The sequence below is a fragment of the Paenibacillus sp. J2L1-98 genome (assembly GCF_056269405.1).
Genome location: NZ_JBWDNW010000029.1, coordinates 1 through 55435, shown reverse-complemented (window position 1 = coordinate 55435; position 55435 = coordinate 1). Strand labels below are relative to the sequence as shown.

71 protein-coding genes, 1 rRNA gene and 1 other annotated feature (1 of these 73 cut by a window edge) are annotated in these 55435 nt (G+C 47.1%); of the genes, 70 read left to right on the top strand and 2 right to left on the bottom strand.

Annotation, left to right across the window (positions count from 1 at the left end; translation table 11 throughout):
- From AC0YNZ_RS28515 to AC0YNZ_RS28190, 66 genes are all read left to right on the top strand, one after another.
- Window positions 1-823, top strand: partial view of a PIN/TRAM domain-containing protein gene (locus AC0YNZ_RS28515; protein ID WP_475829789.1) — the 3' portion only. It extends 275 nt beyond the left edge of the window; 823 of the gene's 1098 nt are visible here — the last part of the coding sequence; the start codon falls outside the window, past its left edge; it ends in the stop codon at window positions 821-823.
- Between the two features lie 147 nt (window positions 824-970).
- Entirely contained in the window at window positions 971-1690 is a 720-nt protein-coding gene (ispD, locus tag AC0YNZ_RS28510; protein WP_475829788.1) for a 2-C-methyl-D-erythritol 4-phosphate cytidylyltransferase, read from the top strand.
- Window positions 1687-2169: a 2-C-methyl-D-erythritol 2,4-cyclodiphosphate synthase gene (ispF, locus tag AC0YNZ_RS28505; RefSeq protein ID WP_475829787.1), complete on the top strand. Its 483-nt coding sequence runs from the start codon at window positions 1687-1689 to the stop codon at window positions 2167-2169. The genes ispD and ispF overlap by 4 nt, the downstream gene beginning before the upstream one ends.
- A gap of 99 nt (window positions 2170-2268) precedes the next feature.
- A complete protein-coding gene (gene gltX, locus AC0YNZ_RS28500; protein WP_475829786.1) occupies window positions 2269-3741 on the top strand; it encodes a glutamate--tRNA ligase in 1473 nt (490 codons plus the stop codon).
- A 520-nt stretch (window positions 3742-4261) separates the two neighbouring features.
- A complete protein-coding gene (gene cysE / locus AC0YNZ_RS28495) occupies window positions 4262-4924 on the top strand; it encodes a serine O-acetyltransferase (RefSeq protein ID WP_475829785.1) in 663 nt (220 codons plus the stop codon).
- Complete coding sequence (gene cysS, locus AC0YNZ_RS28490; RefSeq protein ID WP_475829784.1) at window positions 4921-6357, top strand: cysteine--tRNA ligase; 1437 nt, start codon at window positions 4921-4923, stop codon at window positions 6355-6357. The genes cysE and cysS overlap by 4 nt, the downstream gene beginning before the upstream one ends.
- Window positions 6354-6782 (top strand): Mini-ribonuclease 3, encoded by a 429-nt coding sequence (locus AC0YNZ_RS28485; RefSeq protein WP_475829783.1) that lies wholly within the window; start codon window positions 6354-6356, stop codon window positions 6780-6782. The genes cysS and AC0YNZ_RS28485 overlap by 4 nt, the downstream gene beginning before the upstream one ends.
- A 50-nt stretch (window positions 6783-6832) precedes the next feature.
- Window positions 6833-7588, top strand: coding sequence for a 23S rRNA (guanosine(2251)-2'-O)-methyltransferase RlmB (rlmB, locus tag AC0YNZ_RS28480; protein WP_056636026.1), 756 nt, complete (start codon window positions 6833-6835; stop codon window positions 7586-7588).
- Between the two features lie 3 nt (window positions 7589-7591).
- The gene (locus AC0YNZ_RS28475) at window positions 7592-8116 is read left to right on the top strand and encodes an NYN domain-containing protein (RefSeq protein ID WP_110773973.1); all 525 of its coding nucleotides are present in this window, start codon (window positions 7592-7594) and stop codon (window positions 8114-8116) included.
- A gap of 299 nt (window positions 8117-8415) precedes the next feature.
- Window positions 8416-9066 carry an RNA polymerase sporulation sigma factor SigH gene (gene sigH, locus AC0YNZ_RS28470; RefSeq protein ID WP_053373882.1) on the top strand — a complete coding sequence of 217 codons (651 nt, stop codon included), beginning with the start codon at window positions 8416-8418 and terminating at the stop codon, window positions 9064-9066.
- Window positions 9067-9382: 316 nt separating this feature from the next.
- On the top strand, window positions 9383-9532 hold the full coding sequence (gene rpmG / locus AC0YNZ_RS28465) for a 50S ribosomal protein L33 (protein WP_015847242.1): 150 nt from the start codon (window positions 9383-9385) through the stop codon (window positions 9530-9532).
- Window positions 9533-9550: 18 nt separating this feature from the next.
- On the top strand, window positions 9551-9760 hold the full coding sequence (gene secE, locus AC0YNZ_RS28460; RefSeq protein ID WP_056636022.1) for a preprotein translocase subunit SecE: 210 nt from the start codon (window positions 9551-9553) through the stop codon (window positions 9758-9760).
- Between the two features lie 24 nt (window positions 9761-9784).
- A complete protein-coding gene (gene nusG / locus AC0YNZ_RS28455) occupies window positions 9785-10318 on the top strand; it encodes a transcription termination/antitermination protein NusG (protein WP_110773974.1) in 534 nt (177 codons plus the stop codon).
- 117 nt (window positions 10319-10435) lie between these two features.
- A complete protein-coding gene (gene rplK, locus AC0YNZ_RS28450; protein WP_028609671.1) occupies window positions 10436-10861 on the top strand; it encodes a 50S ribosomal protein L11 in 426 nt (141 codons plus the stop codon).
- A 100-nt stretch (window positions 10862-10961) separates the two neighbouring features.
- On the top strand, window positions 10962-11654 hold the full coding sequence (gene rplA, locus AC0YNZ_RS28445) for a 50S ribosomal protein L1 (protein ID WP_110773975.1): 693 nt from the start codon (window positions 10962-10964) through the stop codon (window positions 11652-11654).
- Window positions 11655-11666: 12 nt separating this feature from the next.
- Window positions 11667-11832: a sequence feature (ribosomal protein L10 leader region), on the top strand.
- Between the two features lie 57 nt (window positions 11833-11889).
- Window positions 11890-12393: a 50S ribosomal protein L10 gene (gene rplJ, locus AC0YNZ_RS28440; RefSeq protein ID WP_110773976.1), complete on the top strand. Its 504-nt coding sequence runs from the start codon at window positions 11890-11892 to the stop codon at window positions 12391-12393.
- A gap of 82 nt (window positions 12394-12475) precedes the next feature.
- Window positions 12476-12835 (top strand): 50S ribosomal protein L7/L12, encoded by a 360-nt coding sequence (rplL, locus tag AC0YNZ_RS28435; protein WP_110773977.1) that lies wholly within the window; start codon window positions 12476-12478, stop codon window positions 12833-12835.
- A 208-nt stretch (window positions 12836-13043) separates the two neighbouring features.
- Entirely contained in the window at window positions 13044-13643 is a 600-nt protein-coding gene (locus tag AC0YNZ_RS28430) for a class I SAM-dependent methyltransferase (protein WP_475829782.1), read from the top strand.
- A 385-nt stretch (window positions 13644-14028) separates the two neighbouring features.
- Window positions 14029-17577 (top strand): DNA-directed RNA polymerase subunit beta, encoded by a 3549-nt coding sequence (rpoB, locus tag AC0YNZ_RS28425; protein WP_110773979.1) that lies wholly within the window; start codon window positions 14029-14031, stop codon window positions 17575-17577.
- A 95-nt stretch (window positions 17578-17672) separates the two neighbouring features.
- Window positions 17673-21299, top strand: coding sequence for a DNA-directed RNA polymerase subunit beta' (rpoC, locus tag AC0YNZ_RS28420; protein WP_475829781.1), 3627 nt, complete (start codon window positions 17673-17675; stop codon window positions 21297-21299).
- Between the two features lie 247 nt (window positions 21300-21546).
- Complete coding sequence (locus AC0YNZ_RS28415) at window positions 21547-21777, top strand: ribosomal L7Ae/L30e/S12e/Gadd45 family protein (RefSeq protein WP_475829780.1); 231 nt, start codon at window positions 21547-21549, stop codon at window positions 21775-21777.
- Between the two features lie 154 nt (window positions 21778-21931).
- Entirely contained in the window at window positions 21932-22351 is a 420-nt protein-coding gene (rpsL, locus tag AC0YNZ_RS28410) for a 30S ribosomal protein S12 (protein WP_114383955.1), read from the top strand.
- Window positions 22352-22420: 69 nt separating this feature from the next.
- On the top strand, window positions 22421-22891 hold the full coding sequence (gene rpsG / locus AC0YNZ_RS28405; RefSeq protein WP_475829779.1) for a 30S ribosomal protein S7: 471 nt from the start codon (window positions 22421-22423) through the stop codon (window positions 22889-22891).
- Window positions 22892-22920: 29 nt separating this feature from the next.
- Entirely contained in the window at window positions 22921-24996 is a 2076-nt protein-coding gene (gene fusA, locus AC0YNZ_RS28400; RefSeq protein WP_475829778.1) for an elongation factor G, read from the top strand.
- 112 nt (window positions 24997-25108) lie between these two features.
- Complete coding sequence (gene tuf / locus AC0YNZ_RS28395) at window positions 25109-26299, top strand: elongation factor Tu (RefSeq protein WP_475829777.1); 1191 nt, start codon at window positions 25109-25111, stop codon at window positions 26297-26299.
- 300 nt (window positions 26300-26599) lie between these two features.
- On the top strand, window positions 26600-27646 hold the full coding sequence (locus AC0YNZ_RS28390) for an ABC transporter substrate-binding protein (RefSeq protein WP_475829776.1): 1047 nt from the start codon (window positions 26600-26602) through the stop codon (window positions 27644-27646).
- A gap of 110 nt (window positions 27647-27756) precedes the next feature.
- Window positions 27757-28659: an ABC transporter permease gene (locus AC0YNZ_RS28385; protein ID WP_475829796.1), complete on the top strand. Its 903-nt coding sequence runs from the start codon at window positions 27757-27759 to the stop codon at window positions 28657-28659.
- Window positions 28659-29453: an ABC transporter ATP-binding protein gene (locus AC0YNZ_RS28380; RefSeq protein WP_475829775.1), complete on the top strand. Its 795-nt coding sequence runs from the start codon at window positions 28659-28661 to the stop codon at window positions 29451-29453. Before AC0YNZ_RS28385 ends, AC0YNZ_RS28380 begins: the two co-directional genes overlap by 1 nt.
- Window positions 29454-30005: 552 nt before the next feature.
- Window positions 30006-30314 (top strand): 30S ribosomal protein S10, encoded by a 309-nt coding sequence (gene rpsJ / locus AC0YNZ_RS28375; RefSeq protein ID WP_017692074.1) that lies wholly within the window; start codon window positions 30006-30008, stop codon window positions 30312-30314.
- Window positions 30315-30355: 41 nt separating this feature from the next.
- Complete coding sequence (gene rplC / locus AC0YNZ_RS28370; protein ID WP_475829774.1) at window positions 30356-30979, top strand: 50S ribosomal protein L3; 624 nt, start codon at window positions 30356-30358, stop codon at window positions 30977-30979.
- Between the two features lie 28 nt (window positions 30980-31007).
- Window positions 31008-31631, top strand: a complete 624-nt coding sequence (rplD, locus tag AC0YNZ_RS28365) for a 50S ribosomal protein L4 (protein ID WP_475829773.1) — start codon at window positions 31008-31010, stop codon at window positions 31629-31631.
- Window positions 31631-31924, top strand: a complete 294-nt coding sequence (rplW, locus tag AC0YNZ_RS28360; protein WP_475829772.1) for a 50S ribosomal protein L23 — start codon at window positions 31631-31633, stop codon at window positions 31922-31924. Before rplD ends, rplW begins: the two co-directional genes overlap by 1 nt.
- A gap of 17 nt (window positions 31925-31941) precedes the next feature.
- Complete coding sequence (gene rplB, locus AC0YNZ_RS28355) at window positions 31942-32772, top strand: 50S ribosomal protein L2 (protein WP_475829771.1); 831 nt, start codon at window positions 31942-31944, stop codon at window positions 32770-32772.
- A gap of 65 nt (window positions 32773-32837) precedes the next feature.
- A complete protein-coding gene (rpsS, locus tag AC0YNZ_RS28350) occupies window positions 32838-33119 on the top strand; it encodes a 30S ribosomal protein S19 (RefSeq protein ID WP_056635975.1) in 282 nt (93 codons plus the stop codon).
- Between the two features lie 43 nt (window positions 33120-33162).
- Window positions 33163-33498, top strand: coding sequence for a 50S ribosomal protein L22 (gene rplV / locus AC0YNZ_RS28345; RefSeq protein ID WP_028609649.1), 336 nt, complete (start codon window positions 33163-33165; stop codon window positions 33496-33498).
- Between the two features lie 13 nt (window positions 33499-33511).
- The gene (gene rpsC, locus AC0YNZ_RS28340; RefSeq protein WP_475829770.1) at window positions 33512-34174 is read left to right on the top strand and encodes a 30S ribosomal protein S3; all 663 of its coding nucleotides are present in this window, start codon (window positions 33512-33514) and stop codon (window positions 34172-34174) included.
- A 2-nt stretch (window positions 34175-34176) separates the two neighbouring features.
- Window positions 34177-34611: a 50S ribosomal protein L16 gene (gene rplP, locus AC0YNZ_RS28335; RefSeq protein ID WP_028609647.1), complete on the top strand. Its 435-nt coding sequence runs from the start codon at window positions 34177-34179 to the stop codon at window positions 34609-34611.
- Window positions 34601-34801 carry a 50S ribosomal protein L29 gene (gene rpmC, locus AC0YNZ_RS28330; protein ID WP_053373905.1) on the top strand — a complete coding sequence of 67 codons (201 nt, stop codon included), beginning with the start codon at window positions 34601-34603 and terminating at the stop codon, window positions 34799-34801. The genes rplP and rpmC overlap by 11 nt, the downstream gene beginning before the upstream one ends.
- Window positions 34802-34851: 50 nt before the next feature.
- Window positions 34852-35115, top strand: coding sequence for a 30S ribosomal protein S17 (rpsQ, locus tag AC0YNZ_RS28325; protein WP_110773989.1), 264 nt, complete (start codon window positions 34852-34854; stop codon window positions 35113-35115).
- Between the two features lie 47 nt (window positions 35116-35162).
- Window positions 35163-35531 (top strand): 50S ribosomal protein L14, encoded by a 369-nt coding sequence (gene rplN / locus AC0YNZ_RS28320; protein ID WP_054025318.1) that lies wholly within the window; start codon window positions 35163-35165, stop codon window positions 35529-35531.
- A gap of 46 nt (window positions 35532-35577) precedes the next feature.
- Complete coding sequence (rplX, locus tag AC0YNZ_RS28315) at window positions 35578-35931, top strand: 50S ribosomal protein L24 (protein ID WP_081417369.1); 354 nt, start codon at window positions 35578-35580, stop codon at window positions 35929-35931.
- A 31-nt stretch (window positions 35932-35962) separates the two neighbouring features.
- The gene (gene rplE, locus AC0YNZ_RS28310) at window positions 35963-36505 is read left to right on the top strand and encodes a 50S ribosomal protein L5 (RefSeq protein WP_053373908.1); all 543 of its coding nucleotides are present in this window, start codon (window positions 35963-35965) and stop codon (window positions 36503-36505) included.
- A 26-nt stretch (window positions 36506-36531) separates the two neighbouring features.
- The gene (locus tag AC0YNZ_RS28305) at window positions 36532-36717 is read left to right on the top strand and encodes a type Z 30S ribosomal protein S14 (RefSeq protein ID WP_037291562.1); all 186 of its coding nucleotides are present in this window, start codon (window positions 36532-36534) and stop codon (window positions 36715-36717) included.
- 30 nt (window positions 36718-36747) lie between these two features.
- Window positions 36748-37146, top strand: coding sequence for a 30S ribosomal protein S8 (gene rpsH / locus AC0YNZ_RS28300; RefSeq protein ID WP_053373909.1), 399 nt, complete (start codon window positions 36748-36750; stop codon window positions 37144-37146).
- 31 nt (window positions 37147-37177) lie between these two features.
- A complete protein-coding gene (gene rplF / locus AC0YNZ_RS28295; RefSeq protein ID WP_110773992.1) occupies window positions 37178-37720 on the top strand; it encodes a 50S ribosomal protein L6 in 543 nt (180 codons plus the stop codon).
- A 60-nt stretch (window positions 37721-37780) separates the two neighbouring features.
- Entirely contained in the window at window positions 37781-38149 is a 369-nt protein-coding gene (gene rplR, locus AC0YNZ_RS28290; RefSeq protein ID WP_475829769.1) for a 50S ribosomal protein L18, read from the top strand.
- A gap of 30 nt (window positions 38150-38179) precedes the next feature.
- Window positions 38180-38677 carry a 30S ribosomal protein S5 gene (gene rpsE / locus AC0YNZ_RS28285; protein WP_053373912.1) on the top strand — a complete coding sequence of 166 codons (498 nt, stop codon included), beginning with the start codon at window positions 38180-38182 and terminating at the stop codon, window positions 38675-38677.
- 13 nt (window positions 38678-38690) lie between these two features.
- Window positions 38691-38870, top strand: a complete 180-nt coding sequence (rpmD, locus tag AC0YNZ_RS28280; RefSeq protein ID WP_056635953.1) for a 50S ribosomal protein L30 — start codon at window positions 38691-38693, stop codon at window positions 38868-38870.
- A gap of 44 nt (window positions 38871-38914) precedes the next feature.
- Complete coding sequence (rplO, locus tag AC0YNZ_RS28275; protein ID WP_475829768.1) at window positions 38915-39355, top strand: 50S ribosomal protein L15; 441 nt, start codon at window positions 38915-38917, stop codon at window positions 39353-39355.
- A complete protein-coding gene (gene secY, locus AC0YNZ_RS28270) occupies window positions 39356-40657 on the top strand; it encodes a preprotein translocase subunit SecY (RefSeq protein ID WP_475829767.1) in 1302 nt (433 codons plus the stop codon).
- 91 nt (window positions 40658-40748) lie between these two features.
- Window positions 40749-41399 (top strand): adenylate kinase, encoded by a 651-nt coding sequence (locus AC0YNZ_RS28265; protein ID WP_110773996.1) that lies wholly within the window; start codon window positions 40749-40751, stop codon window positions 41397-41399.
- Window positions 41399-42157, top strand: a complete 759-nt coding sequence (gene map / locus AC0YNZ_RS28260) for a type I methionyl aminopeptidase (protein ID WP_475829766.1) — start codon at window positions 41399-41401, stop codon at window positions 42155-42157. The genes AC0YNZ_RS28265 and map overlap by 1 nt, the downstream gene beginning before the upstream one ends.
- An 8-nt stretch (window positions 42158-42165) precedes the next feature.
- On the top strand, window positions 42166-42447 hold the full coding sequence (locus AC0YNZ_RS28255) for a KOW domain-containing RNA-binding protein (RefSeq protein WP_110774012.1): 282 nt from the start codon (window positions 42166-42168) through the stop codon (window positions 42445-42447).
- A 3-nt stretch (window positions 42448-42450) separates the two neighbouring features.
- Window positions 42451-42666 (top strand): translation initiation factor IF-1, encoded by a 216-nt coding sequence (infA, locus tag AC0YNZ_RS28250; protein WP_053373919.1) that lies wholly within the window; start codon window positions 42451-42453, stop codon window positions 42664-42666.
- Between the two features lie 44 nt (window positions 42667-42710).
- Complete coding sequence (rpmJ, locus tag AC0YNZ_RS28245) at window positions 42711-42824, top strand: 50S ribosomal protein L36 (RefSeq protein ID WP_003333770.1); 114 nt, start codon at window positions 42711-42713, stop codon at window positions 42822-42824.
- A 19-nt stretch (window positions 42825-42843) separates the two neighbouring features.
- On the top strand, window positions 42844-43212 hold the full coding sequence (gene rpsM, locus AC0YNZ_RS28240; RefSeq protein WP_475829765.1) for a 30S ribosomal protein S13: 369 nt from the start codon (window positions 42844-42846) through the stop codon (window positions 43210-43212).
- A gap of 19 nt (window positions 43213-43231) precedes the next feature.
- Window positions 43232-43627 carry a 30S ribosomal protein S11 gene (rpsK, locus tag AC0YNZ_RS28235; protein ID WP_053373921.1) on the top strand — a complete coding sequence of 132 codons (396 nt, stop codon included), beginning with the start codon at window positions 43232-43234 and terminating at the stop codon, window positions 43625-43627.
- A gap of 127 nt (window positions 43628-43754) precedes the next feature.
- Window positions 43755-44699 (top strand): DNA-directed RNA polymerase subunit alpha, encoded by a 945-nt coding sequence (locus tag AC0YNZ_RS28230; protein WP_110773999.1) that lies wholly within the window; start codon window positions 43755-43757, stop codon window positions 44697-44699.
- Between the two features lie 44 nt (window positions 44700-44743).
- The gene (gene rplQ, locus AC0YNZ_RS28225; RefSeq protein ID WP_110774000.1) at window positions 44744-45109 is read left to right on the top strand and encodes a 50S ribosomal protein L17; all 366 of its coding nucleotides are present in this window, start codon (window positions 44744-44746) and stop codon (window positions 45107-45109) included.
- A gap of 380 nt (window positions 45110-45489) precedes the next feature.
- Window positions 45490-46242, top strand: a complete 753-nt coding sequence (gene truA / locus AC0YNZ_RS28220) for a tRNA pseudouridine(38-40) synthase TruA (RefSeq protein ID WP_475829764.1) — start codon at window positions 45490-45492, stop codon at window positions 46240-46242.
- A 182-nt stretch (window positions 46243-46424) separates the two neighbouring features.
- Window positions 46425-46862 (top strand): 50S ribosomal protein L13, encoded by a 438-nt coding sequence (gene rplM / locus AC0YNZ_RS28215; RefSeq protein WP_110774002.1) that lies wholly within the window; start codon window positions 46425-46427, stop codon window positions 46860-46862.
- Between the two features lie 20 nt (window positions 46863-46882).
- Window positions 46883-47275: a 30S ribosomal protein S9 gene (gene rpsI, locus AC0YNZ_RS28210; protein ID WP_475829763.1), complete on the top strand. Its 393-nt coding sequence runs from the start codon at window positions 46883-46885 to the stop codon at window positions 47273-47275.
- Window positions 47276-47454: 179 nt separating this feature from the next.
- The gene (locus tag AC0YNZ_RS28205) at window positions 47455-48150 is read left to right on the top strand and encodes a phosphoadenylyl-sulfate reductase (RefSeq protein ID WP_475829762.1); all 696 of its coding nucleotides are present in this window, start codon (window positions 47455-47457) and stop codon (window positions 48148-48150) included.
- A 35-nt stretch (window positions 48151-48185) separates the two neighbouring features.
- Complete coding sequence (gene sat / locus AC0YNZ_RS28200; protein ID WP_475829761.1) at window positions 48186-49352, top strand: sulfate adenylyltransferase; 1167 nt, start codon at window positions 48186-48188, stop codon at window positions 49350-49352.
- 131 nt (window positions 49353-49483) lie between these two features.
- Window positions 49484-50272 carry an N-acetylmuramoyl-L-alanine amidase CwlD gene (gene cwlD / locus AC0YNZ_RS28195; RefSeq protein ID WP_475829760.1) on the top strand — a complete coding sequence of 263 codons (789 nt, stop codon included), beginning with the start codon at window positions 49484-49486 and terminating at the stop codon, window positions 50270-50272.
- Window positions 50273-50383: 111 nt separating this feature from the next.
- Window positions 50384-51505, top strand: a complete 1122-nt coding sequence (locus tag AC0YNZ_RS28190) for an Mrp/NBP35 family ATP-binding protein (protein WP_475829759.1) — start codon at window positions 50384-50386, stop codon at window positions 51503-51505.
- A 123-nt stretch (window positions 51506-51628) separates the two neighbouring features.
- On the opposite strand, the gene gerD is transcribed toward AC0YNZ_RS28190, so the two are convergent.
- The gene (gerD, locus tag AC0YNZ_RS28185; protein ID WP_475829758.1) at window positions 51629-52330 is read right to left on the bottom strand and encodes a spore germination lipoprotein GerD; all 702 of its coding nucleotides are present in this window, start codon (window positions 52328-52330) and stop codon (window positions 51629-51631) included.
- Window positions 52331-52538: 208 nt separating this feature from the next.
- Between gerD and AC0YNZ_RS28180 the strand changes: the two genes are divergently transcribed.
- A complete protein-coding gene (locus tag AC0YNZ_RS28180) occupies window positions 52539-53162 on the top strand; it encodes a KinB-signaling pathway activation protein (protein ID WP_475829757.1) in 624 nt (207 codons plus the stop codon).
- A 1-nt stretch (window position 53163) separates the two neighbouring features.
- Here AC0YNZ_RS28180 and pdaB read toward each other — a convergent pair whose 3' ends face one another.
- A complete protein-coding gene (gene pdaB, locus AC0YNZ_RS28175) occupies window positions 53164-53973 on the bottom strand; it encodes a polysaccharide deacetylase family sporulation protein PdaB (RefSeq protein ID WP_475829756.1) in 810 nt (269 codons plus the stop codon).
- Window positions 53974-54181: 208 nt separating this feature from the next.
- Between pdaB and AC0YNZ_RS28170 the strand changes: the two genes are divergently transcribed.
- The 3 genes from AC0YNZ_RS28170 to AC0YNZ_RS28160 all read left to right on the top strand — a co-directional run.
- Entirely contained in the window at window positions 54182-54808 is a 627-nt protein-coding gene (locus AC0YNZ_RS28170) for a stage II sporulation protein M (RefSeq protein WP_475829755.1), read from the top strand.
- A 125-nt stretch (window positions 54809-54933) separates the two neighbouring features.
- Window positions 54934-55155: a hypothetical protein gene (locus AC0YNZ_RS28165; RefSeq protein WP_053373934.1), complete on the top strand. Its 222-nt coding sequence runs from the start codon at window positions 54934-54936 to the stop codon at window positions 55153-55155.
- A gap of 204 nt (window positions 55156-55359) precedes the next feature.
- Window positions 55360-55435: ribosomal RNA gene (locus AC0YNZ_RS28160) — 16S ribosomal RNA — on the top strand; the annotation flags it as partial.

Here is a 55435-nt window from a genome sequence, read left to right as displayed (position 1 = left end):
ACTGCTTGCGGGCTTATTGCTCGCCGTACTGCTGTATCCCGCAGTATCCGGCTTTGAGGGGCTGGGGAGCCTTATTCCAGCGGCTATGATGCTATGCTTTGGTTATTTGGGCATGCGAATTGGACTGCATAAGCAGGAGGAGCTGGCAGAAGGCTTTGCCGCCCTGCTGGAGAAGCGCAGATCCGCACCTGCTTCAGATGAAGCGGGCGGCTACGAGGAGCATAAAATACTCGATACGAGCGTTATTATCGATGGACGAATTGCGGACATATGCAAAACCGGATTTATTGAAGGGACGCTCGTCATACCGGAGTTCGTTCTTGAAGAGCTTCAGCATATTGCGGATTCTTCCGATTTGCTGAAACGGAATAGAGGACGGCGCGGACTCGATATTTTGAACAAAATTCAGAAAGAGCTTGATGTGAAGGTTCTTATTTATGAAGGTGATTTTGAAGAAATCGGTGAAGTTGACAGCAAGCTTGTGAAGCTGGCTAAGGCTCTTCATGGCAAGGTCGTTACGAATGATTTTAACTTAAACAAAGTATGCGAGCTGCAAGGAGTATCGGTGTTGAATATTAATGATTTGGCTAATGCCGTGAAGCCTGTCGTCCTGCCGGGAGAAGAAATTATCGTTCAAGTGATAAAGGACGGCAAAGAGCATGGTCAAGGTGTCGCCTATTTGGATGACGGCACGATGATCGTCGTCGAGGGAGGACGCGAGTATATCGGCACTACGATGGAGGTGCTTGTGACGAGCGTGCTGCAAACCTCTGCGGGCCGAATGATATTTGCAAAGCCGAAGCTGTTGGAAAAAGCGCTGTAACAAGGTATGATAGTACTATTGTTTAAGCGTAAACGGCTGACGCCGTCCTGGCGGCAAAGCTCGTTTCGCGGTGAAATATAAGTATGTTTATAAGGTTATGCCTTATAAAGTCTTATATTTTAACACAGTGTGAGGCGGGTTGAAGGCATGGGAGCAGATTGGGGAGTTATCATCGTTGCGGCAGGACGAGGCACGCGGATGGGGACGAAGGAAAGCAAGCAGTATTTGCAGCTGGTGGACAAGCCTATACTCGTTCACACGCTGGAGCTGTTCCAGTCGATGGAAACAGTCAAAGAAGCGGTGCTTGTCGTTGGAAGCGATGATGTAGAGCGGTGCCGCAAGTGGGTATTACAGTATGGAATTACGAAGGTAACGGCTGTCGTTGCCGGAGGGAAAGAACGCCAGCATTCCGTATATTGCGGACTGCAAGAGCTGACGACTGACTGGGTGATGGTGCATGACGGGGTGCGTCCGCTAGTGACGGCAGATGCCGTCCGCGCTTGCTGCGCACAAGCTGAGCAGAGCGGTGCCTCGGTGCTAGCTGTTCCGGTTAAAGATACGATTAAACAGGTGAATGAAGCGGGTGTCATCGTTTCGACACCGGACCGCCGAAGCTTGTGGGCGATACAAACGCCGCAAGCTTTTCGACGTGTCCTGCTGCTGGAGGCGCATGAGCGCGCGCTGGCGGAGCAATTCGTTGGAACGGATGACGCGATGGTCGTCGAGCGTATGGGCGTGAGCGTCACCGTTGCAGAAGGCGAGTATACAAATATTAAAATTACGACGCCTGAGGATTTGCCGTGGGCGGAATTTTTGCTTGCGAAGCGTCGTGCCGATAGGGCAGAGGGGAACGGTGGGCAAGAATGATTCGAGTTGGACAAGGTTTTGATGTGCATCAATTGGTGGAAGGGCGTCCCTGCATTATTGGGGGAGTAACGATTCCGTACGAAAAGGGCCTGCTCGGCCATTCGGACGCGGACGTGCTGTTGCATGCGATAACGGATGCGATATTGGGAGCGCTCGGGCTTGGAGATATCGGCAAACATTTTCCCGATACAGATGACGCATTTAAGGATGCTGACAGCTTGAAGCTGCTAGAGGCTGTATGGAAGCTGGTGCGCGAGCGCGGCTACAAGCTCGGCAACATCGATTCCACGATTATTGCCCAAAGGCCTAAGATGCTCCCGTATATTCCGCAAATGGCCGATATCATTGCAAAGGCGCTTGAGGCAGACGTTACCCGGGTGAACGTGAAGGCTACAACAACCGAACAGCTCGGGTTCACTGGACGGGGCGAGGGGATCGCTGCGCAATCCGTTGTCTGCCTGGTCAAGGATGTGTTATGATCGGGATTATTTAGAGGCAAGATTTTGCCTCGCAAAACTTTATTAGTATATGCTTTAGAAGCAAGATTTTGCTTCGCAAAACTTTTAGGAGGTATTGAGATGACAGCAGAGGTTCGAGTTCGTTATGCCCCATCTCCGACGGGTCATTTACATATTGGCAATGCGAGAACGGCCTTATTTAATTATTTGTTTGCAAGAAATCAAGGCGGTAAATTCATTATCCGAATCGAAGATACAGACGTGAAGCGCAATGTCGAGGGCGGAGAGGAAAGTCAGCTTAAATATTTGAAATGGCTCGGCATCGATTGGGATGAAAGCATCGATATCGGAGGCGGGTATGGTCCTTACCGCCAGACAGAGCGACTCGATATTTACAGCAAGTACTGGCAGGAGCTGCTTGATCGCGGTCTCGCTTATCGCTGCTACTGTACGGAGGAAGAGCTGGAGCAGGAGCGGGAAGAGCAAATCGGGCGCGGCGAAACGCCGCGTTATTCCGGACAGCACCGCAATTTGACGGCGGAACAGCGCGGTGCTTATGAAGCGGAAGGACGTGTGCCTAGTATTCGCTTTCGCGTAACGGAAGGACGCACCTATGCTTTTGACGATATCGTAAAAGGCTCGATCAGCTTCGATACTGCGGAGATGGGCGATTTCGTAATCGTGAAGAAGGATGGTATTCCAACCTATAACTTTGCTGTTGTGCTTGACGATTATTTGATGAAAATCAGTCACGTATTGCGCGGGGAGGATCATATTTCGAATACGCCCCGCCAGCTTATGATCTATGAAGCGTTTGGCTGGGAGCCGCCGAAATTCGGTCATATGACGCTAATCGTAAATGAGCAGCGCAAGAAATTAAGTAAACGTGACGAATCGATCATTCAGTTCATTTCCCAATACGATGATCTCGGTTATTTGCCGGAGGCGATGTTTAACTTTATTACGCTGCTTGGCTGGTCGCCTGAAGGCGAGCAAGAAATATTTACCCAAGGCGAGCTGGTTTCCGTATTTAATCCGGAACGCTTAAGCAAAAGCCCGGCCGTATTCGATACGCAGAAGCTGAGCTGGATGAACAACGAATACTTGAAAAAAGCGGATCTGTCACGTCTGGTAGATCTTTGCTTGCCGCATTTGCAAAAGGCAGAGCGCGTAGCTGCCGAGCTGGATGCGGAAGGCCGCGCTTGGGTTACGGATCTTGTGGCGCTTCATCAGGACAAGCTGCGTTATGCTGCGGAAATCGTGCCGATGACTGAGCTTTTCTTCCGCGATACAATTGAGGACGAGGGCGATGCTGCCGCTGTCCTTGCCGAGGAGCAGGTGCCTGTTGTGCTTCAAGCCTTCCTGAATCTGATAGAAGCGGGAGAAACGGCATTCCAGGTGGATGGTATTAAAGAAATGATCAAGGCCGTGCAGAAGGAAACGGGCTTCAAAGGGAAGCAGCTCTTCATGCCGATTCGTGCGGCGCTTACCGGACAGACGCATGGTCCCGACTTGAATCAATCTCTCGCATTGCTCGGCAAAGAGAAGGTTGCCAGCCGTCTGCGCGGGCGTTTGGCAGGCTTTGGCGCTTAAACGCTTATAGGTACTGTCTTATCAAACGGACATAATACCCTTGTCACATTTTTGGGTATTCGGTATACTATGACTAATAAATGAATGAATCGAACGGCCATGAACAGGAGAAGTACGTTTGCTTGTGGATTCGCAGAGAGGACAACCGTCATTCGAATCGGCGTCGCATCATGATGTGTGGCAATGGGAAAGCGGAATGGGGCTGCAAGTTGTCTGGTCCACCGAACGGAAATATGCACCTGGGAGCTTTGTTCTGAGCTGCTGCAGCAGGAAATGCACGACCATAAGGATAGAGCGGCGACGTTTTATCGTTTATGCAGGCGCACATTCGGCTGTGCAGGGTAGGCAACAACGTATCGTCTGCGTTAAAGACTATAAGATGAACGGATTTCAGCGTGCAGCTGTAGATTCGTTCAAGCAGAGTGGGACCGCGAGATAACACGCCTCTGCAGCATAATATGCTGCGGGGGCTTTTCTTTTTATTAGAAATAAATGAGCGTATGAAAAAGGAGCATTGCTTATGTTTCGTCATTTCCGATCGGACATACAAGCGGTTTTCGAGAATGATCCGGCTGCCCGCAGCCGTTTCGAGGTTGTTTTCACCTATTCAGGCTTGCACGCCATATGGGCTCACCGCATTGCCCATCCCTTATACCGCAGAGGCTGGTTTACGGCAGCGCGAATGATCTCCCAGGTGAGCCGTTTCATGACGGGCATCGAGATACATCCGGGCGCTCAAATCGGCGAGCGTTTGTTTATCGATCATGGAATGGGCGTAGTGATTGGTGAGACTTGCGAAATCGGCGACGATGTCGTTATTTATCAAGGCGTTACTCTCGGTGGAACAGGCAAGGAAAAAGGTAAGCGTCATCCGACTATTGGCAATAATGTAGTTATTGGCTCAGGTGCGAAGGTGCTGGGCTCGTTCCAAGTAGGCGAATTTTCCAACATCGGATCAAATGCGGTTGTACTGCGTGAAGTGCCGACGAATTGCACCGTAGTAGGAAATCCGGGACGCGTCGTCAAACGAAACGGAGAGCGCGTAGGCGACCGGCTTGATCATACGAAGCTTCCCGACCCGGTCATTGAAATGTTCCGTACGATGCAGAAGGAAATAGATGATTTGAAATCCGAGCTGAAGCAGCTTCATGAACCTGTAACTGGAGGAGAAATACGACAATGACAGTATCTATATACAACACCGTATCGCGGCTGAAAGAGCCTTTTGTGCCGCAAGAGCCGGGTAAAGTGAAAATGTATGTTTGCGGTCCTACCGTCTATGATTACATTCATATCGGGAATGCGCGGCCCGTCATTTTTTTCGATGTCGTTCGCCGTTATTTAGAGGATATCGGAAATGAAGTCCAATATGTTGTAAACTTTACAGACGTGGATGACAAGCTTATCCGCAAAGCGGAGCAGCTTGGTACGACCGTGCAGGAAGTGGCGGAAACGTTCATTGCGGCATTTTATGCGGATATCGAAGCATTAGGCGTCCATAAAGCGACGATTAATCCGCGAGTGACAGAGCATATTCCACAGATCGTGGCGTTTATTCAAGGCCTGATAGACAAAGGCTATGCTTATATGAGCGAAGGCGACGTATACTACCGCACGGCTGCATTCGCGGATTACGGCAAGCTGTCTCATCAGAATATTGAAGAGCTTCAGTTCGGTATTCGGGTTGAGATTGGCGACCGTAAAGAGAATCAACAGGATTTTGTCTTGTGGAAGGGTGCTAAGCCGGGAGAAATTAAATGGGATAGCCCATTCGGCGATGGTCGTCCAGGCTGGCATATCGAATGCTCGGCTATGGCCCGCACGTATCTTGGCGATACGCTGGATATTCACGGCGGCGGACATGATTTACAATTTCCGCATCATGAGTGCGAGGTGGCTCAATCTGAGGCATTGACCGGCAAGCCGCTTGCGAACTATTGGATGCATAACGGCTATATTCACATTAACAATGAAAAGATGTCCAAATCGCTGGGCAATGGCATTACGGTGCATGAGCTGGTGAAGCGGGTTAAACCCCACGCCGTTCGTTACTTTATGCTCTCGACTCATTATCGCAGCCCGCTGAATTTTAGCGACGATACGGTCGCCCAAGCCGAGAATAGCGTGGAGCGGATCACGAATTGCGCGGCGAATCTAAAGCATAGACTTAAAGCTGTTGACGGAGAGCTGGCTCAAACGACTGATAATGGTCTTGTTCCTTCTGGTGATGAAGCGCTGGACGAGAGACTTAAGGCGATATACGAACAATTCCATTCGAAAATGAGTGATGATTTCAATACGCCTGACGCCATAACGTCCGTATTCGATTTGGTTACCGAAGCTAATCAATACTTGAACCGTGCCGATGCTTCATCCCGCGCTATCCATGCTCTGCTGACTCTGCTGGAGCGTATGGATGCCGTGCTCGGTTTGCTGCCGCAGCAGCATGCCGGCGCAGAGCTGCTGGATGCGGATATCGAGCAGCTTATCGTGGAACGTACGGAAGTGCGACAAGCGAAAAACTGGGCGAGGGCCGATGAAATACGTGATCTGCTTACGGAGAAAAACATCGTGCTTGAGGATACTCCGCAAGGTATCCGTTGGCGGCGCAAATGAGCGAGCATATCAATACAAATATGCTGCTCTTTCACCCGCCTTCCAAAAAAGCGCAGCTCATGAACCCTGTCGTTTTGGCTTATATCGGCGATGCTGTTTTTGAGCTTCTGATTCGGCAATATTTAATTTCGCTTCCGAATCAGAAGTCCCATCATCTTCACCGCGAAGCGACAAAATTCGTTTCAGCCAAAGGACAAAAAAGGACATTGGATCGCTGGCAGCCGCATTTAACCGAGGAGGAGGCGGACATCGTTCGCCGCGGCCGCAATTCGAAGTCGGGCGCTCCGCCCAAAAATGCGGACGTCGCCGAGTATCGTCTCGCTACCGCATTGGAGAGTTTAGTCGGTTATCTCTATTACGAAGGCCGTATAGATAGATTGAACGAATTGTTTGCAATTGCAATTGAGGGCCAAGAACAGCAATAAAGCTCACGCAGCTTTTATGGAAATTAAAAACGATATGAGGAGGGCAACCGATGACTGAAGAAACCATTCAGGACGAAATGATTGCCGGCAAGCATCCTGTGCTTGAGGCTTTGCGTTCCGGCCGTGAAATTAACAAAATATGGATTGCTGACGGAGCGCAAAAGACTCTAACGCAGCCCATAGTCGCAGAAGCGAAGAAGTTTGGAATTGTCGTGCAGTTTGTCGATAAGAGGAAGCTGGACAGTTTAACCCCGGGAGTTACACATCAGGGGGTTGTCGCTCAGGCGGCCGCTTTCGCTTATGTGGAAGTAGAAGAGATTCTTGAACGGGCGAAGCAGCGTGATGAGATCCCGTTTATATTGCTTCTTGATGAAATCGAGGATCCGCATAATCTGGGTTCGATTTTGCGGACGGCTGAATGCACGGGAGTACATGGCGTTATCATTCCGAAGCGGCGCTCTGCGGGATTGACGGCTACAGTACTGAAAACGTCCGCTGGCGCAGCCGAGCATGTGCCTGTTGCCCGCGTCACAAACTTGGCACAAACGATCGATAAGCTGAAGGAAGCGGGCGTATGGGTAGCGGGTACTGATGTCAGCGCATCGCAAGATGTGTATAAGATGAAATTTGACATGCCGCTAGTTGTCGTAATCGGCAATGAAAGTAAAGGAATGGGCAGACTCATTAAGGAAAAATGCGATTTTCTCGTTAAACTGCCTATGCTCGGTCAATTGAATTCACTGAATGCTTCTGTTGCGGCCGGCGTGCTTATGTATGAGGTTGTTCGGCAGCGCCGGAGCATTTAGATCATGAACCGGCGTGACGATATTTTATTAGTCGACGGCTATAACATGATTGGTGCTTGGCCGGTGCTTGAGAAGCTGAAGGAATATGATCTGGAGGAAGCCCGGGACAAGCTCTTAGATTTGTTAGCGGACTATCAGGGCTTCACGGGCATGCAAGTATACGTGGTATTTGATGCACATCAGGTGCCTGGACTTGGAGCCACTTATCGACATCATAAGCTGACAATTGTGTATACGAAAGAAAAGGAAACGGCCGATGAATGCATTGAGCGTCTCTGCTCTGAACTGTTTGTCAGGCGCAGAAACATTTATGTAGCGACGTCTGATCTGGTGGAGCAGCATGTGGCTTTCGGCAAAGGAGCGCTTCGCGTATCCGCACGGGAGCTGCTGATCGATATCGGCCAAAATCGTAAAAATATCGAGAAGTCGCTGCGAGAAGATAAACCGGGAACGCGTAACTCGGTAGACGGCATCGTCAGCCTTGAAGTTCGCAGTCAGCTTGAAAAGCTTCGCCGCGGAGAAAAATAAAAGGGCATCTCATATTGATCGGAGCCTTAGAAGCGGGAAAGATTGCCACCCTCATTCCACAAAGTTACAAAAATGCTAGTAAATTGATAGTTTTCGGGTCCCCGATTGGTTGACGGTGGAAGGTGACATAATGTATACTGACTCTAATATTAGCAATAAGAACGTGTGGAATTATAAGGATATATATTCTTATCTCTCGACGTGAAACATTGCTGAACCCACTCCGATGGGAACGGTTAGATAGGTTAACGTGAATATGAATCTAGCGGTGTACGCCTTGCAGGCCGGAGGGATAGTTCGTGAGTATCGACCTCAAAGAATGGAGTACGCTCGAGTATGACAGCAGTACGGACGAGGACATCGTCGAAGCGGTCCGCAATGGCGATAGCATAGCGTTGGAATATTTGATTAACAAATATAAGAATTTTGTGAGAGCCAAAGCGCGCTCCTACTTTCTTATTGGCGCGGATCGTGAAGATATCGTGCAGGAGGGTATGATTGGCCTATATAAAGCAATTCGCGATTTCAAAGGAGACAAGCTTGCGAGCTTCAAAGCCTTTGCAGAATTGTGCATAACTAGGCAAATTATTACCGCCATCAAAACAGCCACGCGTCAGAAGCACATCCCGCTTAATTCCTACGTATCGCTCGATAAGCCCATTTATGACGAAGATTCGGACCGCACGCTGCTGGATGTCATTTGTGGCACGCGAGTTTCTGACCCTGAAGAATTAATTATTAACCAAGAAGAATTCATTGGCCTGGAAGACAAAATGTCCGAAATATTAAGCGATCTTGAGCGTAAGGTGCTGATGCTTTATTTGGATGGAAGATCTTATCAGGAAATTGCTGTCGACTTGGATAGGCATGTGAAATCCATTGACAATGCCCTTCAGCGTGTGAAACGTAAGCTTGAACGTTACTTGGAAGTAAGAGACATTAGCGGTTAACCGCATTCATCCGTAAATCGTTTTTTAACGAGGGCTGTCTTCCATCTGGCGGTGTTCAGATGGAATATAAGGTCCTTTTTGTTTTAAAAGGGCTCAAGTAGACTATACTGATAGAAACGAGCCCGATGTTACTGTTGCTGCCAAATATTCGTAGGCCAAACACGTATCTTTTACATTGACATCAAAATTACTGTATGATAAAGTGTTTAGGTAGGCCTAAATTCGAGGTTTTTTTTCGTTTTGGCGTTGGAATCAATGAACTTTCATATAGAGCTTCATGATTCGTATTTTGTAGCAGTTCGGGAGGTGTAATTCAATGCGGGTAATTATCACGTTGGCATGCACAAACTGCAAACAGAGAAACTATGCGAGCAGCAAGAACAAACGCAATCACCCCGACCGCATCGAGTTGAAGAAGTTTTGCAAGTTCTGTAACGAGCAGACTCCTCATCGCGAGACGAGATAGTCAATTGGAGGTGTGACCGTGGCATTTTTGGCTAAACTAAAGCAGGGCTTTGGTACAACGTTTAGTTTTTTTGCCGACAGCTGGGCGGAACTTAAGAAGGTTCGCTGGCCAAGCCGTAAAGAGTTGACAAGCTACTCGATCGTAGTTTTGCTCACGATCACGTTTGTTACGATTTACTTCTGGCTTCTTGACATCGGGATCTCGTCTCTGGTTGAACTCATTGTTTAAGAAGGGTCCAAAGGTGGATTTGTGATGGAAAAAAGATGGTACGTCGTGCATACCTACTCCGGCTATGAGAACAAGGTGAAAGCCAATTTGGAGCGCCGTGTTGAATCAATGGGCATGGAAGACAAGATTTTCCGTGTGCTTGTTCCTATGGAAGATGAAGTGGTAGAGAAGGACGGTAAGAAGAAGACTGTCCAACGTAAAGTCTATCCCGGCTATGTTCTTGTGGAAATGGTTCAAACCGACGATTCTTGGTACGTTGTTCGAAATACGCCTGGCGTAACTGGATTTGTAGGATCAACAGGTTCCGGTTCAAAACCGATTCCTCTATTGCCTGATGAGGTTGAGCAAATACTCAAGCACATGGGCATGGAAGAGCCAAAACCGAAAATCGAGTTCGATCTGAAAGAAGCGGTTCGCGTCAAAGTGGGTCCTTTCGCAGATTTTGTCGGTACAGTAGAAGAAATTTTGCTGGACAAAGCGAAGTTGAAGGTTCATGTGAACATGTTTGGCAGGGAGACCCCACTAGAGCTGGATTACACTCAAGTGGAGAAGATATAATATCTGGTTTCCGAACCCATCGGAATATTCCGATGGAATTTGGATGCGAAGTAGCGATGCCCCTTTTGGCGGCAAATGCTATTTACGCATGGAATAAAGGGTTAGGAGGTGTCAGGCATGGCAAAAAAGGTCATCAAGATGGTCAAACTGCAAGTTCCTGCAGGTAAAGCAAACCCAGCGCCGCCGATCGGTCCAGCACTTGGTCAAGCAGGCGTTAACATCATGGCGTTTTGCAAAGAGTTTAATGCTCGTACAGCAGATCAAGCAGGCTTGATTATTCCAGTCGTTATTACAGTATTCGAAGACCGTTCCTTTACTTTCGAAACAAAAACGCCGCCGGCAGCAGTATTGCTTCGCGTCGCAGCTGGTATCGAAAAAGGTTCAGGCGAACCGAACAAGAAGAAGGTCGCTACTGTGAAACGTGACAAAGTTCGCGAAATCGCTGAGCAAAAAATGCCGGATCTTAACGCAGCTTCTGTTGAAGCAGCAATGCGTATGGTTGAAGGTACTGCTCGCAGCATGGGCGTAACTATTGTTGACTAATACCGCAAGGTAGCTTGCTTTGCGAAGCTTCGGCTTTCGCGGGTGGGAGGATCATCCTCAGGAGGATTTTCCGCTACAACCACATAAGGAGGAAATTACAATGGCTAAACACGGTAAAAAATATGTAGAAGCTGCTAAGCTTATCGATAGCGAAGCAACTTACGAGCCTTTGGAAGCGATCGAGCTTGTAAAAAAGGCTGCAACAGCTAAATTCGACGAGTCCGTTGAAGTAGCAGTTCGTTTGGGTGTAGACCCTCGTAAACAAGACCAAGCCGTTCGTGGCGTAGTTGTATTGCCGCACGGTACTGGTAAAACAAAACGCGTTCTCGTTTTCGCAAAAGGCGAAAAAGTGAAAGAAGCGGAAGCTGCGGGTGCTGATTTTGTAGGCGATGCAGACATGATTAACAAAATCCAACAAGGCTGGTTCGAATTCGACGTTTGCGTAGCAACGCCGGACATGATGGCTGAGGTTGGTAAACTTGGACGGATCCTCGGTGGTAAAGGCTTGATGCCTAACCCTAAAGCAGGAACAGTAACGTTTGACGTTGCTAAAGCCGTACAAGAAATTAAAGCCGGTAAGATTGAATACCGTCTTGATAAAGCAGGTCAAATCCATGCTCCAATCGGTAAAGTATCATTTGACGCTGAGAAACTCAACGAGAACCTCAAGTCTTTGATCGACGCGCTTAACCGTGCTAAACCGGCTGCAGCAAAAGGTGTTTACCTGAAAAACATCGCCGTTTCTTCGACAATGGGCCCTGGCGCTCGTGTTTCCACAGCGGTATATCGCTAAGAAGAACGGAACTAAATTCGAATACGCATACCGTAGACAGTAGGTGCCTTAAGGCTTAATTTCCTACCGAGGTGTTATGATAAAACGTTTGTAAGCAACATTCGATCCTTATGGGTTGATGCGCGATAACGACATCATGGCCTTCGCAGTGTCTGCGAAGGCCTTTCTCATGCATCGAGGCGTGGAAAGCCCGTCGTAATTAACGGAATGTATACTATTACGGGAGGTGTACAGTTTGGCTAACGCAAATATCATCCAAGAGAAACAAGAGGCAGTTGCCGTAATCGCGGCGAAAATTGCTGCTAGCTCCAGTACAGTTGTAGCTGACTATCGTGGATTGAACGTTGCGCAAGTAACTGAACTTCGGAAACAACTTCGTGAAGCAGGGATCGAATTCCAAGTTCTTAAAAACTCGCTCGTTCGCCGCGCAACAGAAGGTACGGATTATGTAGAATTGAACAACATTCTTACAGGTCCTACTGCAATTGCATTCGGTAAAGAAGACGCTGTTGCTCCAGCTAAAATTTTGAACGATTTTGCTAAGAAAAATGACGCTTTGAAACTTAAAGGCGGCGTTGTTGAAGGTAAAGTCGTATCTCAAGAAGAGATCAAAGCACTTGCGGAACTTCCGTCCCGCGAAGGTTTGCTTTCTATGCTCCTCAGCGTATTGCAAGCTCCAGTGCGCAACTTCGCGCTTGCGGTTAAAGCAGTCGGCGAGAAGCAAGAAGCTCAAGCTTAATCTACAAATCCTTACAGCATTGAACCGACGCAGGTCGGCTGCATGATAAACCAAAAAAAACCATATTCCCGGAGGTATAACCATGTCTAAAGAACAAATCTTAGAAGCGATTAAAGTTATGAACGTTCTTGAACTGAACGAGCTAGTAAAAGCAATTGAAGAAGAATTCGGCGTAACTGCAGCAGCTCCAGTAGCAGCAGCAGGCGCTGGCGCAGCTGTAGAAGCTGAGCAAACTGAATTCGACGTTATCCTTAACGGCGCTGGCGCTTCGAAAATCAACGTAATCAAAGTAGTTCGCGAAATCACAGGTCTTGGCCTGAAAGAAGCGAAAGACTTGGTTGACAGCGCTCCTAAAGCTGTTAAAGAAAAAGTTGCTAAAGAAGAAGCAGAAGCTGTTGCAGCTAAGCTTACTGAAGCTGGCGCTTCCGTAGAAGTTAAGTAATATTGCTTCAACAAAATAAGCTGATCATGCGGTCGAAAGAACGATGAATCGGCTGGCGAGCCCCTTGAATCCATCAGGTTTCAAGGGGTTCGTTCTATGTTAAAAGATAAGAATGTATAAGCAAATAACTTATACATTCTTATCTTTCAACGCGAGAAGGACAACCGGTTGTGCGAAAGCGCAGGTGGAATACGGGGAGTGATGAATCATGTCGAATCACTATTACTCACAGAGCCCAGAGGTAAAGCATAATCGTCAAGTCCATGAAGCGTCACTTCGGGGCTTTTCTTTCCGATTTATGACGGATGCAGGAGTGTTCTCGAAATCGGGTGTCGATTATGGGAGTCAAGTTTTGATCGATGCACTCGAGCTTCATACAAATGCGAAGGTGCTCGATGTTGGCTGTGGTTATGGCCCTATTGGATTGACATCAGCAAAACTAGCAGAGAACGGGCAAGTGACGATGATTGATATAAATGAAAGAGCGGTAGAGCTTTCGCGCGAGAATGCGAAGCTGAATGGCATCAACAATGTTACCGTTTTGCAGAGCGATTTATATGAAGCCGTTAAGCATTTGATGTTCGATACGATCGTAACGAATCCGCCTATACGTGCAGGTAAAGCGGTCGTGCATCGTATATTTGAAGAAGGCTATGAATTGCTCGAACAAGGCGGCAGCATGTGGGTAGTCATTCAGAAGAAGCAAGGGGCGCCATCTGCGAAAGCGAAGCTGGAATCATTGTTCGCCGATGTAGAAGAAGTGACGAAGGATAAGGGCTATCGTATTTTCCGGGCTGTAAAAGGCTAGTTAAAAAACGCAAGGCTTTTTTGAAAAAATAAGTTTGAAAATAGAACGAAATTTATTGACTTGACTTTTTGGATATGGTAAAATTATAAAATGTCAGCATTAAATTGGGCTCTATCTCTTTAGTTAACTAAAATGTCAAGTGTGAATTTTTCGTGCGGAATGCATAAGTTTTACACATTTGACGTATAATGTTTACGTTTTGGGCAAAATTATTTGATATGAGACTATCGCAGCTTAGCTGTGATTGGTTAACTGCCGGAACATGCTCTTTTTTCGAACTATTCGATAAGGGCTTTTCTTTATTTGACAATATAGGCGGCTGGTCCGACTATGGTGACGCAGTAAGTATCGATGCTGTGATACAGACATGAGGGGTGAGGTTAAGTTGGCAGGACAACTTGTTCAGTATGGTCGGCGCGCGCGCAGAAGCTACGCCAGGATCAACGAGGTGCTGGAAGTCCCGAACCTGATTGAAATCCAACAAAAATCGTATGAGAAGTTTTTGGATAGCGACTTGATTGAGTTGTTCCAAGATATTTCTCCGATTTCGGACTTTACGGGCAATCTATCGCTTGAGTTTATCGACTATAGCTTAGGCGAACCGAAATATTCGGTCGATGAATCAAAAGAGCGCGACGTGACGTATGCGGCTCCTTTACGCGTTAAGGTACGACTTTTCAATAAGGAGACCGGCGAAGTAAAGGAACAAGAAGTTTTCATGGGTGATTTCCCGCTTATGACAGAGACAGGCACGTTTATCATTAACGGGGCCGAACGTGTCATAGTCAGCCAATTGGTTCGATCCCCGAGTGTGTACTTCAGCACGAAGGTCGATAAGAACGGGAAGAAGAATTACACAGCGACGGTTATTCCTAACCGTGGCGCTTGGCTGGAGCTTGAAACAGATGCCAAAGATATTATTTACGTTCGTATTGACCGGACCCGGAAAATACCGGTAACGGTACTTTTGCGTTCGCTAGGATTCGGTACTGATGCTGAAATTCTTGAGCTGCTTGGCCACGACGAGTACATTCGCAACACGTTAGACAAGGACAATACGGATTCGACCGAGAAAGCGCTGATCGAAATTTATGAGCGTCTTCGTCCGGGTGAGCCTCCGACATTGGATAATGCGAAGAGCTTGCTGGTAGCTCGTTTCTTTGATCCAAAACGTTATGACTTGGCCAATGTAGGCCGTTACAAAATAAACAAAAAGCTCCACATCAAGAACCGTTTGTTTAACCAGCGGCTCGCGGAAAATCTAGTTGATCCTACGACCGGCGAAATTATCGCTGAATCGGGACAAATGATTGACCGTCGTTTGCTTGATGAAATTCTCGAAAATCTCGAGAAGGATGTTGGCTTCAAAACGTATCACGTAGCTAATGGTGTATTGGATGCGGATAGTATTCCACTGCAAACAATTAGCGTATTCTCGCCATATGACGAGAGCAAGGTTATTAAGGTAATTGCCAATGGCATTATTGATAAATCCGTGAAGCATATTACGCCAGCGGATATCATTTCTTCCATTAACTACTTTATTAATTTGCTTCATGGTGTAGGCAGCACGGATGATATCGATCATCTGGGCAACCGTCGTCTGCGTTCCGTAGGCGAGCTTCTTCAAAATCAATTCCGTATCGGTTTGTCTCGTATGGAGCGCGTTGTGCGCGAGAGAATGTCCATTCAAGATGCGAATGCAATTACGCCTCAAGCGTTAATTAACATTCGTCCGGTTATTGCATCAATTAAAGAATTTTTCGGCTCCTCGCAGCTGTCCCAGTTTATGGACCAAACGAATCCGCTTGCTGAATTGACGCATAAGCGTCGTTTATCTGCACTCGGACCCGGCGGTTTGACTCGGGAACGCGCGGGCTTCGAAGTTCGTGACGTCCATCACTCCCACTATGGGCGGATGTGTCCGATTGAGACGCCAGAGGGACCGAATATCGGTTTGATCAACTCCTTGTCATCCTTTGCCCGCATTAACGAATATGGCTTCATTGAAGCGCCTTATCGTTGGGTGGATCCGAAGACGGGAATCGTTACTGAGCAAATCGCATATTTGACTGCAGATGAGGAAGATAACTACGTTATCGCGCAAGCGAATGCGAAGTTGACTGCAGAAGATAAGTTTGCAGAAGAAAATACGATTGTTCGTTACAATAAGCAAGCCGATAACATTTTGACGATGCCAAGCGATCGCGTTGATTACATGGACGTATCACCTAAGCAGGTTGTATCCGTTGCGACAGCGTTAATTCCATTCTTGGAAAACGATGACTCCAACCGTGCCCTCATGGGATCGAACATGCAACGTCAAGCGGTTCCGCTTCTCATTCCTAGATCGCCACTTGTTGGTACAGGTATGGAGCATAAGGCAGCGAAAGACTCCGGCGTTTGTATCGTTGCTAAGCATGACGGTATAATCGAACGTTCTTCCGCTAACGAAATTTGGCTTCGCCGCGTCGAGCAAATCGACGGCAAGCCGGTTACCGGCGACCTCGTAAAACATAAGTTACACAAGTTTATGCGTTCCAACCAAGGAACGTGCATCAATCAGCGTCCGCTTGTGCGTAAAGGCGACGTGATTAAGAAGGGCGATATTCTTGCAGATGGTCCTTCCACTGAAATGGGCGAATTGGCTCTTGGACGCAACGTTGTCGTTGCATTCATGACGTGGGAAGGCTACAACTATGAGGATGCGATCCTGCTTAGCGAGAAGCTTGTGAAAGAGGATGTTTACACATCCATTCACATTGAGGAATACGAGTCTGAGGCTCGTGATACGAAGCTTGGACCGGAAGAAATTACGCGCGACATCCCGAATGTCGGAGAAGAAGCTCTTCGTAACCTGGATGAGCGCGGTATCATCCGTGTCGGTGCGGAAATTGGCGCTGGCGACATTCTCGTTGGTAAAGTAACGCCGAAGGGCGTAACGGAACTGACGGCGGAGGAAAGATTGCTGCACGCTATCTTCGGCGAGAAGGCTCGTGAAGTTCGTGATACTTCGCTACGCGTACCGCATGGTACAGATGGTATCGTTGTAGACGTGAAAGTATTCACGCGTGAGAACGGCGACGAATTGCCGCCTGGCGTTAACCAGTTGGTACGTGCCTATATTGCTCAAAAACGGAAAATTTCCGAAGGCGACAAAATGGCCGGACGTCATGGTAACAAAGGGGTTATCGCCCGTATCATGCCTGAAGAAGATATGCCGTTCTTGCCGGATGGCACACCTGTTGAGGTTGTTCTTAATCCGCTCGGCGTACCGTCACGGATGAACATCGGTCAAGCGCTTGAGGTTCACTTAGGTATGGCTTGTAAGCATCTCGGCATTCACGCTGCTACGCCGGTATTTGACGGCGCGCGCGAGAATGACGTTTTCGATACGATGGAAGAGGCCGGCATGCAGCGTAATGGTAAAACCGTTCTGTATGACGGACGGACAGGTGAAAATTTCGAACGTGAAGTTACGGTTGGGGTCATGTACATGATCAAGCTGGCGCACATGGTCGATGATAAAATCCATGCCCGTTCCACTGGTCCTTACTCACTTGTTACACAACAGCCGCTCGGCGGTAAAGCGCAGTTCGGCGGTCAACGTTTCGGGGAGATGGAAGTATGGGCGCTTGAGGCATACGGCGCCGCTTATACGCTTCAAGAAATTTTGACGGTTAAATCCGATGACGTGGTTGGTCGCGTGAAAACGTACGAATCGATCGTCAAAGGCGAAAACGTACCAGAACCTGGTGTTCCGGAATCGTTTAAAGTTTTGATCAAAGAGCTTCAAAGCTTAGGTATGGACGTTAAAATCCTGTCTGAGAACGAAGAAGAGATCGAAATGAAAGAAATGGACGATGATGACGAGGCAACGGGTGATAAGCTCAACCTCAATATTGAAGGTGCCGAAATAGGCGCTGCTGAATAAACTAGTTGCTGGATTCCGTCACATGGTCACGCGCCTATGACGGAATCTAGCTGATTAGATAGACATTGTCATACATGACGGAGGAGGGTTGCTCCTTGTTGGACGTGAACAACTTCGAGTATATGAAAATCGGTCTGGCTTCGCCGGATAAAATTCGCTCGTGGTCCCGCGGAGAAGTAAAGAAACCGGAGACGATCAACTATAGGACCTTAAAACCGGAGAAGGAAGGTCTCTTCTGCGAGAAAATTTTTGGACCTACGAAAGACTGGGAATGTCATTGCGGTAAATACAAACGCGTTCGCTACAAAGGCGTTGTATGCGATCGCTGCGGCGTTGAAGTAACACGCGCTAAAGTTCGCCGTGAACGTATGGGCCATATCGAACTAGCTGCCCCAGTTTCTCATATTTGGTACTTCAAAGGGATTCCAAGCCGCATGGGTCTTGCACTTGATATGTCGCCTCGTTCGCTTGAGGAGATCATTTATTTTGCATCCTATGTTGTGACGGATCCAGGCGATACGCCGCTTGAGAAAAAACAACTCCTTTCGGAGAAGGAATACCGCAGCTACCGCGAGAAATACGGCTATGGATTCCATGCCGGTATGGGCGCTGAAGCTGTTAAAAAGCTTTTGCAGGACATCGACGTTGACAAAGAGCTGGAGCAATTGAAGGAAGAACTGCGTACTGCTCAAGGGCAACGACGCAACCGTGCCATCAAGCGCCTAGAAGTAGTCGAAGCATTCCGTAATTCCGGTAACGAGCCGGAATGGATGATTCTTGATGTGCTTCCGGTAATACCTCCTGAGCTTCGTCCAATGGTACAGCTCGACGGCGGACGCTTTGCAACATCTGACCTTAACGATTTGTATCGTCGAGTTATTAACCGTAACAACCGTCTGAAGCGTCTGCTTGATCTTGGCGCGCCTGATATTATCGTGCAAAATGAAAAACGGATGCTGCAGGAAGCGGTTGACGCACTGATCGATAACGGTCGTCGCGGTCGCCCTGTAACAGGTCCAGGTAACCGCCCTCTGAAATCTCTCAGCCACATGCTGAAAGGTAAGCAAGGACGTTTCCGTCAAAACTTGCTCGGTAAACGGGTTGACTACTCAGGCCGTTCGGTTATCGTCGTAGGTCCAAACTTAAAAATGTTCCAGTGCGGTCTTCCAAAGGAAATGGCACTTGAATTGTTCAAGCCTTTCGTTATGAAAGAGCTTGTTAATAAAGGCTTGGCACATAACATTAAGAGTGCGAAGCGCAAGGTTGAACGCGTAAGCCCTGAGGTATGGGACGTACTTGAGGAAGTTATCAAGGAACACCCGGTATTGCTTAACCGTGCCCCGACGCTTCACAGACTAGGTATTCAAGCATTTGAACCTATCTTGGTTGAAGGCCGCGCTATTAAGCTGCACCCGCTCGTATGTACAGCATATAACGCTGACTTCGACGGTGACCAAATGGCCGTTCACGTTCCGTTGTCTGCTGAAGCACAAGCAGAAGCCCGTTTGCTCATGCTTGCATCAGGCAACATCCTTAACCCGAAAGACGGCAAGCCGGTCGTTACTCCGTCTCAGGATATGGTTCTGGGAAGCTTCTACTTAACGATGGATAACAAAGAGGCTAAAGGCAGCGGTTCCGTATTCGGAACCATTAACGAAGCCATCTCTGCTTATCAGCGTGGTATAGTTTCCTTGCATGCCAGAATTTTCATTCCGGTGCGCGTTCTTAAGAAAGTTAATTTCACGGAGCAGCAGCAAAACTCGTTGCTCGTTACGACTGTTGGTAAAGTAATCTTCAACGAAATTTTCCCTGAGGATTTCCCTTATATCAACGAAGCAACGAAAACGAATCTGTTGCACGGTACACCTGATAAATATTTTGTTTACGAAAAAGGCGCCGATCTCCATAAATTTATGGACGCGATCAGTACGCCGGGTGCGGTAGGTAAAGACTATCTCGCATTAGTCATTGCGGAATGCTTCCGTCAATACCACACAACGCTTACTGCGATGCTTCTGGACCGCATTAAGCAGCTTGGCTTCACTTACTCGACTAAGGCTGGTATTACGATCGGCGTAGCTGACGTTATCATTCCGAAAGAGAAAGACGAAATCATGAAGCTGTCCGATGAGAAGGTCTCTACCGTTATGACTCAATACCGTCGTGGTTTGATTACAAACGAAGAGCGTTATGACCGGATCATCAGCATTTGGAGTAAATGTAAAGACGAGATCACTGATGTTCTTATGAGGTCAATGGATCGTTACAACAACATCATGCTTATGGTGGACTCCAAAGCACGGGGTAACAAATCGCAAATTACGCAGCTCGGCGGTATGCGTGGTCTGATGGCGAATCCATCGGGTCGTATTATCGAGTTGCCAATTAAATCGAACTTCCGCGAAGGTCTTACCGTCCTCGAGTACTTTATCTCGACTCACGGAGCGCGGAAAGGTTTGGCCGATACAGCGCTTCGTACAGCCGATTCCGGTTACTTGACTCGTCGACTTGTCGATGTTGCGCAAGACGTAATCGTGCGTGAAGAGGATTGCGGTACGGATAAAGGCTTCTCCGTTAGCAAAATTCAAGACGGTAAAGAGGTTATCGAAGATCTCTATGACCGTATTGAAGGCCGCTATGCGTTCGAAACGGTTCGTAATCCAAAAACAGGCGAAATTATCGTCAACCGCAGCGAGTTAATCGACTCGAACAAAGCGGATGCGATTATCGATGCTGGCGTTGAAAAGCTGCAAATCCGTTCCGTACTGAGCTGCCGTGCGCGTCATGGCGTATGTAAGATCTGTTACGGACGCAACCTGGCAACTGGTAAGCACGTTGAGATTGGGGAAGCGGTAGGTATTATCGCAGCTCAATCGATCGGGGAGCCAGGAACACAGCTGACAATGCGTACGTTCCATACGGGCGGCGTAGCCGGCGATGATATCACACAAGGTTTGCCGCGTATTCAAGAGTTGTTTGAGGCGCGTAATCCGAAAGGTCAAGCGATTATCTCCGAGCTTGACGGTGTAATCAAAGAAATCCGCGAAGCTAAGGACCGTCGTGAAATTGAGGTTCAAGGTGAAGCGGAATCCAAAGTGTATGCCGTTACTTATGGTTCGCGTATCCGCGTAACGCAAGGGCAGCAAATCGAAGCCGGCGATGAGCTGACTGACGGTTCGATTGACCCTAAAGATATGCTGCGTATCAAAGGTATTCGTGGCGTTCAAAACTACATTTTGCAAGAAGTACAGCGCGTTTACCGGAACCAAGGGGTAGAAATCAATGACAAGCACGTTGAGGTCATGATTAAGCAAATGCTCCGTAAAATCCGTATCGTAGACGCAGGCGGTACAACTCTGCTTCCTGGCGCATTTGTTGACATTCATGAATATGAATCACAAAACCGCGCTGCGATCTTTGCAGACCTTGAACCTGCTGTCGCAAAACCTGTTTTGCTCGGTATTACGAAGGCATCGCTTGAGACGGATTCGTTCTTGTCAGCAGCTTCCTTCCAAGAAACAACTCGCGTATTGACGGATGCGGCTATTAAAGGCAAAGTTGACCAGTTGCTTGGACTCAAGGAAAATGTTATTATCGGTAAGTTGATTCCAGCTGGTACTGGAATGGCTCGTTACCGTAACATTCGCTTTGCTGGCCTTGAAGATGAAACCATTACTGCAGTAGAAGGTGAACTGGAAACGGAAGCTGTTACCGTCGACTAATCGTCGGGAACAGACATCGTTTCTATAAGCCGGACACTAACATAAACGAAAGAGCGTTACATCTTCCGCTTTCAATGGAAGCGGAGGATGACCGCTCTTTTGCATGTTTATAGTATGAGTTTTATTTACGAAATGTTTGCGAATGAATATCTTTAAAGTTTCTTGACACAAGCACAGTGTAGGTGATACTATATCGAAGTGTGCCTAATTGTGTGATCGCTGAATGGAAGAATTGAAGGTGATTTACATGCAATTCAAAGTCGGCGCCAAGCAGACGGCCAAGATGCTCGAGCAGCAAAGAGCCATTGAAGTCTATGTTGCAAGAGATGCAGATCCGCAGATGAAAGAGAAGATTGTTCATCTATGTGAGCGGGCGGGAGTTCCGGTTAAATGGACCGAAACGATGGAAGACCTCGGGGAAACCTGCGGCATCGATGTCGGGGCCGCAATGGCCGCGCTCGTAACCGAAGAAGAATAACGCAATATCCGTTTTTGTTAGTTGATTATTTAGCGATGATTGACTGGCGAGAACTTTTGTTTGTTCTTTAATGAACCGCCTGGATCTGTGGGCTTAATTTTAGGTAAAATGTCTACCATATTAAAGACATGAATATAGGGAAGGGGGTGGCAACATGCCAACAATTAACCAGCTAGTCCGTAAAGGACGCCAAGCGAAAGTCGTTAAATCGAAATCGCCGGCATTGCAAAAAGGTTTCAATGCATTGAAACGTGAAGCTACAAACATCAGCGCTCCTCAAAAACGCGGTGTGTGCACTCGTGTAGGTACTATGACTCCTAAGAAACCGAACTCCGCGCTTCGTAAGTATGCGCGTGTGCGTCTAACTAACCGCGTAGAGGTTACAGCGTACATTCCGGGTATCGGACATAACCTGCAAGAGCACAGCGTGGTATTGATTCGTGGCGGACGGGTAAAAGACCTTCCAGGGGTTCGTTATCATATCGTTCGCGGCGCACTTGATACTGCAGGTGTTAACAATCGGAACCAATCTCGTTCCAAGTATGGTACGAAACGTCCGAAAGTTAAAAAATAATTAGTATAACCCTAACGGGTCATCGAAATGCTATAAAAAACGACTATTAGAAGAAAGGGGGACTTTCTCATGCCACGCAAAGGTCCTGTAACGAAACGCGATGTGCTTCCAGATCCGTTGTATAACAGCAAACTGGTAACACGCCTAATCAACCGTATTATGCTTGACGGTAAAAGAGGCGTTGCACAAACGCTATTGTATGATGCTTTCAAACTGATTCAAGAACGCACGGGTAAAGATCCGATGGAAGTGTTCGAAGCTGCTTTGAAAAATATTATGCCTGTACTTGAGGTTAAAGCTCGCCGTGTCGGCGGTGCAAACTATCAAGTGCCTATCGAGGTTAAACCAGAGCGCCGTACGGCACTTGGTCTCCGTTGGCTCGTGAACTACTCACGTAACCGCGGTGAGAAAACGATGGAAGAGCGTTTAGCTGCTGAAATCACAGATGCTTCCAACAACACTGGCGCATCTGTTAAGAAGCGCGAAGACACTCACAAGATGGCTGAAGCAAACAAAGCGTTTGCTCACTACCGCTGGTAGAATCTTTACATTCGAGAGGAGACAATTTTATGTCAAGAGATTTCTCCTTGAAAAATACGCGTAACATCGGGATTATGGCGCATATTGACGCTGGTAAAACCACAACAACTGAACGGATCTTGTTCTACACGGGCCGTACTCACAAAATCGGAGAGGTGCACGAAGGTGCAGCTACGATGGACTGGATGGAACAAGAACAAGAGCGCGGTATTACGATTACGTCTGCCGCGACAACCGCTCAATGGGATGGACACCGCATTAATATTATCGACACCCCGGGACACGTTGACTTCACAGTAGAAGTTGAACGTTCCCTGCGCGTATTGGACGGGGCCGTAGGCGTTTTCAGTGCAAAAGAAGGCGTTGAGCCACAGTCTGAGACTGTATGGCGTCAGGCTGACCGTTATGGCGTTCCACGGATTGCATACATCAACAAGATGGACATCATTGGCGCAGACTTCCTGAATGTTATTAAAGACATGCGTGAGCGTCTGCAAGCCAATGCTGTTGCAATCCAAATTCCGATTGGCGCTGAAAGTGATTTCGTAGGCGTTATCGATATTGTGGAGCGCGTAGCATATAAGTACAAAGATGATCTCGGAAAAGATCCTGAGAAAATCGAAATTCCTTCGGAGTACGCCGACCAAGTCGAAGAACTTCGTACGGAATTGATTGAGAAAGTTGCCGAGCTGGACGAAGACTTAACAATGAAATATCTGGAAGGCGAAGAAATCACTATTCCAGAAATTAAAGCTGCACTCCGTAAGGGTGTTTGCGAAGTTAAAATCTTCCCAGTTATCGTTGGCTCCTCATACCGTAACAAAGGTGTTCAAATGATGTTGGATGCTGTTGTTGACTACCTTCCATCCCCGCTTGACGTTCCTGCTATCAAAGGTACGCTTGAAGACGGAGAAGAAGGCGTGCGTCATTCATCAGATGAAGAGCCGTTCGCGGCACTTGCATTCAAAATCATGACTGACCCTTATGTTGGTAAATTGACGTTCTTCCGTGTGTATTCAGGCGTTCTTAAATCCGGTTCGTATGTTCTTAACGCAACTAAGAACAAACGTGAGCGTATTGGACGTATCCTTCAAATGCACGCTAACAGCCGTCAAGAAATTTCTGAAGTGTATTCAGGCGATATCGCTGCTGCTGTTGGTCTTAAAGACACAATTACGGGCGACACTCTATGTGATGAGAAAAACATTATCGTTCTTGAGTCCATGAACTTCCCAGAGCCGGTTATCTCGGTTGCGATCGAACCAAAAACGAAAGCTGACCAAGACAAACTAGGTATCGCAATTTCCAAATTGGCGGAAGAAGATCCTACTTTCCGTGCACATACAGACGAAGAAACAAACCAGACTATCATTTCTGGTATGGGTGAGCTTCACCTTGAGATTCTCGTTGACCGTATGTTCCGCGAATTCAAAGTTGAGACAAACGTTGGTAAACCGCAAGTTGCTTACCGTGAAACGTTCCGTCAAGCTGCGAAGGTTGAAGGTAAGTTCGTTCGTCAGTCCGGTGGTAAAGGTCAATTCGGTCATTGTTGGGTTGAGTTTTCGCCACTTGAGCCAGGTTCAGGCTTTATTTTCGAAAACAAAACAGTTGGTGGATCGATTCCTCGTGAATTTATCGCTCCTATCCAAGCTGGTATCGAAGAGTCCATGAAGAACGGTGTTGTAGCCGGCTTCCCGCTCGTTGATGTCAAGGCTGTTGTTGTTGACGGATCGTACCATGATGTTGACTCCTCGGAGATGGCGTTTAAAATTGCAGGTTCGATGGCGCTTAAAGCTGCCAAAGAAAAATGTAAGCCAGTTCTTCTTGAGCCAATCATGAAGGTTGAAGTTACTGTTCCTGAAGAGTACATGGGCGATGTTATGGGTATGCTTAACTCCCGTCGTGGTCGTATCGAAGGTATGGATACTCGTGCAGGCGCACAAATTATCCGCTCCAAGGTACCTCTCTCCGAGATGTTCGGTTATTCCACAACACTACGTTCCGGTACACAAGGACGCGGCGTATTCTCGATGGAGCTTTCTCACTATGAAGAAGTTCCAAAATCGATCTCTGAAGAGATCATCGCTAAGCACAAAGGCGAATAATCGTTTTTGTTCTTATAACCAATTGCTTTTGGCCGTCAGCTAAGTTTGCTTGCAAACCAGATGCCGGCCCACACATAAAAAATTCATGAAATATTGAGGAGGCTCAAGTTCAATGGCTAAGGCTAAATTTGAACGTAACAAACCGCACGTTAATATCGGTACTATCGGTCACGTCGACCACGGTAAAACGACTTTGACTGCAGCTATCACAACTGTACTTTCCAAAAAATACGGCGGTGCAGCAATCGCATTCGACCAAATCGATAAAGCTCCAGAAGAGCGCGAGCGCGGTATCACGATCTCGACAGCTCACGTTGAGTATGAGACGCCAGCTCGTCACTACGCACACGTTGACTGCCCAGGTCACGCCGACTACGTTAAAAACATGATCACTGGTGCTGCTCAAATGGACGGAGCTATTCTTGTAGTATCCGCTACTGACGGCCCAATGCCACAAACTCGTGAGCACATCCTGCTTTCAAAACAAGTTGGCGTTCCTTACATCGTTGTATTCTTGAACAAATGCGACATGGTTGAAGACGAAGAGCTTCTTGAATTGGTAGAAATGGAAGTTCGCGACCTTCTTTCCGAGTATGAGTTCCCAGGTGATGACACTCCAATTATCCGCGGTGCAGCTCGTGAAGCACTTGCTAACCCAGAAGGTCCTTGGGCTGACAAAATCGTTGAGCTTTTCGAGCAAGTGGATACTTATATCCCTACTCCTGAGCGCGATACAGCTAAGCCTTTCCTTATGCCTGTCGAGGACGTATTCACAATCACTGGCCGTGGTACAGTTGCTACAGGTCGCGTAGAGCGTGGCGTTATCAAAGTTGGCGACGAGGTAGAAATTATCGGTCTTGCTGAAGAATCCCGCAAATCGGTAGTAACAGGCGTTGAGATGTTCCGTAAATTGCTTGACTCCGCTCAAGCTGGTGACAACGTAGGCGCATTGCTTCGTGGTGTAGACCGCAGCAACATTGAGCGTGGACAAGTTTTGGCTAAACCGGGTTCGGTTAAACCACACACTAACTTCACTGCACAAATCTACGTTCTTACTAAAGAAGAGGGTGGCCGTCACAAGCCTTTCTTCACTGGCTACCGTCCACAGTTCTACTTCCGTACAACTGACGTAACAGGTATCATCAACCTGCCAGAAGGTACTGAAATGGTTATGCCTGGCGACAACATCACTGTAACGGTTGAGCTTATCGCTCCAATCGCTGTTGAAGAGGGAACTCGTTTCTCTATTCGTGAAGGCGGCCGTACAGTAGGCGCTGGCGCTGTAGCTTCTATCCAAAAATAATTGATGGCGGCTCTGGCCGCTATGAAATAACAGAAGCCCTCACTCTTGTGAGGGCTTTTGATTTATTTTAAAGCTCAATCGTATGATTTACTTTTTTTACATCCGGCGAATGATTGACTGCATGCCTTAAGCGCATTTAATATTAGGGAATAGTTAAAAACAAGGTCATCTTTGCTCGTTAAGATTCAGTCACTCACGTACAGTCATAGGCTTTAATGAGAGAAAGCGATAATGCTTTGCTGTATATGTTACTTTAGAGCTCCGCAATAAGACGACCTAATCATGAGAGGGGTTTAATGGATGAACAAAAAGTTTTGGATTAGTCTTGCGCTCGCTTCGGTTATGGTTATAACGGCAGCATGTGGTGCAAATACAGGTAAAACAGGATCGGATACGGACGGCAATACGGTTAATTCAGGCAGTGAGGCTGAAAAGACGTATACGATTGCCATTTCCCAAATTGTCGAGCATCCATCGCTCGATGCAACTCGCGAAGGCTTTATCGCTGCGCTTAAGGATGCAGGCATTGAAGAAGGCAAAAACCTAAAGATCGATTTTAACAACGCACAAGGCGATGCAGCAAATATTAAAACGATTTCGCAAAAAATCGCATCGAGCAAAAGTGATCTTGCTCTAGGGATCGCAACTCCGACTGCACAAAGTCTTGCAGATGATGTTAAGGACATACCTGTATTATTTGCAGCGGTAACTGATCCGATCGATGCTGGTATCGTTACGCAATTGCAAGCGCCAGGCGGCAATATCACAGGTGCTTCAGATACAAACCCGGATGCGATTAAGCAAACGATGGACTTTATCGCTTCCCAGTTACCTGATGTAAAAAATGTAGGTCTCATTATTAATGAAGGTGAACAAAACGCTGTCGTGATGGGCAACATTGCCGAGGAAGCACTCGCCAAGCATGGAATTAAGCTTATTAAAGCCTCCGTAGCTAACTCTTCGGATGTTAAGCAGGCTGCAGATTCCTTAGTAGGCCGTGTAGATGCCATCTATATTACTTTGGATAACATGGTGGTTAGCGGCGTTGATGCGATCATCGAAGTAGCGAATAATAACGACATTCCATTCTTCTCTGCTGATCGCGATACTGTAGAAAGAGGGGCATTCGCTGCTGTAGGCTTTAAATATTTTGATCACGGTTATGAAGTTGGCCAAATGGCTGTTGAAATCTTAAAAAATGGAAAAAAACCTGGCGATATGGATGTAACCGTTCCTCAGAAGCTTGATTTCATTTTCAATATGAAAGCAGCAGCTGAGCAAGGCATTACGGTTACTGACGAAATGAAGGCATTTGTAAAAGACCAACAAAATAACATCATCGAGTAAGTTCTATTTAATTAGTTTAAACTAATACGGAAAAGCATTCAGAGGGGTGATCGGGCTACTGGTTCACCCCTTTGTTATGAAAAAAGGAGGTATGTCATTTGCTCGCATCTATGCAGGGAGCTGTTGAAAGCGGACTATTGTATGCGCTTATGGCACTTGGAGTTTATATAACGTTCCGGATTCTTGATTTTCCGGATCTAACGGTAGATGGCAGCTTCACTACAGGCGCAGCCATCGGTACAGTCTTGACGGTTAACGGCACAGCTCCTTGGCTGGCTATATTATGCGCATTTGCAGGCGGGGCTATAGCGGGCACATGCACGGGGCTGCTTCATACTAAAGGTAAAATCAATGGGCTGCTATCCGGCATTATTATGATGATTGCTCTGTATTCGATTAATCTTAGAATTATGGGTAAGCCCAATGTTTCTCTGCGGGGGCAGGAGAACCTTTTCGCGAATGCTTCGACACTCGTCCTTATGATTATTTTTGTAGTTGTGGTTAAGCTGGTGCTGGATTTGTTTTTCCGTACCGAAATCGGATTAAGCCTTCGGGCAACCGGCGATAACTCCCGCATGATCCGGAGCTTTGGTGCCAATACCGATATTACAACGATTTTCGGCATTGCCTTGTCGAATGCTCTTGTGGCGACTTCAGGGGCATTAGTTGCCCAGTACCAGAAATACGCTGATAACAGCATGGGAATAGGTATGATCGTAATTGGTCTCGCATCGGTCATTATCGGCGAAGCCATATTCGGTGCACGTACTATTTTTAGAGCTACTTTAGCTGTTGTTCTTGGATCTATTGTTTATCGGATTATTTATGCATTGGCTTTGCGGGTGGAATGGTTAGAGGCACAGGACATGAAGCTGATTACAGCCGTTATTATTATTTTTGCATTGATTGTGCCTTCTGCACGCCGTCTATGGAAGCAAAAAAATATAGCGCGGAAGCGCACGGAAGAGATGATGGCTTCTATGGATAAAGTCCAGCCAGGAGGTGGACGCTAATGTTGGAAATTGCAAAAGTGTCCAAGCTGTTCAATCCAGGCACGGTGGATGAGAAGACGGCGCTCGTTGGCGCTAACCTTACGATGAAGCCGGGCGATTTTATAACGGTTATCGGAAGTAACGGTGCAGGAAAATCAACTTTGATGAACATCATATCAGGTGTCATGAAGCCGGATGCGGGAGAGGTTCGGATTGACGGGCGTAATATCAGTCAGCTCAACGAGTATCAGCGCAGCCGTTGGATTGGGCGTGTGTTTCAAGATCCGATGGCGGGTACGGCGCCTCGCATGTCAATTGAAGAAAATTTGGCGATTGCTTATGCACGAGGTAAGTCCCGCGGATTCTCATTTGGCGTGACCCGTGCGAAGCGTGCGATATTCAAGCAAGAGCTGCAGCGGCTTGGTATCGGCCTTGAAAACCGCCTTGGCGCTAAAGTAGGTTTATTGTCAGGCGGAGAGCGGCAAGCGCTAAGCTTGCTCATGGCTGCCTTTACAAGACCGCAGATACTGCTGCTGGATGAGCACACCGCGGCGCTTGACCCTGCCAGAGCAGAGCTCATAACTACACTTACGGAAACTCTTGTCCGTGAAATGAATTTGACGACCCTTATGGTTACTCACAATATGGAGCAGGCTATTCGTCTTGGCAACCGTTTAATTATGATGGACAAAGGACGGATCATCCTTGATGTGCCTGAAGAACGCAAAAAAGATCTCTCCGTCGAACAACTGCTTGGCGAGTTCGAGCGAATTAGCGGCAAGAAGCTGGCTGACGATAGAATCGTTTTAGGCTAAAAGGAAATTGCAGAGCATGCAGCGGCAGATGGAAATGAAGCCAGTAAAGTGCTTCAATCTGTAAAAGTAAAAAACGCAGCGACATTTGGTCGCTGCGTTTTTGTATGTAAATTGAACTCATGCATATGGGATAAAAAGCTGACCGAATCATGCTGGCGTTATTTGGGGGCTGTCTTTTCGCTCAATTGATGTTTATAATCAGTAAGTACCCATTAAGTCCGTTATTATAATGGATAGGTTCTAAATGCTTGTGATAAGGGACATAATGGGCCATATGAGGGATTAGACAGCATAAAGCCTTGCTTATCGGCATGCTGAAAGCCAACTGGAGCGACGTTTAGCGATATTTTTCCTACTTTTAAGTATTTGCAAAGAGGCCAAACTTTATGTTGCATTTGCCTATTAGTTTCGGTATAATATTGAATGTTGGTCTGACGTTGCGATGATGTGAGAGGTTGCCGACACACCCGGCCCCTTTGCCATGGGGCATGTGAAGGGTTTTCTCACGGAGTATGTCCGATAATAAATTGGGCGATAGAAGGAGGGACTTATATGGCAAAGCAAAAGATTCGTATCCGCTTGAAAGCATACGATCACAGAATTCTTGATCAATCCGCAGAGAAAATCGTTGAAACTGCAAAACGTTCCGGTGCAGGCGTATCCGGGCCGATTCCGTTGCCAACGGAAAAGCAAATCATCACCATTCTCCGTGCGGTACACAAGTACAAGGATTCCAGGGAGCAATTCGAACAACGCACTCATAAGCGTCTAATCGACATTGTTAACCCAACGCCGCAAACGGTTGATGCGTTGATGCGCCTGGATTTACCATCCGGTGTAGATATCGAAATCAAACTGTAATATCAGCATATGTGATTATAGAAAGGAAATGAGGTGTCAACATGAAAGGTATCTTAGGAAAAAAACTTGGTATGACTCAAGTGTTTACTGCTGAAGGTAACGTCGTTCCTGTAACGGTTATCGAGGCTGGCCCTTGCGTAGTGCTTCAGAAGAAAGACCAAGAGAACGATGGCTATGAAGCTGTTCAATTCGGTTTCTCCGATAAGAAAGAAAGCAGATCGAACAAGCCAGAAGCTGGTCATGCGAAAAAAGCTAACACAACACCTAAGCGCTACGTTCGTGAAATTCGCGGAATTAACCTGGGTGATTATGAAGTTGGCCAACTAGTAAAAGCTGACCTATTCACAGAGGGCGAATTCGTTGACGTAACAGGTATTTCGAAAGGTAAAGGCTTTGCCGGCGTTATCAAACGTTGGGGACAAAGCACGGGTCCTATGTCTCACGGTTCCCGTTACCACCGTGGACCAGGTTCGATGGGTTCTATCCAAGCGAACCGTGTACCGAAGGGTAAACGCCTTCCAGGACATATGGGTCACGCAACGATCACGATTCAAAAGCTTGAAGTTATCCGTGTAGACACAGAACGTAACGTTCTTCTTGTAAAAGGTTCGATTCCGGGCCCTAAAAACGGATTTGTGAAAGTAAAACAAACAGTTAAGAAATAATTGCTCTTAAAGAAAGGAGGAACAGGAAATGCCTAAAGTAACAGTATATAACGTGAGCGGCGCGCAAGTGGGCGAACTGGAATTGGCTGAAACGGTTTTCGGTATTCAACCAAACGCACATGTCCTGCACAGTGCTGTTGTTAATCAACAAGCATCTGAGCGCTTCGGTAATCACAAAACTAAAGGACGCTCCGAAGTACGCGGTGGCGGTCGTAAACCTTGGAAACAAAAAGGAACTGGCCGTGCTCGTCAAGGTAGCATTCGCTCCCCGCAATGGGTTGGCGGCGGTACCGTATTCGGACCGACTCCACGCACTTACGGATTCAAGCTTCCTAAGAAAGTTCGTCGTCTTGCAATTAAATCGGCATTGTCTTCGAAAGTGATCGCAAACGAGATTATCGTTTTGGATCAGTTGACACTTGCAACACCTAAGACGAAAGAATTCGCAGCAATCTTGAACAACCTTAAAGTCGGCCGCAAAGCTCTTGTCGTTACGGCTAACTATGAAGATAACGTTGCATTGTCTGCTCGTAACATTCCAGGTGTGAAATTCGTTGCAGCTGACGGCATTAATGTTCTGGATGTATTGGTGCATGACAACCTTGTCATCACTAAAGAAGCAGTAGAGAAAGTACAGGAGGTGCTTGCGTAATGAAAAATCCACGCGATATTATCAAGCGCCCGGTTATCACGGAACGTACGAGCGATTACATGGCTAACAAACGTTATGTGTTTGAAGTTGATCTTCGTTCGAACAAAACCGAAATCAAACTTGCAATTGAGCAAATCTTTAAAGTAAAAGTAACCGGCGTTAACACAATGCGTGTAGCGGGTAAACCAAAACGTTATGGTAAACATAGCGGATACAGACCAGATTGGAAAAAAGCGATCGTTCAACTGAGCGCTGACAGCAAAGAACTTGAATTCTTTGAAACGTCTGTTTAGAAAAGGAGGGAATCGAAGTGCCAATTAAAAAGTACAAACCGACATCTCCAGCTCGTCGTAACATGTCCGTCTCGACTTTCGAAGAGATCACGACAAGTACACCGGAGAAATCGTTGCTTGCTCCGCTTTTCAAAAAAGCTGGACGTAACAACCAAGGTAAAATTACGGTTCGTCACCATGGCGGCGGACACAAACGTAAATACCGTGTTATCGACTTCAAACGTACGAAAGACGGTATCGTTGGTAACGTAGCGACGATCGAATACGATCCGAACCGTTCATCCAACATCGCTTTGATCCATTACGTTGATGGTGAGAAAGCATATATCATCGCTCCGAAAGGCTTGAAAGTCGGAGATCAAGTAACTTCTGGACCAGCTTCTGATATTAAACCAGGCAACGCGTTGCCGCTTGTGAATATCCCAGTCGGTACAGTTATCCACAACATCGAATTGAAACCTGGCAAAGGCGGACAACTCGTTCGTGCAGCTGGAACTAGTGCTCAACTTCTTGGTAAAGAAGAAGACTATGTATCCGTGCGTTTGTCTTCCGGTGAAGTTCGTCGTATTTTGAACACTTGCCGTGCAACAATCGGTTCAGTTGGTAACGAAGATCACGAACTCGTGAAAATCGGTAAAGCCGGCCGTAACCGTTGGCTCGGAAATCGTCCACAAGTACGTGGTGTTGTAATGAACCCTAACGATCACCCACACGGTGGTGGTGAAGGCCGCGCTCCAATCGGACGCAAATCGCCAATGTCGCCTTGGGGTAAACCAACTCTTGGTTACAAAACGCGTAAGAAGAAAAAAGCATCGAGCCAATATATTATTCGTCGTCGCACGAAGTAATAACCGCTTGATAAAATCCGCGTGATACGCAAGTATCGCTACCGCTCATGAAGGGAGGAACACAAATGGGTCGCAGTTTGAAGAAAGGTCCGTTTATTGACGGTTACCTGCTTAAAAAAGTCGAGGTATTGAACGAAACGGAGAAGAAAGTCGTTATCAAAACCTGGTCCCGCCGCTCGACCATTTTCCCGCAATTCATTGGTCACACGTTTGCAGTATATGACGGACGCAAGCACGTGCCGGTATATGTAACGGAAGATATGGTTGGACACAAGCTTGGTGAGTTTGCACCAACTCGTACTTATAAAGGCCATGCTGGTGAAGACAAAAAAACGGGCAGACGTTAATTTGCCCTTAAATATCTCTAACTGAACGAGAGGAGGTTCCTACATGCCAGAAGCTAAAGCGCACGCTAAATTTATCCGTATTGCTCCTCGTAAAGCGCAGCTTGTTGCGGATTTGATTCGCGGTAAACAAGTTGGCGAAGCAATCGCGATTTTGCGTCATACGCCTAAGTCTGCATCCCCAATTTTGGAGAAGCTGCTGAACTCTGCCATTGCTAACGCTGAGCATAACTACCAGCTTGACGTAAACAAATTGTTTATTTCTCAAGCTTTCGTTAACCAAGGGCCGACAATGAAACGCTTCCGTCCTCGTGCGATGGGTCGCGCAAGCCGGATCAATAAAAGAACCAGCCACATTACCTTGGTGGTATCTGAAAAATAAGGAGGGATTACGTGTGGGTCAAAAGGTAAATCCAGTAGGCTTCCGGGTCGGAGTTATCCGTGATTGGGAGTCCAAATGGTTCGCGGGCAAAGATTTCGGCGATCTTCTTATGGAAGACGTTAAAATCCGTGAATATTTGAAAAACAAGCTGAAAGACGCAGCAGTTTCTCACATCGAGATCGAACGTGCAGCTAACCGCGTGAACGTAACGATCCAAACCGCAAAACCGGGTATGGTTATTGGTAAAGGCGGTTCCGAAGTTGAAAACCTGCGTACTGAGCTTGGTAAAATTACTAAAGGCAAAAAAGTACACATCAACATCTCTGAAATCAAACAAGCGGATCTTGACGCTATTCTTGTAGCTGAAAGCATCGCACAACAACTTGAGCGTCGTGTATCTTTCCGTCGCGCATTGAAGCAAGCAATTCAACGCTCCATGCGTTCAGGTGCTAAAGGGATCAAAACTGCAGTTAGCGGTCGTCTCGGTGGCGCGGAAATCGCACGTTCGGAAGGCTACAGCGAAGGAACAGTTCCACTTCATACGCTACGCGCTGATATTGACTACGGCACAGCAGAAGCGGCAACAACATACGGCCGTATCGGCGTAAAAGTATGGATCTATCGCGGCGAAGTCCTTCCGGCTAAGAAGAAAGCTCCCCAGGAAGGAGGCAACTAATCATGTTGGTACCTAAACGTGTCAAACACCGCAAACAACAACGCGGTCATATGAAGGGTCGCGCTAAAGGCGGCACTACAGTAGCATTCGGTGAATTTGGTCTTCAAGCTCTAGAACCATCATGGATTACTAACCGTCAGATCGAAGCGGCTCGTATCGCTATGACTCGTTACATCAAGCGTGGCGGTAAGGTTTGGATCAAAATTTTCCCTGCTAAACCAATTACTCAAAAGCCTCTTGAAGTGCGTATGGGTAGTGGTAAAGGTAACGTTGAAAAATGGGTAGCCGTAGTTAAACCAGGTAAAATCCTGTTTGAACTTGCTGGTGTATCCGAAGAAACCGCTCGTGAAGCGATGCGTCTTGCGGCACATAAATTGCCTATCAAGACTAAATTCGTGAAACGTGAAGAAGTGGGTGGTGAAGCAAATGAAAGCTAGTGAATTTAGAAACCTAACCTCTGCTGAGCTTGAACAACAGGTCGCTGGTTTTAAAGAAGAGCTTTTCAATCTTCGTTTCCAACTGGCTACTGGCCAATTGGATAACCCGACTCGGATCCGTGATGTGCGTAAAGGAATCGCTCGTGCTAAAACGATTTTGCGTGAAAGAGAACTCGGAATTAGCAGCTAGTTTATCCCTTACATGAATGCATAAACACGGCTGAAGGAAGGAGGAAGAACATGAGCGAACGCAATGCCCGTAAAGTTCTAATTGGCAAAGTGGTAAGCGACAAGATGGACAAAACAATCGTGGTTGCTATCGAAACATACAAAAAACACGATTTGTACCATAAACGCATTAAAGTTACGAAAAAATTTAAGGCGCATGATGAGAACGGCCAAGCGAAAATTGGCGACATCGTGAAAATCATGGAGACTCGTCCGCTATCGAAAGACAAGCGCTTCAGACTCGTTGAAGTTGTTGAAGTAGCTGTTATTATTTAATGAGCGTATGCAGTGTCTGAGCATTTTTCCGAAAGGAGGACGTTGAAATGATTCAACCATTTTCGCGCTTAGCGGTTGCTGACAACTCCGGCGCAAAACAATTGATGTGTATCCGTGTACTTGGTGGAACGGGACGTCGCGTTGGTCACATCGGCGATTTGATCGTTTGCTCAGTAAAACAAGCAACACCAGGCGGCGTTGTCAAAAAAGGTGACGTTGTTAAAGCGGTTATCGTTCGTACAAAGCGTTCGGTTCGTCGTAAAGACGGTTCGTACATCGCATTTGACGAAAACGCAGCAGTAATCGTTAAGGAAGACAAGAGCCCGCGCGGTACTCGTATCTTTGGACCTGTTGCCCGTGAGCTTCGCGATAAAGATTTCATGAAAATCGTATCGCTGGCACCAGAAGTAATCTAAGAACCCATATAAGCTTGAAAGCACAAGCGTGCAGGAGGTGTAACTCATGCCAAGGCTGAAAAAAATTCTCGAATCCCATAACAATAAATTGCACGTGAAAAAAGACGACACGGTTATCGTCATTACCGGTAAAGACAAAGGTAAGAAGGGCCGCGTTATCGCTGCGTATCCGCGTGAAAACCGCGTACTCGTAGAGGGTGTTAACACTGTTAAGAAACATACTCGTCCATCGCAAGCTAATCCACAGGGCGGTATTATCGAACAAGAAGCGCCAATTCACGTTTCAAACGTTATGCATATCGATCCGAAGAGCGGTAAAGTAACACGTATCGGATACAAAGTGCTCGACAACGGCAAAAAAGTTCGGATCGCAAAACGTTCCGGAGAAGTAATCGACTAATCGTTACGGTAGGAAAGGAGGTCCATGATCAATGGCAGCAAGATTGAAAGGTCGTTTCTTAAACGAAATAACTCCTGCTCTTATGCAGAAGTTCAACTATACGTCTGTTATGCAAGTGCCGAAAATTGAGAAGGTAGTTATCAACATGGGGGTAGGCGAAGCGGTTTCCAATTCGAAAATCCTTGATGTAGCTGTTGAAGAACTACGTATCATTTCCGGTCAAAAACCAGTCGTTACTCGTGCGAAGAAGTCTATTGCAGGCTTCAAGCTTCGTGAGAACATGCCAATCGGGGTTAAAGTTACATTGCGCGGCGAGCGTATGTATCATTTCCTTGATAAACTGTTCAACATTTCTCTACCGCGTGTACGTGACTTCCGCGGTGTATCGAACAAAGCTTTCGACGGTCGCGGTAACTATACGCTTGGCTTGAAAGAGCAATTGATATTCCCAGAGATCGAGTACGATAAAGTCGATAAAGTGCGCGGTATGGACATCGTCATCGTCACGACGGCAAAAACGGACGAAGAATCTCGTGAACTGCTGACCCAAATGGGCATGCCGTTTACGAAGTAATCCACTTTTAGGAGGTGTAATACCCAGTGGCAAAAACTTCGATGAAAGTGAAGCAACAACGCACACCGAAATTTAAAGTGCGCGCATATACGCGCTGTGAGCGTTGCGGCCGTCCGCATTCTGTTTTGCAAAAGTTTAAAATTTGCCGGATTTGTTTCCGTGAGTTAGCACATAAGGGCCAGATTCCTGGCGTTAAAAAAGCAAGCTGGTAATCAGCCTAGTTTGGGAAGGAGGTTAACACAATGGTTATGTCTGATCCGGTTGCAGATATGTTGACACGCATTCGCAACGCGAATGTCGTTCGTCACGAGACCGTGGAAATGCCCGCTTCGAAAATGAAGAAGCAAATCGCTGAGATTTTGAAGCGCGAGGGTTTTATCCGCGACGCTGAATATATCGAAGACAACAAACAAGGGATTATCCGTATTTTCTTGAAATACGGCCCTAACCAAGAACGCGTAATTACAGGTTTGAAACGTATTTCTAAACCAGGCCTTCGCGTTTATACACAATCAACTGAAATCCCTCGTGTACTCGGTGGACTTGGAATTGCAATTATTTCCACTTCCAAAGGGATTATGACTGATAAAGAAGCTCGTCAGGTTAAATCCGGCGGCGAAGTAGTTTGCTACGTTTGGTAAGTAACAAGTCACAAAGATAGGAGGTGTAACAATGTCCCGTATTGGTCGCAAACCAATCCAAGTGCCTAACGGCGTAACAATCAGCTTGGACAACACAGTTATTACTGTAAAAGGACCTAAAGGATCGCTTTCCCGTGAAATTCACAAAGAGATGAAAGTGAATGTAACGGAAACTGAGATTCTAGTAGAACGTCCTTCCGATAATAAATTGCATCGTTCGTTGCACGGAACTACTCGCAGCATCATCGCTAACATGGTGAGCGGCGTTACAGAAGGCTTCTTCAAAAACTTGGAGCTAGTCGGCGTAGGTTACCGTGCAAACAAAACTGGTGATAAAATCGTTCTTAACGTTGGTTACTCTCACCCAGTCGAAATTGCTCCAGATAACGGCATCGAGTTTGAAGTACCTGCTAACACTAAGATTACTGTTCGCGGTATCGATAAAGAGCTCGTTGGCGCAACTGCAGCAAAAATTCGTTCCGTACGTGAACCAGAGCCGTATAAAGGTAAAGGTATCAAGTACGAAGGCGAGCGCATCATCCGTAAAGAAGGTAAAGCCGGTAAGAAAAAATAAGCAAACAGATCGTTTGCTTAAGATAGCGTCTTAAGGCATAAGGAAAGGAGTGAACTTTGAATGATTACGAAAGGCGACAAAAACAAGGCTCGTCTAAAAAGACACCTTCGTGTTCGTAAAAAAATTAACGGTACAGCTGCACGTCCGCGTCTATCTGTATTCCGTTCCTCCAAGCATATGTACGCACAATTGATCGACGATGTTGCAGGCGTAACAATCGCTTCCGCGTCCACACAGGACAAAGAGTTGGTTGAAGCAATTGGCAACGGTGGTAACATCGATGCAGCTAGCAAAGTCGGCGAATTGATTGCGAAACGCGCTCAAGCTAAGGGTGTATCCCAAGTAGTATTTGACCGCGGCGGTTACTTGTATCACGGCAGAATTCAGGCGCTTGCTACCGCAGCTCGCGAAGCTGGCCTAGAATTCTAATCGACTTTATTTATAAGGAGGTTAAACGACTTGCGTGTAGATCCAAATACGTTAGAACTGACTGAAAAAGTTGTTAATATCAATCGCGTATCTAAAGTTGTAAAAGGCGGACGCCGTTTCAGCTTTAGTGCACTTGTAGTAGTCGGCGACGGTAAAGGCTACGTTGGCGCAGGGATCGGTAAAGCAGGCGAAGTACCTGATGCAATCCGCAAAGGTATCGAAGATGCTAAGAAAAACCTGATCCATGTTCCAATCGTAGGAACGACTATTCCTCACCTTGTTCTCGGACATTTCGGCGCAGGTGAAGTTCTTCTGAAACCAGCTTCCGAAGGTACTGGCGTTATCGCCGGCGGCCCGGTTCGTGCAGTTCTTGAACTTGCTGGTGTCGGCGACATCTTGACGAAATCGCTAGGTTCTTCGAATTCCATGAATATGGTTAACGCAACGCTTGAAGGTCTTTCCCGCCTTAAACGCGTGGAAGATGTTGCAAAGCTACGTGGAAAAACAGTCGAAGAGCTGCTACGCTAAGGAGGGAAATAAGATGGCAAAATTGCAAATCACCCTCGTTCGCAGTTTAATCGGCCGCAACGAGAAACAACGTGCAACGGTTGAATCTTTTGGTCTTAAAAAGATTCGTCAGGCAGTTGTTTTGAACGATAGCCCAGCTATCCGCGGCATGGTTAATACTGTTAGCCACTTGGTAAAAGTAGAAGAAGTATAAGATAGATGGTTGTTCCAAGAAATAAATAAGGAGGTGCACGAACGATGAAATTGCATGAGTTAGCACCAGCACCAGGCTCAACCCAAGCGCCTAAGCGCAAAGGTCGCGGTATCGGTTCCGGTAACGGTAAAACGGCCGGTAAAGGTCACAAAGGTCAAAACGCTCGTTCCGGCGGCGGCGTTCGTCCTGGTTTCGAGGGCGGACAAAACCCTTTGTATCGTCGAGTGCCGAAACGCGGATTCAATAACGCTTTCCGCAAAGAGTACGCAATTGTTAACATTGAAGAACTAAATGCGTTTGCAGCAGGTACTGAAGTCACTCCAGAAGTCCTTATCGAGACTGGGATCGTTAAGAACCCGCTCGCAGGAATCAAGATTTTGGGCAATGGTGAAGTTAGCGTTACACTTACTGTAAAAGCAAACAAGTTCTCTCAATCTGCGGTAGAGAAAATCCAGGCTGCCGGCGGTAAAACCGAGGTGATCTAATTGTTCAAGACCGTGTCCAATATCTGGAAAGTGGCGGATCTTCGTACAAGGATCCTCTTCACCCTTTTCATCCTACTAGTGTACCGTATCGGTTCCTTTATACCGGTACCTGGTGTAAACAAAGATGTGTTTAAGCAGGTTGATGCAGCCGGTGCGGATCTGTTCGGCTTGCTTAACACGTTTTCCGGCGGTGCTTTGTTCCAATTTTCCATTTTCGCAATCGGAATTACTCCTTACATTACAGCGTCGATTATCGTACAGCTGTTATCGATGGATGTTATTCCTAAATTTGCGGAATGGGCGAAGGAAGGCGAGAACGGTAAACGTAAACTCGCACAAATCACCCGTTATGGAACGATTGTTCTTGGTTTGATCCAAGGCTTTGCAACAGCAATCGGCTTTAACCGTCAATACGGTTACGAGATGGTTGTTGGAGCAACATTCGTTGACTACTTACTCATTGCAATCATCTTGACTGCAGGTACTGCTTTCTTGATGTGGCTCGGTGAGCAAATTACGGAAAAAGGAATTGGAAATGGTATTTCCATTCTTATCTTTGCAGCAATTGCAGCTGGTATTCCTGGACACATTCGTACGATCGTCGAAGATCAGTTCGTAGGTGCCCAAGATCAACTGTTCTTGAACATCATCAAAATGGTACTGATTCTGATTGCGATCATCGCGATCATTGTTGGTGTTATATTCGTACAACAAGGTATTCGTAAAATTCCTGTTCAATACGCTAAACGTGTTGTTGGACGGAAAATGTACGGCGGACAATCGACGCACATTCCGATGAAAGTGAACGGCGCTGGCGTTATCCCGGTCATTTTCGCGGTATCACTTATCATGTTCCCGATTACGATTGCACAGTTCTGGTCTACTCAGGCCTGGGCAAAATGGATTATTGACAATATGAACTATGACAGACCGCTTGGTATGGTATTGTACGTATTGTTAATTATCGGTTTTACCTTCTTTTACACTTTCGTGCAAATTAATCCGGTGCAAATGGCTGATCAGATGAAGAAAAACGGTGGATACATTCCAGGTATTCGTCCAGGCAAACCGACCTCGTCATACCTAACACGCGTTATGTCGCGTATTACGTTGACAGGTGCGATCTTCCTGGCTGTCATCTCTGTTCTTCCAGTGTTCTTCGGATCACTTGCTGGATTACCGCGCTCAGTGCAGCTAGGCGGCACTTCGTTGCTCATCGTTATCGGTGTTGCACTGGATACGATGAAGCAAATTGAGAGCCAGTTGATCAAACGCCATTACAAAGGGTTTATCAATAAATAACAATAGGTTCTGACCGGGCTTCCGCGTTCGTCAACTTGCGCTCTGCGGTAGCCCGCCCGAGCCTATTGTGCTTAAAGCGAGGAACTCAGCAATGAACATTTTATTCATGGGCCCTCCGGGAGCCGGTAAAGGTACACAAGCTGAACGGATCGTTGAAGAGTTCGGTATTCCGCATATTTCCACTGGCGATGCTTTCCGCCTCGCGATGAAACAAGGAACTGCACTCGGAATCAAAGCGAAGGAGTATGTCGACAAAGGCCTGCTCGTTCCCGATGAGATCACGAACGGTATTGTGAAAGAAAGACTTGAAGCAGACGATTGCAAAAATGGATTTCTACTCGACGGGTTTCCACGGACATTGCAGCAAGCTGAAGCGCTTGATGTTATGCTTTCGGAACTCGGCCGCAGTATCGACCATGTTGTAAATTTAAAGGTTGACCGCAGTTTGCTGCTTGCCCGCTTGACGGGAAGACGCATATCTAGAACGACAGGTACGACTTATCATGTAATCTTTAACCCACCTAAGGTCGAAGGTATTTGCGACAAGGACGGCGGGGAATTGTATCAGCGTTCTGATGATACAGAGGAAAAGGTAGGAACTCGTTTGGATGAATATACGTCCAAAACAGCGCCTTTACTCGATTACTACAATGCTAAAGGTCTCCTTCGCGAAGTCGACGGCGAGAAGGACATTGATGTTGTAACATCCGACATCGTTTCCTGCTTGCGAGGTTCATTGTAATGATTATTTGCAAATCCGATTCGGAGCTGCGATATATGAGGGAAGCTGGACGCATTGTTGCGGAAACGCATCGATTGATGTCGCAGGCTGTGAAACCAGGCATCACGACCCGTGAGCTTGACCAAATCGCTGAAGCGTACATTAAGAGTCAAAATGCGATTCCTTCCTTCAAAGGTTACAATGGTTTCCCTTCCAGCATTTGCGCTTCTGTGAATGACGAGCTGGTGCACGGCTTCCCAGGTTCACGCAAGTTGAACGAAGGCGATATAATTAGTATCGATATCGGTGCGCAGTTTGAAGGCTATCATGGCGACTCGGCTTGGACCTATGCGGTTGGAGCAGTGACCCCTGAAGTGCAAAAGCTGCTTGACGTGACGGAGGCATCGCTATATGCAGGTCTTGCTCTCGTCAAACCAGATATTAGACTATATACAATTTCGCATGCTATTCAGAAGGTAATTGAAGATGCAGGATTTTCCGTAGTAAGGGAATACGTAGGGCACGGAATCGGCGCGGACCTCCATGAGGAACCACAAATACCGAACTACGGCATACCGGACCGCGGGCCTCGTCTAAAGACCGGAATGGTGCTTGCAATCGAACCAATGGTTAATATCGGTGAACGATATGTCCGTACGCTAGAAGACAATTGGACGGTTGTAACGGAAGACGGCTCATGGTGCGCTCATTTCGAGCACACGGTAGCTGTTACAGAGGACGGCTTTGAAATATTGACCATTCTGCCGCAGCAGCCATAAGCATGATGATGGATGCTCGTCCCCAGATTGGTCAGTTCGTCAAAGTACTTCGCGGTAAGGATGAGGAAAGCTATGCCGTTATCCTAGCAATTATCGATGATCGATTCGTCATGATTGCTGACGGCCATAAGCGCCGATTCGATCAGCCGAAGAAAAAGAACGTTCTACATCTCGAGTTACAGCCTGCAATTAGTCCGGAGGTTTCAAGCAGCTTGCAAGAAACCGGCAGGGTGACCAATGCAAAGTTACGTTATGCAATTCAGAAGTTCGCACATGCGAAAGGAGAATGACGGTTGGCTAAGGAAGACATCATTGAGGTCGAAGGTACGGTTATAGAGCCGTTGCCGAATGCCACGTTCAAGGTGGAGCTGGAGAACGGTCATCAAATTCTCGCACATGTTTCCGGTAAGCTCAGAATGCACTTTATCCGCATCCTGACAGGAGACAAGGTGGTTATACAGTTATCGCCTTATGATTTATCAAAAGGGCGCATCACCTATCGTAAGTAAGCTGTGCAGCAGCTTGCTCACGAAAGATTCGGGAGGTAATCACAATGAAGGTTAGACCTTCGGTAAAGCCGATCTGCGAAAAATGCAAAGTCATTCGTCGCAAAGGCAACGTTATGGTGATTTGTGAAAATCCGAAACACAAACAAAAACAAGGATAGAAGGAGGGGAATATAGCCTATGGCACGTATAGCTGGTGTAGACTTGCCGCGTGATAAACGCGTCGAAATCGCCCTGACATACATTTTCGGTATCGGCAAAACAACGTCGCAAAAACTTTTGAATGCAGCTGAAGTTAACTTCGACACTCGTGTTCGCGATTTGACAGAAGACGAATTGGCTCGCCTGCGCGAAGCAATTGACAAATCTGTTAAAGTAGAAGGCGACTTGCGTCGTGAAATTTCACTTAACATTAAGCGTCTGACTGAAATCGGATGCTACCGTGGTCTTCGTCACCGTCGCGGCTTGCCTGTTCGCGGTCAACGCACGAAAACGAATGCACGTACGCGTAAAGGTCCTCGTCGGACTGTAGCTAACAAGAAGAAATAAGAAGGGAGGATAATGGACAATGGCTAAACCAAAAAAAGTCGTTCGTACGAAACGTCGCGACCGGAAAAATATTGAGACTGGCGTTGCGCATATTCGCTCGACTTTCAACAATACGATCGTTACGATCACGGATCCGCACGGTAATGCGATTTCATGGGCAAGCTCCGGTAACATGGGCTTCAAAGGCTCACGTAAGAGCACGCCTTTCGCAGCTCAAATGGCTGCTGAAACTGCTGCGAAAGCAGCAATGGAGCATGGCATGAGAACTGTCGAAGTGATGGTAAAAGGACCAGGCGCTGGCCGTGAAGCTGCGATTCGTTCGCTTCAAGCTGCTGGATTGGAAGTTAACCTCATTAAAGACGTAACACCAGTTCCTCACAACGGATGCCGTCCGCCGAAACGTCGTCGCGTATAGTTGGATCCGATGTGGTATCAAATAACAACAACTTGTGAATAATGGTTGTGAAGGTTTGGCATACTACAAGATTTGACTTAAACTAACGTTAGGATAACGGAGCGACGTTTTAAGGAGGATAATATTAGTGATTGAGATCGAAAAGCCGAAAATCGAGACCGTAGAACTGAATGATGAGGGAACTTACGGACGTTTTGTCGTCGAGCCGCTTGAACGCGGTTATGGCACGACGCTTGGAAATTCGCTTCGCCGAATTTTGTTGTCGTCGTTGCCGGGTGCAGCAGTAACCTCGGTTCAAATCGATGGAGTGCTTCACGAGTTCTCTACGGTTCCCGGAGTGATTGAGGATGTTACCGAGATCATTTTGAACCTGAAGGGCCTCTCGTTGAAAATCCACTCCGATGAAGAAAAGGTGTTGGAAATCGACGCGGATGGCGAAGGGAATGTTACAGCGGGCGACATTCGAGCGGACAGCGATGTCGAGATTTTAAGCCCTGATCTTCACATCGCAACCTTGGCCTCCGGCGCGCGGCTCCATATGCGGGTTTTTGCTAATCGGGGACGTGGTTACGTGCAAGCGGACCGCAACAAGAAGGACGAACAACCGATTGGGGTAATTCCCGTTGATTCGATATACACGCCAATTACTCGTGTAAATTACAGCGTAGAAAATACGCGTGTTGGTCAAGTAACGAACTACGACAAGCTAACGCTTGAAGTTTGGACTGACGGCAGTATTAGACCGGAAGAGGCAGTTAGCCTCGGCGCTAAAATTTTGACCGAGCATTTGGACTTGTTCGTTGGATTAACCGATGAAGCCAAAGACGCGGAAATTATGGTTGAGAAAGAAGAAGATAAGAAAGAGAAAGTTCTGGAGATGACGATCGAGGAACTTGATCTTTCCGTCCGTTCTTACAACTGCTTGAAGCGCGCTGGAATCAACACCGTTCAAGAACTGATCACGAAATCCGAAGAGGACATGATGAAGGTTCGTAACTTGGGCCGTAAATCACTCGAGGAAGTTCAAGAGAAGCTTGAAGAGCTCGGTTTGGGCCTTCGCATGGAAGAGTAGAAACCAACTAGTGTAGACAAAAGAGCAAGGGAGGGGAAAACAAGATGGCATATCAAAAATTGGGACGTGACGCTAGTGCGCGGAAAGCTTTGTTCCGTGACCTCGTTACTGACTTGTTCCTTTATGAGCGTATTCAAACGACTGAAGCAAAAGCGAAAGAAGTTCGTTCTATCGCTGAGAAGTTGATCACTAAAGCTAAGAAAGGTGATCTTTCTGCTCGTCGTCAAGTAGCTGCTTATGTGCGTCGCGAATCCGTTGACGGACAACAAGACGCTATTCAAAAGCTGTTCTCCGAACTGGCTAGCCGTTACTCGGAGCGCGCAGGCGGATACACGCGTATTCTAAAACTAGGACCCCGTCGCGGCGATGCTGCGCCTATGGTTTACCTGGAATTGGTTGACCGCGCGTAGTAGCAACATAATCGAAAAGGTATAAGCTTGTCCACAGCGTTAAACCTTGTCCAAGCTTATACGTAGAGAAAAGGGTGGACCCTTGCGGCCACCTTTTTTTATTTGCTGTTCAGTGTTGCTGCTTTAAAGCTGCCTGCTTGCAGGAGCTGATCCGTTCATTGTCCTGTTTACGGGTTCGTTTAACGCATAAGCGTGTCCACGAGGCCGTATAAGCGGCTGTAGTGGACGAAAGCGGCTGTTACAGGTAAAAGTGACCAGGGAGCGACAGATGAGCTTGTGCGGCACCTCCCAGGTGTCCAGAGGGCGGAAGTCCTCGAAGTCTTCTTTATTAAGGGGATGTAGGGGCTTAGGAATCCCTTTAGTTAAAGGGGGGGAACAGGTTGAGGAATATTTGCGTAAAGGTCAGCTACGACGGGGCCGGCTTCAACGGTTTTCAAACGCAGCCATACGGCAGAACGGTTCAGGGTGAAATAGAGAAGGCCATTAAGAAGCTTACGGGCGAGACGACCATTATTATCGGTTCGGGACGCACGGATGCGGGAGTGCACGCGCAGGGGCAGATGTTCAATTTCTATACGGAGTCTACGATTCCGACGGAAAGATGGGCGATCGCGCTTAATACGCGATTACCGAAGGACATCGTCATCATTGAAGCATTCGATGTGCCGGAGCATTTTCATGCGAGAAGATCCGCCAAACGCAAAACGTATCGCTATACGATAGATACCGGAAAGTTTCCTGACGTATTTGGACGACAGTACCGCTTTCATCATCCGACGCCGCTTGATGTTGAGGCGATGCGGGAGGGGTTACGCTTCCTTATTGGCGAGCATGACTTTACCTCGTTTACATCGATACATTCAACCAAGCCTCATCATATTCGCACGATCTATGAAGCAGACTTTGTGCAGGAAGGCCCGATCGTGCATATGTACGTGACAGGCAACGGTTTTTTGTACAATATGGTTCGAGTTATTATGGGAACATTACTATGGGTTGGCGAAGGAAAATTGGCATCGTCTGAGATAAAAAGCATACTCGAGGGGCGAAATCGCTCTCTCGCAGGTCCTACGGCAATGCCGCATGGATTGATGCTGATAGATGTTGACTATTCCGGCGAAAAACAGGAATAAACCACTATAAATTACTTGCACTTAAACATACTTTATAGTAGAATATAACTTGTGCTTTCGAAGTGGCTAACCCACAGCCCCGACTGAGATCGTCACAAACTTGGCAATCAACAATGAATAAACAAACCAACGTTTACGTTGTTATAAAAAAGATTAATGTATGAAATTAAGGAGGATCATCCATGCGTACCACCTATATGGCTAAATCAACTGAAGTTGATCGTAAATGGTTCGTCGTTGATGCGGAAGGCAAAACGCTTGGCCGTTTGGCGAGTGAAGTAGCTGCCCTGATCCGCGGCAAACACAAACCGACATTTACGCCACATGTTGATACAGGCGATTTCGTTGTTGTTATCAACGCTGAAAAAATCCATCTGACAGGTAAAAAAATGTCAGACAAAATTTACTACCGTCACTCCATGTACTCCGGTGGCTTGAAAGCTACTCCGGCACAAGAGATGATCCAAAACAAGCCAGAGCGCGTAATCGAACTGGCTGTACACGGCATGTTGCCTAAGAACCGTCTTGGCGACAAAATGAAGCTTAAACTTAAAGTATACGCAGGTGCGGAACATCCACATCAAGCACAAAACCCTGAAGTTTACGAACTTCGCGGGTAATAAAGAGGAGGACAAGTTTCATGGCTCAAGTGCAATACTATGGAACCGGTCGTCGTAAACACTCTGTTGCACGTGTACGTCTTGTGCCGGGTGAAGGACGAATCATTATTAACAAACGCGACCTTAATGAATATTTCGGTTTGGAAACGCTGAAACTGATCGTAAAACAACCGCTTAACCTTACTGATACATTGTCGAAATACGATGTGCTTGTAATCGCTAACGGCGGCGGTATGTCCGGTCAAGCAGGCGCTATCCGTCACGGTATTTCCCGTGCTCTGCTTAAAGCAGACCCTGAATCCCGTCCGGCTCTAAAACGTGCAGGCTTCCTGACACGTGATCCGCGTATGAAAGAACGTAAAAAATACGGTCTTAAAGCGGCTCGTCGCGCTCCACAATTCTCGAAACGTTAATATGTATACGACAAATACCTTCTCTGGTTGGCAGAGAAGGTATTTTTTGTGTCAGAATTAAAAATTCCAAAAACTTTATTTCATTTTGGTGTAAACTTATTATTGAACATTGACCGCGCAGGACGTATAATTTTATTACAGACTAACTTACTAGGATTTAAAAACGGAGGGGTATAAACATGAACCTTTTTGAAAAAGAAGCACTCATCAAGCAAAAGGAAGTTGAGCTCGAGAACGCAACGCCGGAAGAAATTATCGCGTTTGCAGTTGAAACTTTCCCTAATATCACATTCGCATGCAGTTTCGGAGCAGAGGATGTCGTGCTAGTCGACATGCTGCAAAAAATCAGCCCGAAAACGGATATTTTCTATTTGGATACCGATTTTCATTTCAAGGAAACCTATGAGACGCGGGACCGTATGGCAGAGCGTTACCCGGGAATTCCTTTCGTTGAAGTAAAGCCTGAAATTACGCCCGAGGAGCAGGCAGCGCAGTTTGGCGAAGAGCTGTGGAAATCCGATGCGAACGCATGCTGCAACATCCGTAAGGTAAAGCCTTTGACTAATATTTTGTCCAAATATGAGGCTTGGATTACCGGTATCCGCCGCGATCAAGCTCCTACGCGTGCAAATTCCAAAAAAATTGAGTACGATACAAAATTCGGACTCGTCAAATTCAATCCAATTGCTCATTGGACAAGTGAAGATGTGTGGAATTACATCCGTGAGAATGATGTTATTTATAATCCGCTGCATGATCAAAACTACCCGAGCATCGGCTGCGAGCAATGCACGCGTAAAGTAATGCCAGGTGAAGATCCGCGTGCGGGTCGTTGGTCCGGGCAAGAAAAAACAGAATGCGGATTGCATAAATAAGCTGCTATAAGCAACTTTAGGAGGATATTACACAAATGAGTCAAATTCTACCGCACGGCGGCGTACTGGTTAACCGTGTCGCTACCGGCGAACAACGTGAAGCATTACTGGCTGAAGCAAAAGCATTGAAATCGATCACGATCAACACTTGGACCATTTCTGACCTTGATTTGATCGGCGTAGGCGCATTCTCTCCATTGACGGGCTTTATGAACGAAGCGGATTATCAATCGGTTGTAAAAGACATGCGTCTTGCGAACGGATTGGTATGGAGCATTCCGATTACGCTTGCCGTAGAAGAAGCGAAAGCAGCAGAATTTTCCGTTGGCGAGCGCGCGGCGCTAGTCGGTGAAGACGGCGTAGTTTACGCGGTTATCAATATCGACAGCATTTACACCGTTGATCATAAGATTGAAGCAGTCAACGTTTTCAAAACGGACGATCTGGAGCACCCGGGTGTTCAAAAGCTGTTTGCACGTTCGACGACAAACGTAGGCGGCGAAATTACGGTATTGAACCGTCCGCAGCCTGAGAAATTCGAAGAGTTTTATTTTGACCCGTCGGAAACCCGCCGTATTTTTGCAGAGAAGGGCTGGAAAACAATCGTTGGCTTCCAAACGCGTAATCCGGTTCATCGCGCGCATGAATACATTCAGAAGACGGCAATGGAAATCGTTGATGCGTTGTTCCTTAACCCGCTCGTCGGCGAAACGAAGTCGGATGACGTTCCTGCGAACGTACGGATGAAGAGCTACCTTGCATTGCTTGACAACTACTATCCGAAAGATCGTGTATTCCTTGGCGTTTTCCCGGCTGCTATGCGATATGCTGGACCTCGTGAAGCGATTTTCCACGCGCTTGTCCGCAAAAACTATGGCTGTTCGCACTTTATCGTTGGCCGCGATCACGCTGGCGTAGGCGACTACTACGGTACTTACGAAGCGCAGGATCTGCTCAAAACGATTCCGGCAGCAGATCTTGGTATTACACCGCTCTTCTTCGAACACAGCTTCTTCTGCACGAAGTGCGGCAACATGGCAACATCGAAAACATGTCCGCATGACAAGGAGCATCACTTGACGTTGTCGGGTACGAAGGTTCGCGCATTGCTGCGTGACGGCGTTTGCCCGCCGCCTGAGTTCTCCCGCCCAGAGGTTGCTAAAATTCTTATCGAAGGTATGTCCGAGCAGCCGGTAGGCTAATTCAAATACTTTCTTACAGGATTGTCTCATAAACGACCATCTCGTCCCATATAAATGAAAGTGTGCCTTTGGCTTATTTAGAGCCAAGTGATGCCGCTTATTCATTTGATGGAGAACGGGGTGGTTTTTTTATGCGCCGAATCGGCCGGCATGTAGTCATTTGGTTAACGTATAAAGGAGTAATCCGAATCGGAGTCGGACTGCTCGTAGTTGTATTGACTGGCTTGGTGCTCACCCATTCGATGCCATCGACAAAAACGTGGTCCTATTGGACGCTGCCATTGTCCGGGAAGACGATCGCGATTGATGCCGGTCATGGCGGAGTGGATGGAGGCGCGGTCAGCAAGCAGGGGGTTATTGAAAAGGATTTGAATTTGGCCATAGCGCTTTATTTACGCGATTATTTGCAGCAGGCTGGGGCAATCGTTGTCATGACGAGAGAAGGCGACTACGATCTCGCTACGGGTGACGCTAGGGCTTACAGCAAGCGCAAGACGGAAGATTTGAAGCGGAGAGTCGCGGTTATTAAGGAAAGCAAACCGGCAGCCGTTATAAGCATACATATGAACAGCATACCACAGGCCAAGTGGTCAGGCGCTCAAACCTTCTTTCACCCCGAGAACCATCCGGATAACCGGATTCTCGCTACCTTCATACAAGATGAGATTAAGCGCAATTTGGAAAATACGACCCGGGTAGCCGCGACGGTCAAGGATGTGTATGTGCTGAAGGCGATTGACAATATACCGGCGGCTTTGGTTGAAGTCGGCTTTTTGTCTAATCCGGGCGAATCTCAGCGGCTAGCTGATGCCGAGTACCAAAGACAGGTTGCCGCATCGATATATAATGGCGTATTGAGATATACAGCAGGGGAGAAGCTGAGCGGCAGCATGATGCAGGATGAAATGACGACAAAGTAAACAGTCATTCGAAAAGCGGAGCGGCTTGTCAGCGAATGACTTGGTTCACCGGTTTACTGTGCTATAATGTCAATTAAATAGCATTGATTACATAAAGGTGGGACATATACTATGTTGACACGCGAGCAAGTGATAGAGGCCGTCGAATCCGTGACGGCGCAGCACAAGGCGGATGAGATAACCATCCGCGATGTAATGGTTCGGGACCGTCAAGTTTCGATGACGGTCCTTGGGGCTAGCGCGGCTGCGCAGCCCGCGCTGGAAGCCTCGCTCCGCGAGGCTCTGGCGCGCCTGGGCAGCGAAACCGTGCACTTCCGGTTTCGGGCCGAGGCAGCGCCAGCCGCGGGCGCAGGCGCGTCTACGCCGCCGCCTGCGGCAGCTAAAGCGGCGGCCGCGGCTAGCGCCGGCGCCGGCAAGGCTGACGGCCCCGCGCCCGTACAGGGCCACGGGGCGGGCCTTGCCAATCCGCTGCTGGACCCTCGCAGCGGTGTGCAGTTCATCGCCGTCGCCAGCGGTAAAGGCGGCGTCGGCAAATCGACGGTGACCGTCAATTTGGCGGTCGCCTTAGCCCGCAGGGGCAAGCGCGTCGGCATTATCGATGCCGACATCTACGGCTTCAGCGTACCCGATATGATGGGAATCGAGGAACGCCCGGAAGTGGTGAATGAACGGGTAATCCCGATCGAGAAGTTCGGCGTAAAGGTCATGTCGATGGGGTTCTTCGTCGAAGACAACAGCCCGATCGTATGGCGCGGACCGATGCTCGGCAAAATGCTGCGCAACTTTTTCCAAGAGATCGAATGGGGCGAGCTTGACTACTTGCTGCTTGATCTGCCGCCGGGAACGGGAGACGTCGCGCTGGACGTACACCAGATCATTCCGCAAAGCAAAGAAATTATCGTAACAACGCCGCATGCCACGGCTGCTTTTGTAGCGGCAAGGGCAGGCGCTATGGCAATCAAGACCGAGCATGAGATTATCGGAATCGTCGAAAACATGTCCTATTATGTGTCCACGTCATCCGGTGAGAAGGAATATGTATTTGGCCGCGGTGGAGGCGCTCGCCTTGCAGAGACGCTTCACGCGGACCTGCTCGCGCAAATTCCGCTAGGCGCGCCCGACAACCATGTGTCTGAGCCTGACTTTGCACCTTCCGTCTATAAAGAGGATACTGAAACAGGTAAGCTTTACTTGGAATTGGCGGATCGCGTCCTAAGCAAATGCGACGGCTAATGACTGAGTAATAACAGCATAGGGATCTAACAGTAAGAAGCCCGAACGATTGTCCGCGGCAGCATACAGCGCTGCTTTAGCGGACAATCTGTTCAGGCTTTTTTTGCTCTATTGTTAAACGAGCTACATGCCGGAATCGCTTTGTTCCTGATCTCCGCTGGAATCATCGCCCTGATCTGATCCATCATCCGATTGCTGTTCATCCCCGCCGGATTCGTCTTTCTTCTTATCGACCTTCTCGGTAGGATTCGGTTTAAGTTCCTCCTGAACCGCTTTTTTCATCAGTTCAAGTACTTCTAGCCTAAATAACGGATTTTGCATGGATTCCTGCATAAGAGACATGACTTGCTTGCGGTATTGCGTGCTTTGCAACACCTCGAGAATCATCTTATCCATTTCCGGGTTTTTCATCACCTTGATTAATTCAGCTTGATACGAGGGATCTTTTATCAATTCTTTGTGAATTTCTTTATTTTGCTTGTTAACAGCTTTTGCAAATTCCCCCGCGAAACGGGGATCGACCATGAGCTTCTTAATGACCTTATCGTATTGAGGAGACACAAGCACATCCTTGACCGCGATACGTACTTCCTCCTGATCCTGCACCGATAACAGCTTTGATGTCTGACCGGTGTAGCCGGACATTTGCTGCGACGACTCCTGTAAAGCCTTTTGAGCGTCTTCCGTCTTAAGAATATCAATAACCATCGATTTTAAATCCTTATAGCTGACCTGCTCATTTCCACCTGACGACTCGGCACCGCAGCTTGTAAGCACAAACATCAATGCTGAGATTACCGACAATAAAGCCCACCTTCTACGCATTCTTCGCATGCTCCCTTCTATGTCAGTGCTGCTGTATTCCATGAGGATTAACAAATCGTTCTATAAGTGATGAATCATGATCTTATTATGCTCATTGTTCACCGTATTATCATGGAGAGCCGTTAGCTTTTTGTTGTGAACGTGGTAAAATAAAGGGTAATGCGGAAGCAATTTATCGCCGCTATCGGTATTCAGGGGGATAATGAACGTGAATTTAAAAAAGTGGTTCTTTTTATTTTGGAGCGGCATGGCTGTCGGGGCGCTCGCTTGCGTGGTAACCGGGGCGGTCATGGCTTGGGTTGATCCGGAGTTCGGCTTTTTAGGTTTTAAAGCGGTCGGCTTTAATGCATTAATGATGGCGTTGGTCGGTTTAATGATCGGTGCCTTTAGTCAAATGGGCTTTTTCGCTTATTTAACTTTAAACTATATCGCCCTTAGCGTATTCGGCAAAAAATATTTGTGGAACGCCCTGCAGGGCTACACGACAGTATTCGCAGCTGTGGGACTTGGCTATTTGTTATACGAGCAGCGCATGAATAATTGGTTTTTCTGGACGCTGCCGTCCGTATTGCTCATTCTTTCCGCGGTTGTGTCATGGTTTAAGGTTAAGCAAACGAACAAATCAGCATTAGTTCCAACGATGTTTCTCATGTTTGTCATTACCTTTATTGAAGCATGGCCTGCGCTGCAGGGGGAAACGAATGTCTCCGCCATTATATTTATGATGGTTCCATTATTCGTTTGCAATGCGTACCAAATTATGATGATGCACCGCCTGGTCAAAAAAGAAAAAACCGACTCCGCAGGAATCGCTGCAAAGCCGGTCGTATAGCCTAGTAATCTAATTCGGCGGCATCGAGCTGCGGGAATGTAGACGTCGTCTTATCCTGCACAGCTTTGCCGTCGATTTCTGTTTGTGTGATCAGATCGGTTACAGTCACGAAATCGTAGCCTTTTTCACGGAGCTGGTCGATGACTACCGGCAAGGCTTCATGCGTTTGCTTAACGGAATCGCTTGCGTGGAACAAAATAATATCGCCAGGGTGGGCGCGCGTAACGACCCGGTTAATAATTTTGTCTGTGCCGATGTTCATCCAATCGAGTGAATCGGTATCCCATTGGATGACCTTATATTGAAGCTCTTCAGCAATACGCAGTACCCGTTTGTCAAAATCTCCGTTAGGAAGTCGGATCAAATTGGGTTGTTTTCCGGTCACATCGGATAAAATCGTATGTGCGGTCATTATTTGCTTGCGAATTTCTTCATCGCTAAGCTTGCTGTAATTATCATGCTTGTGGCCATGGCTGCCAATTTCATAACCGGCTTCTTGAATCTTTTTGACGATTTCGGGATGGGATTGGGTCCAAGGTGAGGATAAGAAGAAGGTAGCATGCTTAATATTCTTTTCTTTTAGCACATTAAGAATAGGCTCTGTACGTTTCTCGCCCCAGCTGATGTCAAAGGTAAGGGCAACAACCTTTTTGTCAGTGGGTACACTGTAGATGGCAGCGGGCTGCTGTGGAGCGAACACCGTGATGTTGTCCCGTTCGGCATAAATGATACCGATGGAAAATACAACCGCGATGGCAATCAGAAAATACCTTTTCAGCTTTCGTCCGTTCAAAACATAAAAAACGTTCATCGGGAAGGGCACTCCTCTCTAATGGAAGCTTGTACAAAGATAAGAAAGTATAAATCCGACCTTTATACTTCACTTATCTTTTTACCGCGAAACGAGCTTTTGCCTCCATGGAAGGCTGCAGTCATTTACGCTTGTAGTACAATCTATGCTCGTACAACAAAGATATTCATCCATGTTGAGAAACTTATATGCTACGGAGGAGAATAAAATGTTTAAATGGCGGTTGATTTGGGACCATTTCAAGCAAATGAATCCTTATATCGCGTTTGGCTCTATATTGTTTTTAGCAGGCATGGTCATCGGAGGCACGAACCCGGCGTTTAAATCATTTCTGCAAGAGCAGCTTCAGGGACTAGGGCAGCTCAAAGATATAATCGACAACTCAAGTAACCCAACTTTAATGATGATTAGTATTATTTTTCTGAATAACGCGATTAAATCCATACTGGTTATCTACTTAGGTGCTTTGTTCGGAATTCTGCCATTCCTTTTCCTTGTTGTGAACGGGATGCTGATCGGTTATTTGTTAAAGACGAGCGCTGAGCTGCATGGCGGCGGATATGTGATGGAGGTTATTTTAAAAGGGCTGCTGCCGCACGGTATCTTGGAAATTCCGGCCATTATTATAGCGTGCGCGTACGGCATGCGTTTTGGAGTGCTCGCGTTTAAAGCGGGAGGTTCCCTAATATTCGCTAGAACTTCGTCGGCCAGGTTAAGCGGCGAGCTTGAAAGCTTTGTTGTCCGCACCGTTCCAGTAATGGTTATTTTGACGATATTACTGCTTATTGCATCAGTTATCGAAAGCACAATTACAACATGGTTAATAGGAATGTAATAAATTTTCCAATATTTGAGCATAACAGTAAAGCAGTGTCGAAACGCATTAGCGTGAGACGTTGCTTTTTGTTCGTTATGAATGGTCTAGTTGCGCTTTACAACTAAAGGAGGTCACTCACGGCTATGCTCGGAATATTGTTCAACGATAAAGAATGCAAAGAACTCGACTACGTCCTTCGCAAAGAACTGGATGAAATGCTGCTTGACCTGAACGACTCCCGGTTAGATGGAGATATTAAGCAAGCAATCACTCGAAGATACAAAATCATCTTCCGAATGTATGCCCGTATTGCCTCCCCGAAAGAACTGTCGCGCTATGCGCTAAACGCACGTTCATACCGATAAATTTGGTTTTTAAAAAAACTTTTAAAAAGGGGTTGCATTTAATTGGGCCCCTGTGATATATTATTTCTTGTCGCCGCTGAGACAAACGCGAACGACACGAAAGAAAAGATTGTTCTTTGAAAACTGAACAACGAGTGAAACTGCCTCGCAAATCCTTCGGGATAAGCGGAAAAGCGATAAAAAGTAATGAGCAAGTCAAACACCAATTTGGAGAGTTTGATCCTGGCTCAGGACGAACGCTGGCGGCGTGCCTAATACATGCAAGTCGAGCGGATCTTGT

Coding starts and splice junctions, on each gene's coding strand:
- ispD (WP_475829788.1), top strand. CDS start 971: ATGGGAGCAGATTGGGGAGTTATCATCGTTGCGGCAGGACGAGGCACG.
- ispF (WP_475829787.1), top strand. CDS start 1,687: ATGATTCGAGTTGGACAAGGTTTTGATGTGCATCAATTGGTGGAAGGG.
- gltX (WP_475829786.1), top strand. CDS start 2,269: ATGACAGCAGAGGTTCGAGTTCGTTATGCCCCATCTCCGACGGGTCAT.
- cysE (WP_475829785.1), top strand. CDS start 4,262: ATGTTTCGTCATTTCCGATCGGACATACAAGCGGTTTTCGAGAATGAT.
- cysS (WP_475829784.1), top strand. CDS start 4,921: ATGACAGTATCTATATACAACACCGTATCGCGGCTGAAAGAGCCTTTT.
- AC0YNZ_RS28485 (WP_475829783.1), top strand. CDS start 6,354: ATGAGCGAGCATATCAATACAAATATGCTGCTCTTTCACCCGCCTTCC.
- rlmB (WP_056636026.1), top strand. CDS start 6,833: ATGACTGAAGAAACCATTCAGGACGAAATGATTGCCGGCAAGCATCCT.
- AC0YNZ_RS28475 (WP_110773973.1), top strand. CDS start 7,592: ATGAACCGGCGTGACGATATTTTATTAGTCGACGGCTATAACATGATT.
- rpmG (WP_015847242.1), top strand. CDS start 9,383: ATGCGGGTAATTATCACGTTGGCATGCACAAACTGCAAACAGAGAAAC.
- nusG (WP_110773974.1), top strand. CDS start 9,785: ATGGAAAAAAGATGGTACGTCGTGCATACCTACTCCGGCTATGAGAAC.
- rplK (WP_028609671.1), top strand. CDS start 10,436: ATGGCAAAAAAGGTCATCAAGATGGTCAAACTGCAAGTTCCTGCAGGT.
- rplA (WP_110773975.1), top strand. CDS start 10,962: ATGGCTAAACACGGTAAAAAATATGTAGAAGCTGCTAAGCTTATCGAT.
- rplL (WP_110773977.1), top strand. CDS start 12,476: ATGTCTAAAGAACAAATCTTAGAAGCGATTAAAGTTATGAACGTTCTT.
- AC0YNZ_RS28430 (WP_475829782.1), top strand. CDS start 13,044: ATGTCGAATCACTATTACTCACAGAGCCCAGAGGTAAAGCATAATCGT.
- AC0YNZ_RS28415 (WP_475829780.1), top strand. CDS start 21,547: ATGCAATTCAAAGTCGGCGCCAAGCAGACGGCCAAGATGCTCGAGCAG.
- rpsL (WP_114383955.1), top strand. CDS start 21,932: ATGCCAACAATTAACCAGCTAGTCCGTAAAGGACGCCAAGCGAAAGTC.
- rpsG (WP_475829779.1), top strand. CDS start 22,421: ATGCCACGCAAAGGTCCTGTAACGAAACGCGATGTGCTTCCAGATCCG.
- fusA (WP_475829778.1), top strand. CDS start 22,921: ATGTCAAGAGATTTCTCCTTGAAAAATACGCGTAACATCGGGATTATG.
- tuf (WP_475829777.1), top strand. CDS start 25,109: ATGGCTAAGGCTAAATTTGAACGTAACAAACCGCACGTTAATATCGGT.
- AC0YNZ_RS28390 (WP_475829776.1), top strand. CDS start 26,600: ATGAACAAAAAGTTTTGGATTAGTCTTGCGCTCGCTTCGGTTATGGTT.
- AC0YNZ_RS28385 (WP_475829796.1), top strand. CDS start 27,757: ATGCAGGGAGCTGTTGAAAGCGGACTATTGTATGCGCTTATGGCACTT.
- AC0YNZ_RS28380 (WP_475829775.1), top strand. CDS start 28,659: ATGTTGGAAATTGCAAAAGTGTCCAAGCTGTTCAATCCAGGCACGGTG.
- rpsJ (WP_017692074.1), top strand. CDS start 30,006: ATGGCAAAGCAAAAGATTCGTATCCGCTTGAAAGCATACGATCACAGA.
- rplC (WP_475829774.1), top strand. CDS start 30,356: ATGAAAGGTATCTTAGGAAAAAAACTTGGTATGACTCAAGTGTTTACT.
- rplD (WP_475829773.1), top strand. CDS start 31,008: ATGCCTAAAGTAACAGTATATAACGTGAGCGGCGCGCAAGTGGGCGAA.
- rplW (WP_475829772.1), top strand. CDS start 31,631: ATGAAAAATCCACGCGATATTATCAAGCGCCCGGTTATCACGGAACGT.
- rpsS (WP_056635975.1), top strand. CDS start 32,838: ATGGGTCGCAGTTTGAAGAAAGGTCCGTTTATTGACGGTTACCTGCTT.
- rplV (WP_028609649.1), top strand. CDS start 33,163: ATGCCAGAAGCTAAAGCGCACGCTAAATTTATCCGTATTGCTCCTCGT.
- rplP (WP_028609647.1), top strand. CDS start 34,177: ATGTTGGTACCTAAACGTGTCAAACACCGCAAACAACAACGCGGTCAT.
- rpmC (WP_053373905.1), top strand. CDS start 34,601: ATGAAAGCTAGTGAATTTAGAAACCTAACCTCTGCTGAGCTTGAACAA.
- rpsQ (WP_110773989.1), top strand. CDS start 34,852: ATGAGCGAACGCAATGCCCGTAAAGTTCTAATTGGCAAAGTGGTAAGC.
- rplN (WP_054025318.1), top strand. CDS start 35,163: ATGATTCAACCATTTTCGCGCTTAGCGGTTGCTGACAACTCCGGCGCA.
- rplX (WP_081417369.1), top strand. CDS start 35,578: ATGCCAAGGCTGAAAAAAATTCTCGAATCCCATAACAATAAATTGCAC.
- rplE (WP_053373908.1), top strand. CDS start 35,963: ATGGCAGCAAGATTGAAAGGTCGTTTCTTAAACGAAATAACTCCTGCT.
- rpsH (WP_053373909.1), top strand. CDS start 36,748: ATGGTTATGTCTGATCCGGTTGCAGATATGTTGACACGCATTCGCAAC.
- rplF (WP_110773992.1), top strand. CDS start 37,178: ATGTCCCGTATTGGTCGCAAACCAATCCAAGTGCCTAACGGCGTAACA.
- rplR (WP_475829769.1), top strand. CDS start 37,781: ATGATTACGAAAGGCGACAAAAACAAGGCTCGTCTAAAAAGACACCTT.
- rpmD (WP_056635953.1), top strand. CDS start 38,691: ATGGCAAAATTGCAAATCACCCTCGTTCGCAGTTTAATCGGCCGCAAC.
- rplO (WP_475829768.1), top strand. CDS start 38,915: ATGAAATTGCATGAGTTAGCACCAGCACCAGGCTCAACCCAAGCGCCT.
- AC0YNZ_RS28265 (WP_110773996.1), top strand. CDS start 40,749: ATGAACATTTTATTCATGGGCCCTCCGGGAGCCGGTAAAGGTACACAA.
- map (WP_475829766.1), top strand. CDS start 41,399: ATGATTATTTGCAAATCCGATTCGGAGCTGCGATATATGAGGGAAGCT.
- AC0YNZ_RS28255 (WP_110774012.1), top strand. CDS start 42,166: ATGGATGCTCGTCCCCAGATTGGTCAGTTCGTCAAAGTACTTCGCGGT.
- rpmJ (WP_003333770.1), top strand. CDS start 42,711: ATGAAGGTTAGACCTTCGGTAAAGCCGATCTGCGAAAAATGCAAAGTC.
- rpsM (WP_475829765.1), top strand. CDS start 42,844: ATGGCACGTATAGCTGGTGTAGACTTGCCGCGTGATAAACGCGTCGAA.
- rpsK (WP_053373921.1), top strand. CDS start 43,232: ATGGCTAAACCAAAAAAAGTCGTTCGTACGAAACGTCGCGACCGGAAA.
- rplQ (WP_110774000.1), top strand. CDS start 44,744: ATGGCATATCAAAAATTGGGACGTGACGCTAGTGCGCGGAAAGCTTTG.
- rplM (WP_110774002.1), top strand. CDS start 46,425: ATGCGTACCACCTATATGGCTAAATCAACTGAAGTTGATCGTAAATGG.
- rpsI (WP_475829763.1), top strand. CDS start 46,883: ATGGCTCAAGTGCAATACTATGGAACCGGTCGTCGTAAACACTCTGTT.
- AC0YNZ_RS28205 (WP_475829762.1), top strand. CDS start 47,455: ATGAACCTTTTTGAAAAAGAAGCACTCATCAAGCAAAAGGAAGTTGAG.
- sat (WP_475829761.1), top strand. CDS start 48,186: ATGAGTCAAATTCTACCGCACGGCGGCGTACTGGTTAACCGTGTCGCT.
- cwlD (WP_475829760.1), top strand. CDS start 49,484: ATGCGCCGAATCGGCCGGCATGTAGTCATTTGGTTAACGTATAAAGGA.
- AC0YNZ_RS28190 (WP_475829759.1), top strand. CDS start 50,384: ATGTTGACACGCGAGCAAGTGATAGAGGCCGTCGAATCCGTGACGGCG.
- gerD (WP_475829758.1), bottom strand. CDS start 52,330: ATGCGTAGAAGGTGGGCTTTATTGTCGGTAATCTCAGCATTGATGTTT.
- pdaB (WP_475829756.1), bottom strand. CDS start 53,973: ATGAACGTTTTTTATGTTTTGAACGGACGAAAGCTGAAAAGGTATTTT.
- AC0YNZ_RS28170 (WP_475829755.1), top strand. CDS start 54,182: ATGTTTAAATGGCGGTTGATTTGGGACCATTTCAAGCAAATGAATCCT.
- AC0YNZ_RS28165 (WP_053373934.1), top strand. CDS start 54,934: ATGCTCGGAATATTGTTCAACGATAAAGAATGCAAAGAACTCGACTAC.